Source organism: Methyloversatilis sp. (assembly GCF_030696805.1).
GTDB lineage: Bacteria > Pseudomonadota > Gammaproteobacteria > Burkholderiales > Rhodocyclaceae > Methyloversatilis.
Genome location: NZ_JAUYRO010000053.1, coordinates 57,459 through 113,339 on the forward strand (window position 1 = coordinate 57,459; position 55,881 = coordinate 113,339).

Annotated in this window: 50 protein-coding genes and 1 tRNA gene (2 of these 51 running past the window's edge); 25 read left to right on the forward strand and 26 right to left on the reverse strand. The window is 65.7% G+C overall.

The genetic code is table 11. The features are described 5' to 3' along the window. From recJ to earP, 4 genes are all read right to left on the reverse strand, one after another. Nucleotides 1-1,471 carry the 5' portion of a single-stranded-DNA-specific exonuclease RecJ gene (gene recJ / locus Q8R75_RS09540; protein WP_305614332.1) on the reverse strand. Its footprint begins 221 nt before the window's first position, so the window shows 1,471 of its 1,692 coding nt (coding positions 1-1,471); its start codon is at nt 1,469-1,471; its stop codon lies off the left edge, out of view. A gap of 28 nt (nt 1,472-1,499) precedes the next feature. Then, a complete protein-coding gene (locus Q8R75_RS09545) occupies nt 1,500-2,507 on the reverse strand; it encodes a hypothetical protein (RefSeq protein WP_305614333.1) in 1,008 nt (335 codons plus the stop codon). A 377-nt stretch (nt 2,508-2,884) separates the two neighbouring features. Beyond that, complete coding sequence (efp, locus tag Q8R75_RS09550) at nt 2,885-3,442, reverse strand: elongation factor P (protein WP_305625977.1); 558 nt, start codon at nt 3,440-3,442, stop codon at nt 2,885-2,887. A gap of 102 nt (nt 3,443-3,544) precedes the next feature. Further along, nucleotides 3,545-4,708 (reverse strand): elongation factor P maturation arginine rhamnosyltransferase EarP, encoded by a 1,164-nt coding sequence (earP, locus tag Q8R75_RS09555; RefSeq protein ID WP_305614335.1) that lies wholly within the window; start codon nt 4,706-4,708, stop codon nt 3,545-3,547. An 85-nt stretch (nt 4,709-4,793) separates the two neighbouring features. Between earP and Q8R75_RS09560 the strand changes: the two genes are divergently transcribed. Both Q8R75_RS09560 and Q8R75_RS09565 read left to right on the forward strand, forming a co-directional pair. Continuing rightward, complete coding sequence (locus Q8R75_RS09560; RefSeq protein ID WP_305614336.1) at nt 4,794-5,000, forward strand: hypothetical protein; 207 nt, start codon at nt 4,794-4,796, stop codon at nt 4,998-5,000. A gap of 76 nt (nt 5,001-5,076) precedes the next feature. After that, nucleotides 5,077-5,940: an HDOD domain-containing protein gene (locus tag Q8R75_RS09565; RefSeq protein ID WP_305614337.1), complete on the forward strand. Its 864-nt coding sequence runs from the start codon at nt 5,077-5,079 to the stop codon at nt 5,938-5,940. A 35-nt stretch (nt 5,941-5,975) separates the two neighbouring features. Here Q8R75_RS09565 and Q8R75_RS09570 read toward each other — a convergent pair whose 3' ends face one another. Next, nucleotides 5,976-7,859: an ATP-binding cassette domain-containing protein gene (locus Q8R75_RS09570; protein WP_305614338.1), complete on the reverse strand. Its 1,884-nt coding sequence runs from the start codon at nt 7,857-7,859 to the stop codon at nt 5,976-5,978. 82 nt (nt 7,860-7,941) lie between these two features. Between Q8R75_RS09570 and Q8R75_RS09575 the strand changes: the two genes are divergently transcribed. Then, nucleotides 7,942-8,016, forward strand: a tRNA-Arg gene (locus Q8R75_RS09575). 134 nt (nt 8,017-8,150) lie between these two features. Beyond that, nucleotides 8,151-9,359, forward strand: coding sequence for a methyl-accepting chemotaxis protein (locus Q8R75_RS09580; protein WP_305614339.1), 1,209 nt, complete (start codon nt 8,151-8,153; stop codon nt 9,357-9,359). Nucleotides 9,360-9,487: 128 nt separating this feature from the next. Here the strand turns inward: Q8R75_RS09580 and Q8R75_RS09585 are convergent, their stop codons facing one another. Further along, nucleotides 9,488-11,686 carry a bifunctional (p)ppGpp synthetase/guanosine-3',5'-bis(diphosphate) 3'-pyrophosphohydrolase gene (locus Q8R75_RS09585; protein WP_305614340.1) on the reverse strand — a complete coding sequence of 733 codons (2,199 nt, stop codon included), beginning with the start codon at nt 11,684-11,686 and terminating at the stop codon, nt 9,488-9,490. Nucleotides 11,687-11,832: 146 nt separating this feature from the next. Further along, nucleotides 11,833-11,961, reverse strand: coding sequence for a hypothetical protein (locus Q8R75_RS09590; protein WP_305614341.1), 129 nt, complete (start codon nt 11,959-11,961; stop codon nt 11,833-11,835). Between the two features lie 81 nt (nt 11,962-12,042). On the opposite strand from Q8R75_RS09590, the gene Q8R75_RS09595 reads away from it, so the two are divergent. Together Q8R75_RS09595 and Q8R75_RS09600 are read left to right on the forward strand one after the other, a co-directional pair. After that, nucleotides 12,043-12,837, forward strand: a complete 795-nt coding sequence (locus Q8R75_RS09595) for a M90 family metallopeptidase (protein WP_305614342.1) — start codon at nt 12,043-12,045, stop codon at nt 12,835-12,837. Beyond that, nucleotides 12,834-13,598, forward strand: coding sequence for a hypothetical protein (locus tag Q8R75_RS09600; protein ID WP_305614343.1), 765 nt, complete (start codon nt 12,834-12,836; stop codon nt 13,596-13,598). The genes Q8R75_RS09595 and Q8R75_RS09600 overlap by 4 nt, the downstream gene beginning before the upstream one ends. A gap of 189 nt (nt 13,599-13,787) precedes the next feature. Here the strand turns inward: Q8R75_RS09600 and Q8R75_RS09605 are convergent, their stop codons facing one another. Continuing rightward, nucleotides 13,788-14,420, reverse strand: coding sequence for a class I SAM-dependent methyltransferase (locus Q8R75_RS09605; RefSeq protein ID WP_305614344.1), 633 nt, complete (start codon nt 14,418-14,420; stop codon nt 13,788-13,790). Between the two features lie 443 nt (nt 14,421-14,863). On the opposite strand from Q8R75_RS09605, the gene Q8R75_RS09610 reads away from it, so the two are divergent. Then, on the forward strand, nt 14,864-15,385 hold the full coding sequence (locus tag Q8R75_RS09610) for a hypothetical protein (protein ID WP_305614345.1): 522 nt from the start codon (nt 14,864-14,866) through the stop codon (nt 15,383-15,385). A gap of 36 nt (nt 15,386-15,421) precedes the next feature. Here the strand turns inward: Q8R75_RS09610 and Q8R75_RS09615 are convergent, their stop codons facing one another. The 5 genes from Q8R75_RS09615 to fabI form a co-directional block, all read right to left on the reverse strand. Next, nucleotides 15,422-17,299 (reverse strand): ABC transporter ATP-binding protein, encoded by a 1,878-nt coding sequence (locus tag Q8R75_RS09615; RefSeq protein ID WP_305614346.1) that lies wholly within the window; start codon nt 17,297-17,299, stop codon nt 15,422-15,424. 127 nt (nt 17,300-17,426) lie between these two features. Beyond that, nucleotides 17,427-17,924: a TPM domain-containing protein gene (locus Q8R75_RS09620; RefSeq protein ID WP_305614347.1), complete on the reverse strand. Its 498-nt coding sequence runs from the start codon at nt 17,922-17,924 to the stop codon at nt 17,427-17,429. A 49-nt stretch (nt 17,925-17,973) separates the two neighbouring features. Further along, nucleotides 17,974-18,807 carry a TPM domain-containing protein gene (locus Q8R75_RS09625; protein ID WP_305614354.1) on the reverse strand — a complete coding sequence of 278 codons (834 nt, stop codon included), beginning with the start codon at nt 18,805-18,807 and terminating at the stop codon, nt 17,974-17,976. A gap of 16 nt (nt 18,808-18,823) precedes the next feature. Beyond that, nucleotides 18,824-19,447: a LemA family protein gene (locus tag Q8R75_RS09630; protein WP_305614348.1), complete on the reverse strand. Its 624-nt coding sequence runs from the start codon at nt 19,445-19,447 to the stop codon at nt 18,824-18,826. Between the two features lie 562 nt (nt 19,448-20,009). Beyond that, nucleotides 20,010-20,795 (reverse strand): enoyl-ACP reductase FabI, encoded by a 786-nt coding sequence (gene fabI / locus Q8R75_RS09635; RefSeq protein ID WP_305614349.1) that lies wholly within the window; start codon nt 20,793-20,795, stop codon nt 20,010-20,012. Between the two features lie 55 nt (nt 20,796-20,850). Between fabI and Q8R75_RS09640 the strand changes: the two genes are divergently transcribed. From Q8R75_RS09640 to Q8R75_RS09650, 3 genes are all read left to right on the forward strand, one after another. Then, nucleotides 20,851-21,408, forward strand: a complete 558-nt coding sequence (locus tag Q8R75_RS09640; RefSeq protein WP_305663644.1) for a ribonuclease HI family protein — start codon at nt 20,851-20,853, stop codon at nt 21,406-21,408. Between the two features lie 366 nt (nt 21,409-21,774). Continuing rightward, nucleotides 21,775-22,464 (forward strand): PEP-CTERM sorting domain-containing protein, encoded by a 690-nt coding sequence (locus tag Q8R75_RS09645; protein ID WP_305614351.1) that lies wholly within the window; start codon nt 21,775-21,777, stop codon nt 22,462-22,464. A gap of 76 nt (nt 22,465-22,540) precedes the next feature. Then, nucleotides 22,541-23,518 (forward strand): phosphodiester glycosidase family protein, encoded by a 978-nt coding sequence (locus Q8R75_RS09650; protein ID WP_305625978.1) that lies wholly within the window; start codon nt 22,541-22,543, stop codon nt 23,516-23,518. Nucleotides 23,519-23,571: 53 nt separating this feature from the next. Here Q8R75_RS09650 and Q8R75_RS09655 read toward each other — a convergent pair whose 3' ends face one another. After that, a complete protein-coding gene (locus tag Q8R75_RS09655) occupies nt 23,572-24,582 on the reverse strand; it encodes a sodium-dependent bicarbonate transport family permease (RefSeq protein ID WP_305615840.1) in 1,011 nt (336 codons plus the stop codon). Between the two features lie 89 nt (nt 24,583-24,671). Here Q8R75_RS09655 and Q8R75_RS09660 point away from each other — a divergent pair, with 89 nt between their 5' ends. Next, complete coding sequence (locus tag Q8R75_RS09660; protein ID WP_305615842.1) at nt 24,672-25,553, forward strand: LysR family transcriptional regulator; 882 nt, start codon at nt 24,672-24,674, stop codon at nt 25,551-25,553. A 30-nt stretch (nt 25,554-25,583) separates the two neighbouring features. Further along, complete coding sequence (locus tag Q8R75_RS09665; protein ID WP_305615844.1) at nt 25,584-26,015, forward strand: PACE efflux transporter; 432 nt, start codon at nt 25,584-25,586, stop codon at nt 26,013-26,015. Nucleotides 26,016-26,187: 172 nt separating this feature from the next. On the opposite strand, the gene katG is transcribed toward Q8R75_RS09665, so the two are convergent. The 5 genes from katG to Q8R75_RS09690 all read right to left on the reverse strand — a co-directional run bounded on the left by katG (nt 26,188) and on the right by Q8R75_RS09690 (nt 32,902). Further along, nucleotides 26,188-28,359, reverse strand: coding sequence for a catalase/peroxidase HPI (gene katG / locus Q8R75_RS09670; RefSeq protein ID WP_305615846.1), 2,172 nt, complete (start codon nt 28,357-28,359; stop codon nt 26,188-26,190). A 521-nt stretch (nt 28,360-28,880) separates the two neighbouring features. After that, nucleotides 28,881-30,074: a DNA polymerase IV gene (locus Q8R75_RS09675; RefSeq protein ID WP_305615847.1), complete on the reverse strand. Its 1,194-nt coding sequence runs from the start codon at nt 30,072-30,074 to the stop codon at nt 28,881-28,883. A 10-nt stretch (nt 30,075-30,084) separates the two neighbouring features. After that, complete coding sequence (locus tag Q8R75_RS09680) at nt 30,085-31,224, reverse strand: rhomboid family intramembrane serine protease (RefSeq protein ID WP_305615849.1); 1,140 nt, start codon at nt 31,222-31,224, stop codon at nt 30,085-30,087. A gap of 152 nt (nt 31,225-31,376) precedes the next feature. Next, entirely contained in the window at nt 31,377-32,003 is a 627-nt protein-coding gene (locus Q8R75_RS09685; RefSeq protein WP_305615851.1) for an LON peptidase substrate-binding domain-containing protein, read from the reverse strand. Then, entirely contained in the window at nt 32,000-32,902 is a 903-nt protein-coding gene (locus Q8R75_RS09690; RefSeq protein WP_305615853.1) for a DUF6279 family lipoprotein, read from the reverse strand. Before Q8R75_RS09690 ends, Q8R75_RS09685 begins: the two co-directional genes overlap by 4 nt. A gap of 154 nt (nt 32,903-33,056) precedes the next feature. Here Q8R75_RS09690 and Q8R75_RS09695 point away from each other — a divergent pair, with 154 nt between their 5' ends. The 4 genes from Q8R75_RS09695 to Q8R75_RS09710 all read left to right on the forward strand — a co-directional run bounded on the left by Q8R75_RS09695 (nt 33,057) and on the right by Q8R75_RS09710 (nt 39,932). Further along, the gene (locus tag Q8R75_RS09695; protein WP_305615855.1) at nt 33,057-35,237 is read left to right on the forward strand and encodes an ABC transporter substrate-binding protein; all 2,181 of its coding nucleotides are present in this window, start codon (nt 33,057-33,059) and stop codon (nt 35,235-35,237) included. A 199-nt stretch (nt 35,238-35,436) separates the two neighbouring features. Beyond that, nucleotides 35,437-36,414, forward strand: a complete 978-nt coding sequence (locus tag Q8R75_RS09700) for an ABC transporter permease (protein WP_305615857.1) — start codon at nt 35,437-35,439, stop codon at nt 36,412-36,414. A gap of 48 nt (nt 36,415-36,462) precedes the next feature. Beyond that, entirely contained in the window at nt 36,463-37,911 is a 1,449-nt protein-coding gene (locus Q8R75_RS09705) for an ABC transporter permease (protein WP_305615859.1), read from the forward strand. Then, nucleotides 37,908-39,932, forward strand: coding sequence for an ABC transporter ATP-binding protein (locus Q8R75_RS09710; RefSeq protein WP_305615874.1), 2,025 nt, complete (start codon nt 37,908-37,910; stop codon nt 39,930-39,932). Before Q8R75_RS09705 ends, Q8R75_RS09710 begins: the two co-directional genes overlap by 4 nt. A 307-nt stretch (nt 39,933-40,239) precedes the next feature. On the opposite strand, the gene Q8R75_RS09715 is transcribed toward Q8R75_RS09710, so the two are convergent. Continuing rightward, nucleotides 40,240-41,742: a transglycosylase SLT domain-containing protein gene (locus Q8R75_RS09715; RefSeq protein ID WP_305615876.1), complete on the reverse strand. Its 1,503-nt coding sequence runs from the start codon at nt 41,740-41,742 to the stop codon at nt 40,240-40,242. A gap of 197 nt (nt 41,743-41,939) precedes the next feature. Here Q8R75_RS09715 and Q8R75_RS09720 point away from each other — a divergent pair, with 197 nt between their 5' ends. Both Q8R75_RS09720 and Q8R75_RS09725 read left to right on the forward strand, forming a co-directional pair. Beyond that, nucleotides 41,940-42,896 carry a diguanylate cyclase gene (locus Q8R75_RS09720; protein WP_305615878.1) on the forward strand — a complete coding sequence of 319 codons (957 nt, stop codon included), beginning with the start codon at nt 41,940-41,942 and terminating at the stop codon, nt 42,894-42,896. Between the two features lie 196 nt (nt 42,897-43,092). Continuing rightward, nucleotides 43,093-45,030, forward strand: a complete 1,938-nt coding sequence (locus Q8R75_RS09725) for a hypothetical protein (RefSeq protein WP_305615880.1) — start codon at nt 43,093-43,095, stop codon at nt 45,028-45,030. Nucleotides 45,031-45,171: 141 nt separating this feature from the next. Here Q8R75_RS09725 and gloB read toward each other — a convergent pair whose 3' ends face one another. Then, nucleotides 45,172-45,933, reverse strand: coding sequence for a hydroxyacylglutathione hydrolase (gene gloB / locus Q8R75_RS09730; RefSeq protein WP_305615882.1), 762 nt, complete (start codon nt 45,931-45,933; stop codon nt 45,172-45,174). A 77-nt stretch (nt 45,934-46,010) separates the two neighbouring features. Between gloB and Q8R75_RS09735 the strand changes: the two genes are divergently transcribed. The 4 genes from Q8R75_RS09735 to Q8R75_RS09750 all read left to right on the forward strand — a co-directional run bounded on the left by Q8R75_RS09735 (nt 46,011) and on the right by Q8R75_RS09750 (nt 49,162). Continuing rightward, entirely contained in the window at nt 46,011-46,757 is a 747-nt protein-coding gene (locus Q8R75_RS09735) for a class I SAM-dependent methyltransferase (RefSeq protein WP_305615884.1), read from the forward strand. Nucleotides 46,758-46,771: 14 nt separating this feature from the next. Then, complete coding sequence (rnhA, locus tag Q8R75_RS09740) at nt 46,772-47,209, forward strand: ribonuclease HI (protein WP_305615886.1); 438 nt, start codon at nt 46,772-46,774, stop codon at nt 47,207-47,209. 64 nt (nt 47,210-47,273) lie between these two features. Continuing rightward, complete coding sequence (dnaQ, locus tag Q8R75_RS09745; protein ID WP_305615888.1) at nt 47,274-47,993, forward strand: DNA polymerase III subunit epsilon; 720 nt, start codon at nt 47,274-47,276, stop codon at nt 47,991-47,993. A gap of 134 nt (nt 47,994-48,127) precedes the next feature. Continuing rightward, nucleotides 48,128-49,162: an isocitrate/isopropylmalate family dehydrogenase gene (locus Q8R75_RS09750; protein ID WP_305625980.1), complete on the forward strand. Its 1,035-nt coding sequence runs from the start codon at nt 48,128-48,130 to the stop codon at nt 49,160-49,162. A gap of 207 nt (nt 49,163-49,369) precedes the next feature. Here the strand turns inward: Q8R75_RS09750 and Q8R75_RS09755 are convergent, their stop codons facing one another. The 5 genes from Q8R75_RS09755 to Q8R75_RS09775 form a co-directional block, all read right to left on the reverse strand. After that, entirely contained in the window at nt 49,370-50,653 is a 1,284-nt protein-coding gene (locus tag Q8R75_RS09755) for a cytochrome c (protein ID WP_305611870.1), read from the reverse strand. Beyond that, nucleotides 50,650-51,399 (reverse strand): cytochrome c4, encoded by a 750-nt coding sequence (locus tag Q8R75_RS09760; RefSeq protein ID WP_305611871.1) that lies wholly within the window; start codon nt 51,397-51,399, stop codon nt 50,650-50,652. Before Q8R75_RS09760 ends, Q8R75_RS09755 begins: the two co-directional genes overlap by 4 nt. A gap of 95 nt (nt 51,400-51,494) precedes the next feature. Beyond that, entirely contained in the window at nt 51,495-51,983 is a 489-nt protein-coding gene (locus Q8R75_RS09765) for an adenylyltransferase/cytidyltransferase family protein (RefSeq protein WP_305611872.1), read from the reverse strand. After that, nucleotides 51,983-52,813, reverse strand: coding sequence for a ferritin-like domain-containing protein (locus Q8R75_RS09770; RefSeq protein WP_305611873.1), 831 nt, complete (start codon nt 52,811-52,813; stop codon nt 51,983-51,985). Before Q8R75_RS09770 ends, Q8R75_RS09765 begins: the two co-directional genes overlap by 1 nt. A gap of 216 nt (nt 52,814-53,029) precedes the next feature. After that, nucleotides 53,030-53,950 (reverse strand): MerR family transcriptional regulator, encoded by a 921-nt coding sequence (locus tag Q8R75_RS09775; RefSeq protein ID WP_305611874.1) that lies wholly within the window; start codon nt 53,948-53,950, stop codon nt 53,030-53,032. A gap of 123 nt (nt 53,951-54,073) precedes the next feature. Between Q8R75_RS09775 and Q8R75_RS09780 the strand changes: the two genes are divergently transcribed. From Q8R75_RS09780 to Q8R75_RS09790, 3 genes are all read left to right on the forward strand, one after another. Next, the gene (locus Q8R75_RS09780) at nt 54,074-54,346 is read left to right on the forward strand and encodes a hypothetical protein (protein ID WP_305611875.1); all 273 of its coding nucleotides are present in this window, start codon (nt 54,074-54,076) and stop codon (nt 54,344-54,346) included. A gap of 43 nt (nt 54,347-54,389) precedes the next feature. Further along, complete coding sequence (locus tag Q8R75_RS09785) at nt 54,390-54,881, forward strand: glutathione peroxidase (RefSeq protein ID WP_305611876.1); 492 nt, start codon at nt 54,390-54,392, stop codon at nt 54,879-54,881. A gap of 105 nt (nt 54,882-54,986) precedes the next feature. After that, nucleotides 54,987-55,881: the 5' portion of an FAD-dependent oxidoreductase gene (locus tag Q8R75_RS09790; RefSeq protein WP_305611877.1), read on the forward strand. It continues 389 nt past the right edge of the window; the window shows 895 of its 1,284 coding nt (coding positions 1-895); its start codon is at nt 54,987-54,989; its stop codon lies off the right edge, out of view.

The window sequence follows — 55,881 nt, forward strand, 5'->3', positions numbered from 1 at the left end:
GCGGCGGAAAGCCCTGGCCCCATATCTCAGCTTCGATCAACGTCGCCGCGTTGAGGTTCATCAGCGACGCTTCCAGCGCACCGTCGGTTTCTATGGTGCGGGTCAGCGCCGAAGGTTCCACCATCGTGGCGACCGCCTGTTCGAAGGCGGCTCGAAAGCGGTCGAGATCGTTCTCCAGCAGCGTCAGGCCGGCCGCCATGGCATGGCCGCCGAAGCGGATGATCAGGCCAGGTTCGCGCTTGGACACCAGGTCGAGCGCGTCCCGCAGGTGCAGGCCGGGAATCGAACGGCCCGAGCCCTTGACTTCCCCCTCGTGGCCGCGTGCGAAAGCGATGGTCGGGCGATGCGCGCGCTCCTTGATGCGCGAGGCGACGATGCCGATGACGCCCTGGTGCCAGTCCGGGTGGAACAGCGACAACGACTTCGATTCGCCGATGTCGATGCCGGCCAGTTGCGCCTCGGCATCTTCCTGCATGCCCTGTTCGATTTCGCGCCGTTCGCGGTTGATCGCATCGAGCTGCTGCGCCAGACCGAGCGCGCGCGCGAAGTCGTCGGTGATCAGGCATTCGATGCCGAGCGACATGTCCGACAGCCGGCCGGCCGCGTTCAGCCGTGGCCCGAGCGCAAAGCCGAGGTCGAAGGACTGTGCCTGCGATGGCTCGCGCCCGGCCGCGGCGAACAGCGCGCGCAGCCCGGGCACCATGTTGCCGGCGCGGATGCGTTGCATGCCCTGGGTGACCAGAATGCGGTTGTTGTGGTCCAGCTTGACCACGTCGGCCACGGTGCCGAGCGCCACCAGATCAAGCAGATTGCCCAGATTCGGTGCTTCCCGGCCGTCGAAGGCGCCGCGGCTGCGCAGTTCGGCGCGCAGCGCCAGCATGACGTAGAACATGACGCCGCAGCCGGCGATGGCCTTGCTCGGGAAGTCACAGCCGGGTTGGTTCGGATTGACGATGACGTCGGCCGCCGGCAGTTTGTCGCCCGGCAGGTGATGGTCGGTCACCAGTACCGACATGCCGAGTTCGTTCGCCCGCGCTACGCCCTCGACGCTGGCGATGCCGTTGTCCACGGTGATGAGCATGTCCGGTTCGGCGTGCGCTGCCAGATCGACGATTTCCGGCGTCAGGCCGTAGCCATACTCGAAGCGGTTCGGCACCAGATAGCTCACGTTGGCACCCATGGCGCGCAGCGCCCGGATGCCGATCGCGCACGCGGTCGCGCCATCGCAGTCATAGTCGGCGACGATCAGCAACCGGGCGTCGGCTTCGATCGCGTCCGCCAGCATGACCGCCGCGTCGGCCAGCCCGCGCATCGAATCCGGCGGCAACAGCGCCTTGAGCGAATAGTCGATCTGGCTGCGGTCCTGCACGCCACGCGCGGCGTACAGGCGGGCCAGCAGAGGGTGCACGCCCTGCTGGGCGAGCATTTCGCTGCTGCGCAGCGGGACGGGGCGGTTCTTGATGCAGGTCATCGGAATTCCGGCAGGCAGGGGCCGCGCGTCAGCGCGACGGAACGACGGAAAAGGGACGGCGCCAGAACTTCATCAGATCGCGCCGGTGCACGGTGACATCGACGCGGCCGCTGTCGCCGCTCAGTGTCAGGGTTAGCGTCTGCACATCGCCGCGCTTGAGTGCGGCCAGCGCCGGCGCAATCCACTGTGTGTCGAGCGCGCGGGCAGCGTCTGTCCAGGCTTCGGCATCGAGATAGAGCGAGGGCGCCAGCGCGCAGTCGAGCACCACGAGATTGTCGGGCAGCAGCGCCACGCCGACCTGGGCCGGCAGCGGTGCGGTGCGCACGCCGGCAGCCAGTGCCATGCCACGCGCCAGCGCATTGTCGGACCACACCTGGATCGGCCTGGCCTGCGCGCGCGCGACCGCCACGCCTGCGCCCCAGAACCAAAGGCTGTTGATGGCCGGACGCCCGGCTTCTTCACGCGCGGCATTCACCGGATGGCTATGAAAAAGCATCTGCGTTTCGTTCATCCACTGACGCACCCTGGCGCCATCCGAACCGGATGGCAGGCGCACGTCGATCTTGCGCCCTAGCGCACCGCCAGGCGGCGTGGTGATGACCGAAATGGCCTCATGCAGCGCCAGATGGCCGTGGCCGCCGGCGCCCATGTAGAGCCAGCCGACATTGGCGAAGTGGGCGTTCCACGACGCGCACAGCGCGGCGGCCTCCTCGGCGTCAGGTGCCACATCGGGCCCATCGGTCAGCAGCAGCGCGTCGCGTGCGAAGCGAAGATGTACGGCATCGGCCGCCAACCACTGCCGGCTGTTGACCGCCTCGCCCTGGCCGGCACGACGCAGCGCGCCGAACGGAGCCCGCTCATCCAGCCCGAACAGTGACGCCAGCAGGTATTCGGCCGCCAGCGCCGGCCGCCGCAAAGTGGTGCCGCAACCTGCCAGACGCGACAGCGCCGGCGTCTTCAGCGACAGCAGTGCGGGTGGATGTTGCGGAGAGGGGGGCCAAAGCAGGCCGGGCAGAACGATGTGCAGGGACATCATGCAAGTGTACCCCGCCGGCCGGCCGGACTTCGTGGCTTGCATGGACCGAGGCAGTGGCCCGGTCGGAGTGGATGCCTTGGGAGCGGCCTGTGTGGGAGCGGCGACCCACGGCTGGCTCTTCATGGCCAGTCGGCTTTGTGGACGGCGATCGGCGAGGTTTCTGTGGGAGCGGCGTCCCCGCCGCGATACGGACTTCGCACAGCGAACGTCGCAGCACGGATCGCGGCGGGGACGCCGCACAGGTGTCGCTCCCACGAAGAGCCGTCACCACCCTCCGCCCCCGCCGCCGGCCGGCGGTGAGAGGCATCCGGATCCCCTTCCCAAAAGAAAAGCCCCGCTCTGGGCGGGGCTTTCCGGTACGGCTTCGATCGAACGACTTACTTCACGCGGTTCTTGTACTCGCCGGTACGGGTGTCGATTTCGATCTTGTCGCCGATTTCGCAGAACAGCGGCACCGACACTTCGAAGCCGGTGTTGATCTTGGCCGGCTTGAGCACCTTGCCCGAGGTGTCGCCCTTGACACCCGGTTCGGTGTAGGTGATTTCGCGCACCACCGAGTTCGGCAATTCGACCGAAATCGCACGGCCTTCGTAAAACACCACTTCGCAGGCCATGCCGTCTTCGACGTAATTCAGTGCGTCGCCCATGTTCTCGGCGTCGACTTCATACTGGTTGTAGTCTCCATCCATGAACGTGTACATCGGGTCGGCAAAGTACGAGTAGGTGACTTCGCGCCGCTCGAGGATGACCACGTCGAACTTGTCATCGGCTTTATAGACGGTTTCCTGACCGGAGCCGGTCAGCAGGTTCTTCATCTTCAGCTTGACGACGGCCGAGTTGCGGCCGGATTTGTTGTAGTCGGCCTTGAGTACAACCATGGCTTCGCTGCCGATTTTCACGACGTTGCCGGCGCGCAGTTCCTGAGCGGTTTTCATGCAGGGTTCGTTCCTGTGGGGAGGGTTGTGATTGAAAGCCGCCGATGTACAGATCGAACCTTTGCAACCCCTGTTGCAACGCCCGCTGCGGCAAACCCGGCATTATATAGGTGGTTGATTAAACATCACAAGCTGTGTCGCGAGGTCGTCCTGAGCCGCCAGCATGGCCGCCCTCCATCGTGCATGCGATACCAGTCGCGGCAGGTCGCCGAGCACCGCCTGCCAGTCTTCAACCGACACCGCAGCTGCGCTGTTCCAGCCGCGATGAAGCGCCCGCAGGCGTGTCGCCACTTCGTCGGGCAGGCCTTCGGCATGGCGGTCGAGGAAGGCGTCGAGCTTGGGAAGGTGGGCGCCCGCGTCCTGCGGGTAGATGTGCCACAGCATGGGCCGGGCGGCCCACTGTGCGCGCACGAATGAATCTTCGCCACGGACAATGTTCAGGTCGCACTGCCACAGCAGATGGTCGTAATCGTCCTGGTCCATGAAGGCGAGTACGTGCAGCGAGAGCGCGCCGCGCCGTACGACGTCCCCGGCGCGCAATGCCCGACCGAGTGCCTCGGCCGCCACCGTCAGCGACCGGCTTTCCGGCACCCACAGTTGCACCGGTTGCGCATGCGCCGCGAGGGCATCGATCAGCGTCGCGATCGATGGGCTTTCGTAGCTGAACAGCGAAAGCTGCAGCGCCCCGCCGTCGACCGTCACGCCAAGTCGCGCCAGATCGCGCTTCCGGGCAGCGGTATCGGCCAGCCAGGCGTCGCGCTGCGCCGGCAGGTCGCGCTCGCGCAGCAGGCCACCGGTGCGCGCGGTAAAACCGGGAAAGAAGAAGCGCTTGGTCAGCCCGCTCGCCGCGTCGTGCGACGGCAGGCCATGGCAGTCCTCGACCCAGTCTTCAGCACTCAGGTATTCGAGATTGATCCAGCGTGGCGGCGGGTGCTGCGCCGCCATGGCCGTGACGAAAGCCGGCGGCAGGTCGCAGGCGAAAGCTTCGATGACGCAGCCGGCGGGCACGCAGGTCGTGGCGTCGTCGGTCCAATGCAGGACTTCGATACCCGGTTCGGCGGCGCCGTGCGGCTTGATGCGCGTCAGCGCATCGGGTGCATCGACCCACAGTCTGACGTGCCAGCCATGGTCGCGCGCCAGGCAGCGCGCCAGCCGCCAGCACACGCCGATATCTCCGAAATTGTCGATGACGCGGCAGAACAGATCGGCTTCTGGCCGGGGCAGCGACCGCTTCCGTGATGAATCTTGCGTGACAGGGTGCGACATGCCTTCAAGTCCTGAATCCGGTCGTCGTAAAGGAAAAGGTATCCGACATCATCCGTCATTACCTGCCCGCTCAAGGAGTCCAGTCATGCCCATGCAGCGTCCGACGTCCGAAGCACTCGGTTTTCGCCACACTCACCGCACCCTGCAGGCCGGCGAACACATTCCGCCGATGCCGAGCCTGCTCGACCAGATCGCCCAGATCAATGCGATGGCGCTGGTTGCCGAGGCCGATGGCGAGGCCGACAATGACGACTGGGCGGGCGACACGGCGATCGACGACGACGAGGATTGAACCGCGCATCGCGGCCACCGTTCAGCCGGCGGGTGTCCCGGCCGTAAACAGGTCATCTGAACGAAGGACCTGAATCATGCGCGATATTTCTATCGCCACCCTAGACGGCTGGGTGGCGTACATGGGGGACAAGCCCCTGCCGGTTCTCGCACGCACCGTGCGCGAACTGGCCGTATTGCGCGAGAAGGAAAGCTCGGTCAGCGCGCGCAGCATCGCCCAGGTCGTGCTGCACGACCCGCTGATGACGCTGCGGGTGCTCGCCTTCATTGAATCGCGCAATCGTCACAGCCAGCATCACGACATCACGACCATCGAGCGGGCGCTGATGATGATCGGCATTTCGCCCTTCTTCAATCATTTCGATGGCCTGCCCACGCTGGAAGATCATCTGCACGGGCATCCGCAGGCGCTGCTGGGCGTCATGCGCGTCATTGCTCGCGCCCGCCGCGCCACCAGCTGGGCCCGTGAGTGGGCGCTCATGCGGCACGACATGGATGTGGACGAAATCACCGTCGCGACGCTGCTGCACGACGTCGCGGAAGTACTGTGCTGGGTGTTTGCGCCCAAGCTGTCGCTCGACCTGCGCGACCTGCTGCGCGCCAACCCGGGCATGCGCACGGCAGCCGCGCAAAAGGCGGTATTCAACGTCACCGCGCATGAACTCCAGCTCGCACTGGTGCGCGCCTGGAAGCTGCCGTCACTGCTGGTCGAGCTGATGGATGGTCGGCATGCGGCCACGCCGCGCACCCGCAACGTGTCGCTGGCGATCGATCTGGCGCGCCACAGCGCCAAGGGCTGGGATGATCCGGCGCTGCCGGACGATTTCGCTGCAATCGAAGCGCTGCTGCGCGTCAGTCACGAAACCCTGCTCGGCCGGCTGGGGTTGCCGATGGATGGTTCGCCTCCGCCGGCGTTGCCCGACGAGCCCGAGCAGCCCTGAGCTTCGGGCTCGGCGTCGCAGGCTACGCGCCAGATTCAGCGCCTGGCTTCCAGCGCTTCCCAGCGCACCATCGCCTGATCGATCAGGGCCGACAGCTCACCCAGACGCGCGGACACCTTGCTTGCATCGGCCCCCGCACCGGCCGACAGGCGGTCGGTCAGCGTCGCCTGTTCGGCTTCCAGTGTGGCGATCAGGTCGGGCAGCCCCTCAAGTTCCTTCTGTTCCTTGAAACTGAGCTTTGATTTCGCGGCGGCGGCTAGCGGCTTGTCGCCTCTCACGGCCGGCGCGCTGGCGACTTTCGCCGCCGCACTGGCCGCGGCCTGCACCGTGGCGCGCTGCGCCACCCAGTCGGTGTAGCCGCCGATGTATTCGCGCCAGCGTCCGTCGCCTTCGTAGGCAACGGTCTGCGTGACCACGGCGTCGAGGAAGGCGCGGTCGTGCGACACCAGCAGAACGGTGCCGTCGTAGTCCTGCAGCAGCTGTTCGAGCAGATCCAGCGTTTCCATGTCGAGGTCGTTGGTCGGTTCGTCGAGCACCAGCACATTGGCCGGCCGGGCGAACAGCCGTGCCAGCAGCAAGCGGTTGCGCTCGCCGCCGGACAAGGACTCGACCTTGGCGCGCGCACGCTGAGGCGGGAACAGGAAATCGCCCAGATAGCCGATCACATGCGTGCGCTTGCCTGCGATCTCGACGAAGTCCGAGCCCGGACTGATCACCTCGGCGAGCGTGGCCGAATCGTCGAGCTGGCTGCGGAACTGGTCGAAGTAGGCCACTTCGATGCGCGTACCGTTGCGTACCACGCCGCTGTCGGCCTGCAGCTGACCGAGGATGAGCTTGAGCAGCGTTGTTTTGCCGGCGCCGTTCGGGCCGATGAAGCCGACCTTGTCGCCGCGCACGATGCGCGCCGTGAAGTTGCGCACCACCACCTTGTCGCCGAAGCTTTTGCTGACGTCTTCCAGTTCGGCCACCAGCTGGCCCGATGCTTCGCCGCGATCGACCTCGATGCGTGCCCGGCCCATCTGGTCACGCCGTGCCTCGCGCCGCGCGCGCAACTCGTCCAGCCGCTTGACGCGGAACTGGGCGCGCGTGCGCCGCGCCTCGACACCCTTGCGTATCCATACCTCTTCCTGCGCCAGCAACTTGTCGGCGCGCGCCGATTCGAGTGCCTCGGCGGACAGTTCGTCCGCCTTGCGTGCCACGTATTCGGCGTAGCGGCCGGGGTAGCTGCGCAGCTGGCCACGGTCCAGTTCGAGGATGCGGCTGGCGAAGCTGTCGAGAAAGCGCCGGTCGTGCGTGATCACCAGACTGGCGCCGCGGAAGTCGTTCAGCAACGACTCCAGCCAGGCAATGCCGTCGAGATCGAGGTGGTTGGTCGGCTCGTCGAGCAGCAGCATGTCCGGTTCGGCCACCAGCGCGCGCGCCAGCGCTACCCGCTTCAACATGCCGCCAGACAGCGATTCCACCTTCGCGTCGCCCGGCAGCGCAAGCCGCTCCAGCGCCTGTTCGATGCGTTGCTCGAAGCGCCAGGCCTGGTGATGCTCGAGCGCGTCCTGCAGTTCGGACATACGGTCGAACACGGTTTCGTCGCCGTGGGCCATGGCTTCGGCCACGTCGTGGTAATCGATCAGAAGTTGCGCCAGTTCGCCCAGTCCCTGCGCGATCGCGTCGAACACACGCGCACCGGGTTCGAATTTCGGTTCCTGTGACACATAGGCCAGCTTCATGCCGGGCTGGCGCCAGAACGTGCCGTCGTCGAGCGTGGCGTCGCCGGCGAGAATCTTCAGCAGGCTGGACTTGCCGGTGCCGTTGCGCCCGATCAGCGCCAGCCGCTCGCCGGGTTCCACCACCAGTGCAGTGTGGTCAAGCAGCGGCACGTCGCCAAAAGCAAGGCAGGCGTTATCGAGGGTGATCAGTGGCATGGGGAATACGGGAAGTGGAGCGGCGCCGCAGTATATCGCCGCACCGCAGCAAGCCGGTCACCCGGGTACAATCGCGGCCGCCGGCTCCATAGTTGAATGGATACAACAACCCCCTCCTAAGGGGTAGGTACAGGTTCGATTCCTGTTGGGGCCACCAGATCGTCCGCCTCCCGCCCTCCCGCCAATCTTGCCGTCTTAGGTCAATTCTCACGAATGCCGGTTCAAGACTTGGTCCAGATCGACCGATTACGCTCAGGTCAAACAATTCCAACAGACAGGACACGGGCAATCATGGGCATGCGGTCGATGCGGGGCGACGACGTCGCGGTATGGGCAGGTCTGGTGCTGAGCGGCACCGCGGCGGGACTGTCGGCAGCCGGGCTGACGACCGGATGGATTCCCGCGCTGCTGGCTGCAGCGATCGTCAGCCTGATCGCGTCGCAGGTGCTGAGCCGGCGCGCGCGTCGGCATCATGCGGCCCGTCAGGCCGCCCGCATGGCGGAGATCGACCACAGCGTGAATCGCTACGACGAACTGTGTTCGGCCCTGGCCACCGGCAGCCGCGAGCAGTTCCAGCGCCTGCAGGGCTCACTTGAACACAGTCAGGGCATTGTGTCGGGCGCCGCGAGCCGGCTGCGCGAAAGCAGCGGGCAGGAGACGCTGCGCGCGATGGTGGAACAGCTGCAGGCACTGGCCGCAGATCAGGAACAAGCGCAGCGCCGGGCCGACATCGAACAATTTGCCCAGGATACCCAGACAGCGCTTTCGGCGTTCGTCGTCACGGCGGAAAAGCTCGGCGCCGACAGCACCGTCATCGCCGAACGCTTTCAGGGCGTGCGCGGACAGCTCGACCAGGTACGCGGCCTGATCGGCCAGGTGAACGAGATCAATCGCCAGACTTCGCTGCTCGCGTTGAACGCGGCGATCGAAGCGGCGCGCGCCGGCGAAGCGGGGCGCGGTTTCGCCGTGGTCGCCGACGAAGTGCGCAAGCTCGCGCAACGCACTGAATCCTTCAGCCACGAAATCGGCACGCTGCTCAAGCACGTGAATGAATCCATCATTGAAACCGGTCAGGTCGTGACGATGTCGGCCAGCACCGACATCGGTTCGGCGCGCGCGGCCGAGGCCAACGCGGAACAGTTGCGGCGCCGGATGGAGGACATCAACCGTCACGCGGCCCTGCAGGCCGAACGCGTGAACGAGCTGTCGGGTGCCATCCACGACACGGTGATGCAGAGCATCGTGTCGATGCAGTTCGAGGACATGGTGAATCAGGTGCTGGCGCGGGTGCGCGAACAGTCGCAGTTGATGTCGCACTACGTGAATGGCGTCTTTGATGCGCACCGCGATGTCGAGCAGCGCGACGGCGTGTCGAGGGTGACCCAGCGCAACGAAGTGCTGTCGAGACTGTTGGCCGACGCCGAAGCAGCGACCAAGGTGATGAGCCTGAATGCAGTCAGCAAGACTGCGATGTCGACCGGCGAGGTCGAACTTTTCTGAGTGAAGGGCTGTGCTCATTCGGTTCGAGCGGCCAGCCCGAGTGCATCGCGCAGGGCGCCGAGCGTGAGTACGAATCAAATGAGGACAGACCCTGGAGCGGCGCGTGGTGGCACGCCGGGGCAAGCGGCTCAGCCGCGCCGCGCCTCGACCACGCCGTCGACGTCACGCAGCAGCGTCAGTATTTTCTGGATCTGGCCGACGCTGGCGATTTCAACCGTGAAGCTCATACGCGCCATGTCGGCCTTCGACAGCGTGCTCACCGCCGTCACGTTGATGCGCTCGCGCGACAGCAATTCGGAAATGTCGCGCAGCAGGCCCTGCCGGTCGTGCGCCTCGACCAGCAGGTCGGCCGCGAAGCGCGATTCCGGATCCTGGCTGGCGATCTCGCCCCACTGCGCGTCGACCACCCGTTCCGGGTTGCGCGCCACCATGTTGATGTAGTTCGGGCAGTCGCTGCGGTGGACGGCGACACCGCGCCCGCGCGTGACGAAGCCCGAAATCGGATCCGGCGGTGCCGGCTTGCAGCAGCGCCCAAGCTGGGTCAGCAGCTTGCCGACACCTTCCACCAGCACGCCGCGTTCGCCGACGGCACGCGGTGCGCGCGGCTTGATCAGCGGTTCTTCCGGCAGTGGCTCTTCACCCTTGAGCGCGACGTGAATCGCGCGCGGTCCGACCTCGCCGTGCGCGCACGCGATCAGCATGGAGTCAACGCTGTTGTAGCCCAGCTTCTGCGCCAGTTCGTCCAGATTGGTCTGCGCCGCGCCTTCGCGCGACAACTCGCGCGTGAGCCATGTTCGGCCCTGCGCCAGCGTTTCGCCTTCTTCGATCTGGGCGAACCAGCGCCGTACCTTCACGCGCGCCTGATGGGTCGCGATATAGCCCTGCTGCGGGTTCAGCCAGTCGCGCGACGGCCCGCCCTGTTTGGCGGAGATGATTTCCACCCGCTGGCCGTTGTCGAGCGGCGTATTGAGCGGCACCAGTTGACCATTGACGCGCGCACCCCGGCAGCGATGGCCCAGATCGGTGTGCAGCCGGTAGGCGAAGTCGATCGGCGTCGCACCCTGCGGCAGGTCAATCACCTTGCCTTGCGGCGTCAGCACGTACAGCGTGTCGTCGAGCGCGGCACGCTTGAATTGTTCCACCCATTCCGAGTGGTCGGCGATTTCATCGCGCCATGACAGCAATTGGCGCAGCCAGGCAATCTTGTCGTCGTAGTCCTTGTCCTGGCCCGAACCTTCCTTGTAGCGCCAGTGCGCCGCCACACCCATCTCGGCGTGCTGGTGCATCTCGCGCGTGCGGATCTGCACCTCGAGCGAGCGGCCGTCCGGCGCCACGACGGCGGTGTGCAGCGAGCGGTAGTTGTTGCCCTTCGGGTGCGCGATGTAGTCGTCGAATTCACGCGGCAGCGGTTGCCACAGCTGGTGCACAACGCCGAGCGCGGCGTAGCAGTCGCGCACCTCGTCGACCAGCACGCGCAGCGCGCGCACGTCGTATACCTCGGCGAACTCGATGCGCTTGGCGCGCATCTTGTTCCAGATGCTGTAGATGTGCTTCGGCCGGCCCTGGATTTCCGCCTTGATGCCGGCGCTCGCCAGCTCGGCCCGGAGCCGGGTCATCGAGTCGGCAATGAAGGCTTCGCGTTCAAGGCGCTTCTCGTCAAGCTGCCTGGCGATGCGCTTGTAGGTGTCGGGTTCGAGAAAGCGGAAGGACAGGTCTTCCAGCTCCCACTTCAGTTGCCAAACGCCGAGCCGGTTGGCGAGCGGCGCATAGATGTCGAGCGATTCGCGCGCCATGTCGATGCGCTGCTCGTTCGGATTGACCGTGAGCCAGCGCAGGCTCTGCACGCGCGACGCCAGCCTCAGCATGACGACGCGTACATCTGCCACCATGGCCAGTACCATCTTGCGCAGCACCTCGGCCTGGTTGCCGATCTCGGCGCCGGTCGTGCTCCTGGTGGCATGCGAACGGGTGATCAGTCGCAGATGATCGAGCCGCTGCAGGCCTGAAACCAGCTCGCTGACCGACTGGCCGTACTGTTCGGCAATCTGCTGATCGGCGTCGTCGATCACCTCGTGCAGCGGAAACAGCAGCGCCGCGAGTCGGGTTTCGAGGTCGAGCCGCAGCGAGGCGCAGATCAGCGCCTGACCCACCACATGTTCATGCATCGGCTCGCCGGTGCCGAGCGTGCGGCCGGCGTACAACGTCGCCACGCGGTCGTGGGCGGCCCGCAATGTGGCGGCGTCGGCGTCACCCAGGCCGTCGGCCAGCAATTCGAATGTGTTGCGGGCAGTGTCTGCGCTGACGAGGGAATGGACGACGGAAACCATGTTCGGGATTATCGCTGATCAGGGATGCGGGGGCTTGTGGCGCAGCAGCATGGACAGATGCTGCGGAGACCTCAGACTGAAAGAAAAAGGGGCGGCCGATCGCTCGGCCGCCCCGCAGACATCTGTCTCACGACAGTTGTCCTGAATCAGGTCTTCGGCTTGTCCGGTTGGGAGCTCTGGGGTTTGGCGTCGCCGTGCTTATCGCCCGGGCATGCAATGACAACGCTGGACGACGCAAACATCGCCAGCCCCAACAGGATCGCGAGACGTTTCATCACGGATCACCTCCTTTCATGGTTGCGGAGCCAGTACGATAGGCGCGCCCCCGACCTTACGCAAGCAAGGACCATTGCCAAATGTTTCACTGGCTCAGACGCGCGCTTGCGCCGGCCGACGCCGACCTGCCCGAGGTAACGCCTGACACCTGGGCGCGCATCGAGGCGCGGCTTCCCTTTCTCGACTATCTCGAACCGGCCGACCGGCCGGTGCTGCGAGAACTGGCTCGCCAGTTCATCGCCAGCCGGCAGTTCCACGGCGCGCACGACATGGTGCTGCACGACGATCAGCTGGTGGAGATCGCACTGCAGGCCTGCCTGCCAATCCTCAGGCTGGGGCTGGACTGGTACGACGACTGGGTGGGCGTGGTGCTCTATCCGGGCGACTTCCTGGTGCCGCGGCAAAGCGTGGACGACGCCGGCGTGGTGCATGAGTACCAGGAGCCGCTGATCGGCGAAGCCTGGGCCGGCGGGCCCGTGCTGCTGTCCTGGCAGCCGGACGATCACGCGGCCGACGGCGTGAATGTGGTGATCCACGAATTCGCGCACAAGCTCGACATGCGCAATGGCGACGCCGACGGCCTGCCGCCGCTGCACGAAGGCATGAGCACGGCGCGCTGGGCGAGGGTGTGGTCGGACGCGTACCAGCGCTTCTGCGCCGACATCGAAGCCGGTGTCGAAACCGGCATCGACGACTACGCAGCGGAAAGCCCGGCTGAATTCTTCGCCGTCATGTCGGAATGCTTCTTCGAAATTCCGGATCTGATCCAGGACGTGTGGCCGGATCTTTATGCACAACTGGCGCTGTTCTACCGGCAGGATCCGGCGCCGCGCGCCCGTGCGCTGCACGCACCCGGGGGCGAAGCCCTTCCGTGATCGCCGAACTGTTCGCCTGGTGGCGCACTGACTGCCTGCCCGCGGCCCGGCGCCTGGGTTACCGGCGGGAAGCGGCGGCGCTCGTCGTGCGCCACCGGCGCCTGGGCCGGCATTGGGCCGATCACCTGGCCCGCACGCGCGCCGCGCTGCTGACATCGGCACGGCAGGCTACCCGCGCACGCGACGCACCGAAACGCGCATGGATCATGGGTGCCGGGCTTCTGCACGATGTTCCGCTCGATCAATTGCTCGACTGCTTTGAACGCATCGATCTGGTCGACGTCTCCTTCGCGCCGGCGGCGCATGACGCGGCGCGCCGTTACCCGGGGCGCGTCGCTTGCGTCATGCAGGACGTGACCGGCCTGATTGCCGACCCCTTGCGCGATCCGCGCGATGCAACGCCGCCACTGCCCGATGATGCCTGGTGCGCGTCGGTCAACCTGCTCAGCCAGTTGCCGCTGCTGCCATGCGACGCATTGTTGCAGCAGGGCTTGGCCGAACCCGAGGTCGAGCGGCGCGGCCGTGCCCTCCAGCACGCGCACGTCGAGGCGCTGCAAAAGGCGGCGCACGCCTGCCTGATCATCGAATACGCGCAGACCCATCCACCGCCCGGACCCGCCGACATGATTCTGCTGCCCGGGCTGCCGGAACGCCTTGGCGCGTCTGGCTGGCGGCAGCACGACAGTTGGCACTGGCCACTGAATCCGCGCGGCGAAACCGAACTGCCGGAAGGCCGCGCGATGCAGGCCTGGTCGCGCTGACCCGCAGCAGGGAGCGTTGTCGAGTGGGAGGGTTCGACGAAACCGGCATGTGTGAAGGGACCCTGCCGGAGCGCGCATTGTGGGAGCGGCCCCTGTGGGAGCGGCGGCCTCGCCGCGATCGTGCCGCGACCATCGTCGTGCAGCGTGCGTATCGCGGCGAGGCCGCCGCTGCACCGCCGTGCGGCCCGCTCAACTGGCTGGACGGCGCCACGCGCTGGCCAGCCAGGTCTGCTGTTCGCGCGGCAGGCCGAACGGGCGGTAGTAGTGGGTCAGCTCGACGAAACCTGCGCCGGTCATGTAGCGGCGCCAGCCGCCGAGGTCGTGGTAGCTGCCGTAGCGTTCGCCATTCCACCCCTCCTGTCCGTTGCCGCGGGGATTTGAACTGAACAGCACGCCGCCGGGCTTGAGGGCAGCGAACAGCTTGCCCAGCACCTCAGGTAGCAGACGCGCCGGCACATGGAACAGCGAGGCATTGGCGAACACGCCGTCGAAACGCGCCGGGGGAAGGTCGAGATCGAGGAAGTTCTGTTCCAGCACCGTGCAGCCGCTGAACTCGCGCGCCATGGCGGCAGGGCGCGCGGCGCCTTCGAGGCCGGTCGGGCGGTGGCCCATGTCCTTCAGCGTCTTCAGGTCGCGGCCGGGGCCGCAGCCGAAATCGAGCAGCTCGAATGGCGGCTCGATTTCGATGAAGGACAGCAGCGCGGAGATGTTCTGGCTCACGTCGTGGTCGCGCGTACCTTGCCAATAATCATCGGCATGGCGATCGTAGTGGCCCAGCGTGGAACGGGCTATCAGCTCTGCATCGTCGGCTGGATCTGACATGGGGTGCGCTTCCATGGGTGGGGTCGGGGTGACGTCGCTGCAGTGCAGCGGGAAACCTGCGCGAAAACCTCTACGCTTAAAGGGTGCGCGCTGTTCCGCAGCCGATGCGTATTGTGTGCCGATTGCAGGCCCTGCCGCCCGGTCTTCCGACAACATTCAGATAACCGGCCGGCAGCCGATGAAACCCGGGCGGCGTCCGAGGCCCGCGCCCTGCAAGCGGCGAACCATAAAAAGCTTCGCTGGTGCGGCCGCCGCCGCAGCGGATGAAGCGTCGACTACCGATGGAGGAGACCGTAATGAAACGTGCAGGAAAAACCCCCGATCCTGACCCTTGTCTGACAACCGGAAACGAAGTGAGGGTCGGGGCAGGCGCCAGGGAGGACATCGCAGCGGAATTTGTCCCGCCCCTTGACGTGCTGCAGGCGGAAAAAGCCGGATTCGGCATGCCCTGGGAACGCGAACTCGATGTGGTCGCAGCCTGGCAGGCGGCCGGCGGCAATGTCGACAGCGAGTGGGATGTCTGCGTCTGGGAAACGCGCGCCACGAGATTGCGCAGCACATCGAATGCATCGCGCGCGGCCGGTCCGGATGCCGCGAACGAACCCCCGACGATGGCCACCGTGGTCCGCCTCACGACCTCGCTCGTGTCGCTGCGCGAGCGGCTGTTCCGCATGCAGAGCGAGGTGACCGACGTCGCGCGTGGCGAAATGCGCGAGCGGCGCACGCCGGTTGACGATGCCGATGCGGCCCCGCGCTCGGTGGTGCGCCGCCCGCTCGGCGCGCCAAACAGCGCACGCATCCTGCGCCTGGCGCGCGACTACGTGGCGGCGCTCGATCTTGCGCGCGCCGGCATGGCCAGTCTGATCGGATTGCAACCGATGAATGAAGCAACTGCCGAGCCGGTGGTCGATCGCCGTCGCAACAGCGTGCTCATCGATTTTCCCGACCGCCGCTCGGCCGGCTGACGCCTCAAGCCCGCACCGGCGAGTGTCCCCGCCCGGTCAGGCGACCGCGGCGGTGGCTGCTTCGGCCGGCTCGTCGACGTCCTCGCCGAGGAACCCGCCGCTCTGATGCGCCCACAGTCGTGCGTAAAGCCCGCCGCGGGCCAGCAGCGCCGCGTGGTCGCCCTCTTCGACGATGCGGCCGCGATCGAGCACGATCAGCCGGTCCATCGCGGCGATGGTCGATAACCGATGCGCGATGGCGACCACGGTCTTGCCGGTCATCAGCCGGTACAGGCTGGCCTGTATGGCCGACTCGACCTCCGAATCAAGCGCGCTGGTCGCCTCATCGAGCAACAGGATGGGCGCGTCCTTCAGCATGACGCGGGCGATCGCCACCCGCTGGCGCTGTCCGCCTGACAACTTCACGCCGCGCTCGCCGACGTGGGCGTCATAGCCGCGCCGGCCCTTCGGATCCACCAGTTCGGCGATGAATTCGTCGGCTTCTGCGCGCTCGGCAGCGGCGATCATGTCGGCATCGTCGGCGTCGGGCCGGCCGTACATGATGTTGTCGCGCACCGAGCGGTGCAGCAGCGAGGTGTCCTGCGTGACCATGCCGATCTGCGCACGCAGGCTGTCCTGGGTGCCGAGCGACACGTCCTGACCGTCGATCAGGATGCGACCGCCCTCGACGTCGTGAAAGCGCAGCAGCAGGTTGATCAGCGTCGACTTGCCGGCGCCCGAGCGACCTACCAGGCCGATCTTTTCGCCCGGCCGGATGTGCAGCGACAGGTCGTCGATCACGCGCTCGCCGGTGCCGTGACCGTTGCCGTAGTCGAAATCGACGTGCTCGAAGCGGATGTCGCCGCGCGTCACCCGCAGCGGCTGCGCGTCGGGCCGGTCATTGACCACGCGCGGTCGCGACAGCGTATTGATGCCGTCGCGCACGGTACCGATCTGCTCGAACAGCGACGCCAGTTCCCACATCACCCAATGCGAAATGCCGTTCAGGCGCAGGGCCATTGCCGTGGCCGCCGCCACCGCGCCGACGCCGATCTCGCCCTGCATCCACAGCCACAGGGTGGTACCGGCGGTGCTGGCGATCAGCCCCATGCTCAGAATGTGATTGACGATTTCGAAACCGGTGACAAGCCGGCTCTGCGCGTACACCGGCACCATGAATTCACGCATCGCGTCGCGCGCGAACAATGCCTCGCGCGCCGAGTGCGAAAACAGCTTCACGGTCGCGATATTGGTATAGGCGTCGGTGATGCGCCCGGTCATCAGCGAGCGCGCGTCCGCCTGCGACTGTGCAACCTTGCCCAGGCGCGGCACGAAATAGACCATGGCCGCCACGTACAGCGACAGCCAGCCGGCGAAGGGCAGCAGCAGCCACAGGTCGAAACTGCCGACCAACGCCACCATGGTGACGAAGTAGATGATGACGAACACCAGGATGTCGGCCACGATCATCCAGGTGTCGCGCACGGCCAGCGCGGTCTGCATCACCTTGGCTGCGATGCGGCCGGCGAATTCATCCTGGTAGAAGCTCATGCTCTGGTCGAGCATGTGGCGGTGGAAGTTCCAGCGCAGACGCATCGGGAAGTTGCCGGCCAGCGACTGGTGCTTGATCAGCGTCTGCAACGCGATCAGCAGCGGGCTGGCCAGCAGGATGCCGCCCAGCATCAGCAGGTGGGTGCGCTCCTGCGTCCACAACTGTGCCGGCTCGACCTTGCCCAGCCAGTCGACGATGTTGCCCAGCATGGCGAACAGCATGGCTTCAAACACGCCGATCAGCGCGGTACATGCGGTCATCAGCAGGATGAGGCCACGCATGCCTTCGGTGCCGCTCCACAGGAAGGCGAACAGGCCTTTGGGTGGCGAAGGGGGCGTGCCGTCCGGATACGGATCGACCCGTCGTTCGAAATAGCTCAGCAAGACATTCTCCGAGAGGGGCTGCAGGGGTGCGTCGCGCTGGCCCGGTCAACGGATTTTACCCGGCCGGTCATGACAGCCCGCGCTTGGGCAACGGATCGACGGGTTGGTTGCGCCGTGCGCAGCGCCGCTACAGCAGCACCACGCGGTCTGGCAACTCGTTGTGCGGGTGGCCGTCGGGCGGGAAGTGACGGGCCAGCGCCTGCGTGACCGCTTCGACGCATTCCAGTGCGCCGTCGCGGAACTCGCCGCGCGCAAAGCGCGTTTCGAGCTGCCCGCACAGCGCCGCCCATTCGGCGTCGCCTACGCGGGCGCGAATGCCGCGATCTGCGACGATTTCGATGTCGTGATCGGCCATCTGAAGATAGATCAGCACACCGTTGTTCTGAGCGGTGTCCCAGATGCGCAGCAACGAAAACACCTCGATCGCGCGCTCGCGTGCGGTCTGGCCGCGCCACACCGCAAGCGGTTGCTGCGCGCCCTCGACCACGAAACGCAGTTCGCCCGCATGGCGCGTTTCACTGGCTGCGATCGCCTGTTCGATGTCGCGCAGCGTGGCAGCCGGAAACGCTCGGTGCATCTGCCAGGGCAGATGGAAGGCATGTTTGAGCATGCGCAGCACGGTCATGGCCTCACTCCGATCACCTGCTCGTTCGTCCGCTCATTCATGGGATCGCTCACCATCGACCCGACGCGCCACCGCCGCCAAAGCCGCCGCCCCCGCCACCGAAGCCGCCGCCCCCTCCGAAGCCGCCACCGCGCCCGCCGCCCATGCCGCCGATACCGCGCCCGCCGCCGCCAAACAGCGTGACCAGCAGCGCGATGATGGCGGCGGCAATGGCGATGCCCAGCGCACCCACCATCAGCCAGGCGACGAAGCCCACCGCGCCGCCGGTCACCAGCGCGCCGGGCAGTCGGCCCAGCACGGAGCGCAGGATGCCGCCCATCGCCAGTGCAATGACGAACAGCACCGGAACGTAGCCTTCGATGTCGCCGGCCGATTGACCAGATTTCGGGGATACCGCAGGCAATGGCTCGCCGTCGATCACCGACACCATGCGTTCGACGCCGGCACGCACGCCGCCGTCGAAGTCGCCTTCGCGAAAGCGCGGCGTGATGATTTCGGCAATGATGCGCTTGGCCGTGATGTCGGTCAGCGCGCCTTCCAGCCCGTAACCGACCTCGATGCGCAGCGCGCGGTCGTCCTTGGCCACCAGCAGCAGCGCGCCATCATCCACGCCCTGGCGACCGAGCTTCCAGCTTTCGGCGACGCGCAGTGCGTACTGCTCGACGGTTTCGGGCGCGGTCGTCGGCACGATGAGCACCGCGATCTGGCTGCCCTTGCGCGTCTCGAAGGCCGCCAGCGACTGTTCGAGCGCGGCCGTGGTGGCCGGGCTCAGCGTGCCGGTCTGGTCGGTGACGCGCGCGCTCAGCGGCGGCACCGCCAGCTGCGCGAAGGCCAGCGTGGCGAGCAGCAACAGTGCGCCGCACGCGGCGCGCAGGCCCGGCATCGGATTCACTTTCGGCTCACTGCGTGGCGCCGGCCGGTTTCGCCGGCTGGCTGCCGAAATCCACCGTCGGCGGGCGGGCAATCTCGGCCTCGTTCTCGACCGTGAAGTTCGGCTTGACGTCATGCCCGAACACCATCGCCGTCAGGTTGCTCGGGAAGGAGCGTACCGTCACGTTGTAGTCCTGCACCGATTTGATGTAGCGGTTGCGCGCCACGGTGATGCGGTTTTCCGTGCCTTCGAGCTGCGCCTGCAGGTCGCGGAAGTTGGCATCCGACTTGAGCTGGGGATAGTTTTCGGCGACCACCAGCAGGCGCGACAGCGCGCTGCCCATTTCGCCCTGTGCGGCCTGGAACTTCGCGAATGCCTGCGGATCGTTGATCAGCTCCGGCGTGGCCTGGATGGCCCCCACCCTGGCGCGCGCTTCGGTCACGCGGATCAGGATGTCTTTCTCCTGTTCGGCGAAACCCTTGACCGTATTGACCAGATTCGGAATGAGATCGGCACGGCGCTGATACTGGTTCAGCACCTCCGACCACGCCGCCTTCACCTGCTCGTCGCCCGACTGCAGCGTGTTGTAACCGCAGCCCGACAGCAGCGTGACGGTGAGAAGAGCCAACAGTGACATCCACAACTTGCGCATAGCCTGCCTCCGGAACCGTTTGAACATGACGGTAGTTGGGGGCGAGTGCCCCGGATGCAAGCAGGATACAGGCTGGATGTGACGGCGCCTCGGTTGTGAGGGTGATCGCGGACAGGGGCCGGTCCGACAAACAACCGCAAACGGCAGGAACGGACCCTGTCCGCGATACGGACGCTGATCACGCGATGCCGCATTTTCGGAGACCGGAATCGCCTGCAGGGGCGGCGCGGGGGTTTCGGCGAGCATTGCTCGCCGCCCGCAGAGCCGGCCGGCCATGCAGGGCCGGCCGTGGAGGGCTCCTACGAAAAACAGCGATGTTTGCCCTTCGTAGGAGCGGACCCCGTCCGCGATTGGCACGTCGATCACGCGATGCTGCATTTCGGAGACCGGAATCGCCAGTGGGGGCGGAGCGGGGGGGGGGGCGGCGAGCACAGCTCGCCGACCGTGGAACGGCTCCTGCGGATACCGCGACGATGTTGCTCTTCGGAGCGGACCCCGCCCGCGATACGTGCGTCGATCACGCAAGGGCAGAGGTTCAGCGAACTGGCGCGGGGGCGCCGACTCAGTCGACCGCGCTCAGCGCCGTCTGGCTGAAACCGCCGTCTACATAGGTGATTTCGCCGGTCACGCCGCTGGCGAGATCCGACAGCAGGAAGGCGGCGACATTGCCCACTTCCTGGATGGTCACGTTGCGGCGCAGAGGTGCATTTTTTTCGTTGTAGGCCAGCAGCTTGCCGAAGTTGCCGATGCCCGAGGCGGCCAGCGTCTTGATCGGACCGGCCGACACGGCGTTGGCGCGGATGCCCTGCGGGCCGAGGCTGGCGGCAAGGTAGCGCACCGACGCTTCCAGGCTGGCCTTGGCCAGACCCATCACGTTGTAATTGGGCAGTGCGCGCACGGCGCCGAGGTAGGACAGAGTCAGCACGGAGCCATTGCGCCCCTGCATCATCGGGCGCGCCGCCTTGCACAGCGCCGGGAAGCTGTAGGCGCTGACTTCATGCGCAATGCGGAAGGCTTCGCGCGACAGGCCGTCGAGAAAGTCGCCGTCGAGCGCCTCGCCGGGGGCGAAGGCGATCGAGTGCACCAGGCCGTCCAGCCCGTCCCACTTCGAGCCCAATTGTTCGAACAGTGCAGCGATCTGCGCGTCGTCCGCCACATCGCACGCGAACACCATCGACGAGCCGAAATCCCCTGCCATCTTGGTGACGCGATCGGTGAAGCGCTCGTTCTGGAAGGTAAACGCCAGCTCCGCGCCTTCCCGGTGACAGGCCTGGGCGATGCCATAGGCGATCGAGCGATTGGACAACAGTCCGGTGATCAGTATTTTCTTGCCGGCGAGAAAGCCCATGTACGTCTCCAGAGGTCCGGCATCGCGCCGGTTGGGGGAGGGCGGATTATAGGGGATGGCGCGCGCTTCGCTTCGCCCGTACGCGCGCGCCGCGTGGCACCATCTGCCGGTGCCGACGTCTGTCCCTCTCTTGCCCGAAATCTTGCCTGAACGTGCGCCCGAACCTCTGCCCTCGTCGATGTGGCAGATCTGGTTCGATGGCTGCGCACTGCCCAATCCGGGCCGCATCGGACTGGGTGCGCTACTGCTATCGCCCCAGGGCGCGCGCATCGAGCTTTCGAGCCAGGCAGGGCGCACCGGCTGCAGCAACGAAGCCGAGCTGATCGCACTTTGCAGCGCGCTCGAACACGCCGGCAGCCTCGGCGCCCGCCATATATGTATACGCGGCGACAGCGACTTTGTCGTCCGCCACCTGCGCGGCGAACAGCGCACTGCCATCGCACCGCTGCTCGAACTGGTCGTGCGCACCGAAGCGCTGCTCACCGGCTTCGAATCGGTCAGCCTGGAATGGGTGCCGCGCCATCGCAATCGCGACGCCGACCGCCTGTCGCGCGCCGCGCTCGGCCTGCCGGACAAGCCGGCGCCGGTGCCGGGTCGCCGCCGCAGGCGCTGACGCCTGGCAGTTTCCGCTCGGCGCCGCGCTTTTCCTGCTCGCACCCACTGCCGCGTGCCGGTCCACGCCCGCGTGATATGGGTAGGGCGGCTGGCTGGCGCCCTCACGGTTACGCAAGATGCGTTGACCTGTTCCCACGCCTTCCTGTCCATGATCAAGTCATGTTTGCCGCCTGCGATCTGCAATATCCGGACCGAGGCTGCGGTGCCCGGACCGGGCAGCGGCTCATGAGACAAGATAGTCCGCGTAGTCTGAATGGCGGATGTCTGGGCGGGGCGGGCCTAGACGACATGCAACCTGGGTTGACTAGATTGGGGCTTCCTGGGCGGTGAATCACCGCCCCCCACTTTTTCCAGGAGCGCCCCAATGGTTCGCATGTCCCTCGTCGTACTCGCCGCTACCTTCATGCCGGCGATGGCTTCCGCAGCCGACGACCTTCCGCCGCTTGATGGCGCGGCCACCTCCAGCACGTTCGAGGACGTGTCGGTATTCGGCGGATCCATCCCGCTCAGTTCCGGCGCCTACGCATGGACGGCCGTCGCCGGCGATGCGCGCGCCTTTCGTGACTCGGTCGTGATCGGCAATGCGGCGCTCATACACCTGAGTTCCGCGGCCTCCGCCTACACGATGCAGCACGCCACCGGAATCGACTTCGTGGTCGACTCGGTCTATACGCTCGAGGCCGACATCGGATTCATGACGACCTATCGGGCCGCTGGCCGCAGCGCGCCCTACGTGATCGAGATCGGTGTGCTGGACGATGGTGGCCAGTTCACCCGGCTCGCCGCCTACCAGGACACGGCTGTCTGGCAGGGTCACTTTGGTGACGGCGCCGCCGAACACGCCAGCGTGAGCTACACGGCGACCGGTCTGGAAGACGGCAGCATCGCGGTTCGCCTGTCGCGTCTTGCAGGGGGTACGGAAGGTCGCTGGATGGGCTTCGACAACGTGACGCTGTCCGTGGTCGCAGCCCCCGTTCCGGAGCCCTCGGCTGCGCTGCTTCTGGTCTCGGGTCTTGCGCTGCTTGGCTTCGCCGCCCGCCGCAGCCGTGCCTGATCGTATCTCTGCCTACTTGCATTCTCCCGTCGCCGGCCGGAAGGCCGGCTGACGGCTCATCCCAGGAGCATCCACAATGAAATCCGTCCTCGCGTTCGCGCGCGCCCTTCCGTTGCTCGCGCTCGTGCTGTCGGTGCCGGCGCACGCGCTCGACAATGCCACGCTCGACTCCTGGACCTCGCTGTTCAAGGGCGTCTACTACACCACCGGCTACGCCACCGGCGTCACCAGCCCGACCAGCAGCAGCCCGCGCAGCCACGCCATCAACGCGATGCGCATCAATCTGAGCGATCCGGACATCCGCTTCTTCTCGACGCCGGGCAACGGCAGCGTCATTGGCGACACCAACGCGCAGACCACCAGCAGCTTCCTGGAAACCTACGACCTGCAGGTGGCGATCAACGCCAATTTCTTCAGCCCCTGCTGCGCGGCCTCGCCCGATCCGAAGGATGTGCTCGGGCTGGCGATCAGCAATGGCAACGTGGTGTCGCCGTCCGACTACAACGCCATTCCGCCGGGCGGAAACCCGTACTCGCTCGGCATTACTGCGGGCAACGAGGCGCTGATCCAGTATTTTGCGCCGGGCGCCGACGTCAGTTCGCTCTACACGGCGGTGTCGGGCGGACCCATCCTGCTCAGCAACGGCCAGATCATGGTAGCCGAAGCGCCGCAGAACGCCTTCTTCGACACCAATCCGCGCACCGCGGTCGGTCTGTCGTCCGATGCGCGCTATCTCTATCTGCTCACCATTGACGGGCGCCAGCCCGGCTACAGCGATGGTGCAACGCTGTACGAGACAGCAGAGTGGCTGATGCTGATCGGGGCATCGCACGGCCTCAACCTGGATGGTGGCGGCTCGACCACCATGGCCCGCGCCGACGAGAACGGCGGCGCCGTTGTGCTGAACCGCCTGAGCGGCGGCGTGGAGCGCTACAACGCCAGCAACTTCGGCCTGTACGCGGCGCCGCTGCCCGCAGTGCCCGAGCCTTCGGCCTGGGCACTGATGATGTTCGGCCTGCTCGTGCTGCTGGCCGCCTCCCGCCGCCGGGTCTGAGCGTTGTCCGCGCGGCTGCCTGCCCATGAATGAACGGTGGGCGGCGCGCGACGTCAGCCCACCACCCGTGCCGCGACCGCCGCATACGCCGGTATGCCGACCATCAGGTTGAGCGGGAAGGTCACGCCCAGGCTGAGACCGAAGTACAGCGCAGGGTTGGCTTCCGGTATCGCGGTGCGCAGCACGGCCGGCACCACGATGTAGGACGCACTGGCCGACAGCACCATGAGCAGGGTGGCGTCGCCTGCGCCCATGCCCAGCGCGGCAGCGAGCGCCAGGGCAATGGAGGCATGCACGACCGGAGCCACGGTGGCGTAGACCAGCAGCCAGCTGGAGGCTTTGCGCGCCACACCGAAATTGCGCGCCACCATCAGGCCCATGTCGAGCAGAAAGAAGGCCAGCATGCCCTTGAACAGGTCGCCGGCGAAGGGCTGCATCACCGCCTTGCCGGCTTCGCCGCTGAAGTAGCCGATAACCATCGCGCCGATCAGCAGCAACTGCGCGCCGTCGGTAAATGATTCGTGAAGAATGCGGCCGATCGGCGTGCCCGTTGCAACCGGGCCGGCAGTCATCGTGAGCGCGCCGCCGCCCGAAGCGACGACCGCGGGGGCGGTTGCCGCCTTTCGTGCTGCGTTTGCCAGCAGCACCGCCATGATGATGGCGGGCGATTCCATCAACACCATGGCTGCGGTCATGTGGCCGCCGAAGTCGGTGCCGGCGTTGTCCAGATACTGCGTGGCGGTGACGAAGGTGACCGCGCTGACCGAGCCGTACGAGGCCGCCACCGCCGCCGCGTCGAAGCGCGACCCCACCCGGCGCAGCAGCAGGTAGCCGATCCCCGGCACCAGAAAGGCCATGAAGACTGCAGCCGCGAGGCCGGCCGCCACGCCCGGATTCATGCCGGACTGCGCCAGGGCGTAGCCGCCCTTCAGGCCGAGTGCCATCAGCAGGTAAAGAGACAGGAATTTCTTGATCGGCTCCGGGATGTCGAGGTTGGAGCGCAGCGCGCCGGCCAGAATGCCGAACACGAAGAACAGGATGGCGGGGTCGAGCAGTGTGTGCATGGGGGCAATCTCCTTTCGACCCGGATGCTAGGGTGTGCAAGTCATCGAGTAAAATCGATTTTTGTGTCTTGCAACATAGATAAAACCCTATGAACATCACCTTCAGGCAGTTGCGGCTCTTTCTCGCGCTGGCCGAAACCGGCAGCGTGAGTGGTGCGGCGCGCGCACTCCATGTGACCCAGCCCACTGCGTCCATGCAGTTGAAGGACATGAGCGAATCCGTGGGGCTGCCGCTTTACGAAGTGGTGGCGAAGAAGGTGTATCTGACCGACATCGGTCAGGAACTTGCCAAGACCGCGCGCGCCATCGCGCAGTCCTGGGACGCCTTCGAGCAGGAAGCCGACGGCGTCCGCGGTCTTACCCGGGGACAGCTCAGGGTGGCGGTAGTGAGCACTGCGCAGTACTTCATGCCGCGCCTGTTGGGCAGCTTCTGCGCACGGCATCCGGCGATCGACGTGTCGCTCGAAGTGCTCAACCGCGACGGCGTGGTGCAGCGCCTGCGGGAAAACATGGACGACCTCTACATCATGTCGATGCCGCCGGCCGACATGGATCTGAGCGACGATATCTTCATGACCAATCCCATCGTCGTCGTGGCGCCTGCCGACGATGCGCTCGTCAGCCGTTCGTCGGTGCCACTGGACGCGCTGCGCAGCCACCGCTTCATACTTCGCGAGCGCGGCTCCGGCACCCGCATGGTGGCGGACCAGCATTTTCGCAGCCACCGCTTCCGGCCCGACATCCGGCTCGAACTGGGCAGCAACGAGGCGATCAAGGAAGCGGTCGCCGGCGGCCTGGGCATCGCCGTGCTGTCGCGCCACGTGCTGCACGGCCTGGACGGCGAACATGGCGTGAGCGTGATCGACGTCGAGGGGTTTCCGGTGCTGTCGAACTGGCACATCGTGCATCCGGGCGGCAAGAAGCTGTCGCCGCTGGCGCGCGCGTTCAAGGCGCATCTGCTGGCCACGTGATCCGGTAGTCGGGCAACGGGAAGACGCCAATTGAGAACCACCCGCGATCGACTGCGCCACGCCATCGCCTTTGAAGTGATCGGCCTTGCGCTGTGCATCCCGCTCACCGTACGGGTGTTCGACCTGCAGGTGCTTGAGGCCGGTCCGCTGACCCTCGGTCTGTCGCTGATCGCCACCAGCTGGAACTTCGCCTACAACAAGGCGGTGGATGCCTTGATGGCCCGCCATCTCGGCCGGCTCGAAAAGACCTGGGCCGAGCGCGTCTGGCACGCGCTCGGCTTCGAACTCGGCCTGCTGGTGATGACATTGCCGCTGATCGCCTGGTGGCTGTCGGTCAGCCTGCTCGACGCGCTGATCGTCGATCTCGGGCTGATCGTGTTTTATGTGTTGTATGCGTTCTTCTACAACTGGGCGTACGACCGGGTGTTTCCGCCGCCTGCGGTCAAGCCGCCGCATCGTTAGGAGGGTTTCTACGGGGGCAGCCCTGTGCTGGCGCCCCTGTGATGCGGTGACGGCCTGGGTGGGAGCGGCATCTGTGGGAGCGGGCACCCCGCCGCGATCGGCACGTTGCACTGTTGCCATCGCTGCACGATCGCGGCAAGGCCGCTGCTCCCACAGGGCCTTGCTGCCGGCTTCAGGCCAGATCGAAGCGGTCGGCGTTCATCACCTTGGTCCAGGCGGCGACGAAGTCGTGCACGAACTTCCCCTTGCTGTCGTCCTGCGCGTACACCTCGGCGCAGGCGCGCAGGATGGAGTTGGAGCCGAACACCAGGTCGACCCGGGTGGCGGTCCATTTCACCTCGCCGGACTTGCGGTCGCGGATTTCGTAAAGGTTGCTGCCGGCCGGCTTCCACATGTAGGCCATGTCGGTGAGATTCACGAAGAAGTCGTTCGTCAGCGCGCCGACGCGGTCGGTGAATACGCCGTGCATGGTGCCGCCGTGGTTGGTGCCGAGCACCCGCATGCCGCCGATCAGCACGGTCATTTCCGGTGCCGTGAGGCCCATGAGCTGGGCGCGGTCGAGCAGCAATTCCTCGGCAGTGACCACGTAGTCGCGCTTTTGCCAGTTGCGGAAGCCGTCCGCCACCGGTTCGAGCACGTCGAAGGATTCGACGTCGGTCTGCGCCTGGGTCGCGTCGCCGCGACCCGGCGCGAACGGAACCGGGATGCCGAAGCCGGCCGCCTTGATGGCCTGTTCGAGGCCGACATTGCCGGCCAGCACGATCACGTCGGCCAGACTGGCGCTGGCGTCAGACGCGATGGGTTGGAGCACGCCGAGCACGCGAGCGAGGCGGGCCGGTTCGTTGCCTTCCCAATCCTTCTGCGGTGCGAGCCGGATGCGCGCGCCGTTGGCGCCGCCGCGCAGGTCCGAGCCGCGAAAGGTGCGCGCGCTGTCCCACGCCGTGGCCACCATGTCACCGACAGACAGGCCGCTCGCAGCGATCCGGGCCTTTACGGCAGCGATGTCGTAGCCGATGCGGCCGACGGGCACCGGGTCTTGCCATATCAGGTCTTCCTGCGGCACCTCGGGCCCGATGTAGCGGGCCTTCGCGCCCATGTCGCGGTGGGTGAGCTTGAACCAGGCGCGCGCGAACACTTCCGAGAAGTAGGCCGGGTCGGCGTGGAAGCGCTCGGAAATCTTCCGGTACGCCGGGTCCATCTTCATCGCCATGTCGGCGTCGGTCATGATGGGGTTGCGGCGGATGGCAGGATTTTCCGAATCAACCGGCTTGTCTTCCTCGCGGATGTTGACCGGTTCCCACTGCCATGCGCCGGCCGGGCTTTTCCTGAGTTCCCAGTCGTAGCCGAGCAGCAGCTTGAAATAGCCGTTGTCCCACTTCGTCGGGTGGGTGGTCCAGGCGCCTTCCAGTCCGCTGGTGACTGCGTTGCTGCCGACACCGCGCGACGTGTGGTTCATCCAGCCGAAGCCCTGTTCCTCGATCGGCGCGCCTTCCGGGCTCGGGCCGAGCACAGACGCATCGCCATTGCCATGCGCCTTGCCGACGGTGTGACCGCCGGCGGTCAGTGCGCAGGTTTCCTCGTCGTCCATCGCCATGCGGGCGAAGGTGATGCGCACGTCGTGCGCCGTCTTGATCGGGTCGGGCTGGCCGTCGACGCCTTCCGGATTCACGTAGATCAGGCCCATGGTCACGGCCGCCAGTGGGTTGTCAAGTTCTCGCTGACCGGAATAGCGGCTGTTCGGGTTGTCGCTGGGGGCCAGCCACTCTTTTTCCGAGCCCCAGTAGATGTCCTTCTCCGGGTGCCAGATGTCGGCGCGGCCGAAGCCGAAACCGAAGGTTTTCAGGCCCATCGATTCGTACGCCACGGTGCCGGCGTAAAGCATCAGATCAGCCCATGACAGCTTGCTGCCGTACTTTTTCTTGATCGGCCACAACAGGCGGCGTGCCTTGTCGAGGTTGCCGTTGTCGGGCCAGGAGTTGAGCGGGGCGAATCGCTGGTTGCCGGTGCCGCCACCGCCGCGTCCGTCGGCGGTGCGATAGGTGCCGGCCGCATGCCAGGCCAGGCGGATCATCAAGCCGCCGTAGTGACCCCAGTCAGCGGGCCACCAATCCTGGCTGTCGGTCATCAGCGCGGTGACATCCTTCTTGAGCGCTTCGAAATCGAGTTTCTTGACCTCGTCCCGATAGTTGAATGATTCGCCCATCGGATTCGTCTTGCGGTCGTGCTGGTGCAGGATGTCGAGGTTCAGCGACTTGGGCCACCACCCGGTCACCGAAATGTCGCTCGTCGTGGCGCCGCCGTGCATGACCGGACATTTGCCGGCGGACTCGTCTCGTGCATTCATCGTGCTCTCCTTTGGTAGTGACCCCTGCACCTTCGCTCCGGCTGAGGTCTTGCACACAACCCGAATCAACGTCTCGGGCGATCGTCGATCTAGATCAATCAGCACAGATCAAGAACTGCGCCAGAAAGTTCTTGCATGGCATGCATAAGTCGGTTGTCGCCCGCAACGTGCAGCGCATTCGAGCTAGACGAGGTTGTGCCGCCGCACAATTCTCGTCGATGCCCTTCGAATGACGATCGCTATTTTCTTTAGAAGGGCTTCAACAATCAATGCAAGATGCCGGCGGACGAGCGGTCAATCAAACTTCATGCCTTGAACGGTCTGCCACCGCTGCGGGCGGCGAGCAGCGAGGTTTCTGTGTGAGCGGCGTTCCTTGTGGGAGCGGCGTCCTCGCCGCGATAGTCACTGTGTACTGCGACCATCGCGGCACTGATCGCGGCGGGTACGCCGCTCCCACAGGGGCCCCTCAAGTATTCCTCGCCGCTTTCAATTGCGCCGGCTCGACTTCACGCGTCGCAAGTTCAGAAGGGCAGTACGAGCTGCCCTTCTTCCTTTTCCGGCGCAGTGCCGGGCGCGGGCAGTGCGTCGGCACGCATCAGGTGGCCGGCGCGCACACCGAGCAGGCGGAAGCGCCGGTCGAGCGGCATGCGCTTGACGCACAGGGCGGCATGGTGGCGGATGCCCTGTGCATCGCACAGGTACGCAGGCAGCGTGATTTCGCGTGTCCGGATGCTGAAATCATCGAGCCGCATTTTCGCTCCGATGGATTTCGCGACATAGCCCTTGCGCTGCAGGTCTTCCGCAAGGCGCTCGCACAGACGGGTGAAGATCACGCCCAGTTCGGCACGGTCGTGGCGCGCATGCAGGTCGCGCTCGAAGGTGGTTTCGCGGCTGAGCGATTTTGCTTCGCGCTCGGTCACCAGCGGCCGGTCGTCGCGGCCGTGCGCCGCGTCGGTCAGCCAGCGGCCGTAGCTCTGGCCGAACAGTTCGATCAGCCAGTGCGGTTCGGCCGCGGCCAGTTCGCCGATGCTGCGGATGCCCAGCGCTTCGAGCTTCGCACTGGCCTTGGGGCCGATGCCATTGATGCGTTTGGCCGGCAGCGGCCAGATGACCGAAGGGATGTCGGCTGCGGTCAGCAGCGTGATGCCGCGTGGCTTGTGCAGATCGGACGCCAGCTTGGACAGCAGCTTGTTCGGCGTGACGCCGATCGAACAGCTGAGCCCTGTTGCCGCCAGCACGGCCTGCTGGATGCGCAGCGCGATGGCGCGCACACCGCCGTGCGGGTCGTCGCCGACAGCGTCCTGTGCACCCGGAAGATCGGTCAGGTCCATGTAGATTTCGTCGATGCCACGGTCTTCGATCAACGGGGCATGCTCGGCTACGGCCGCCTTGAACAGCCGCGAATTGTGTCGATAGGCGTCGAAATCGACCGGCAGCAGCACGGTATCCGGCGCGAGTGCGGCGGCTTTCATCAGCCCGATGCCCGAATGCACGCCGAAGGCGCGCGCCTCATAGGTGGCGGTGGTGGCGACGCCGCGGCCGGCGTAGTCGCGCAGCCGTGCGAACCGGCGCGTGCCGTCGGTCTGCAGTTCGGGCTGATGCCGTGCGCCGCCACCCACCACCATGGGCAGGCCGCGCAGCTCGGGGTAGCGCAGCAGTTCGACCGACGCGAAAAATGCGTCCATGTCGAGGTGGGCGATCCAGCGGCGGGGCATGGCGGTCGGATCAGTTCGGCTTGGCGCTTCGCGGCGCGACCTGCGGGGGCGGCTGGCTGGCTTGTTCCAGCGCGTCGCGCACGCGCTCGATGTCGTGCGCGCGAAGGCCGTCGACCAGCGCACGCGAGGCGTCGAGCCGCCGTTCGGCATAGCGGCGCAGGCTTTCCAGTGTCGGCGCCGACGGTGCTTCCGGGCTCAGGCGCAGGTCGGTCAGTTCGTCGAAACGCTGCTGGTAGGCGTCGGCCACCTCGGATTCGATGCGCCCGGCCAGTTCGTCGAACGACGCGCCGGACGACTGCGCATCACCGATCAGCTGCGTCCAGCGGTCGGCGATGCGCTTGTCCTCGCCGATGAATTCACGGATTTCGCCGCGCGCCATGACTTCTTCGCTCCAGCGGTAGCGCGGCGACGGGATGCCGATGACCATCAGCACGAGTGCGGTCGCCAGCGTGAAGCCGGCCAGCCATTGTCCGGCCGAGGCCGTATGCGTGCGATAGCGGCCGAGCAGCGGTTTTGCGCTGTCGCTCAGCGGTTGCGCCAGTGCGGCACCGGCCAGCAGGCCGGCAATGAAGCCGCCGATGTGCGCGCCGTTGTCGATGCCGGGGATCTGGAAGCCGAGAAAGATGGTGATGGCCGCGAACAGGCTGGCACCCCAGAACAGGCGGGTGAATTCGCGCGGGTCAAGCGTGTCGCGCTGCTGCCACAGAAAGCTCAGCAAGGCGCCATACACACCGAAGATGGCGCCCGATGCGCCGCCCGACACCGCCCGGTCGCCCTGCGAAATCAGAGACAGAAGATTGCCGGCCAGACCGCTCACCAGATAGATCGTGATGAAGCGCGCAGGACCGAACATTCGTTCGACCAGTCGGCCGCCGTCCCACAGCGACAGCATGTTCATGCCCAGATGGAACAGCCCGAAGTGCAGGAACAACGCGCTGCCCAGCCGCCACCATTCACCATCCTTGGTGGCCGGGCCGAAATTGGCACCCCACGCGAACTGCACGTCGCTCGACGAATGCCACAGACCGGCGCCGTACAGCAGCATCAGTGCAAACACGCCGACATTAAGTGCGACCAGTGTCAGCGTGACCGGAATGCGCCGGCGCCGCCGGATAAGCTGGTCGAGCAGGGGCAGGGGGGAGGGTGTCACAAGCGGCAGTGCGTCATGCGGGAGTGGGTCGAGCGTAGCACTGCACTGCGGCGGCGACGCTCAACAACGTGTATCCGTTTGCGATCCACCCGGCCGGAAGTCGCGGACGCACGCGCACCGACTGCCGAACCCTCTCGACTTCGCCGCAGGCGTCAGCGACCGAATTCGGTCATGTCCAGCAGGTCGCTGATCAGCTCAAGGCGGAGCAGCGGATCAGTCATTTCCATCATGCGCTGGCGATCTTCGGCTGGCACCGGCAGCAGCTCGCACCAGCGGTTGGCCACCCAGCCCGCAGCGTCGAAGCGGCGGGGTTCGAGGATAGGCGACACTTCGGCCGACTCGAACACTTCGAGCATGCGCACCAGATTAGCCGCGACATAGGCCAGATCCGACGGCACCTTGACATGCGGGTCGGCCGGCAGGATGTCGATATCGGCCATCCACAGACCATGCGGGGTCTGTTCGCTGGCAATTACCTTGAAGCGCGAGGTGCCGCGGGTGACGATTTCGATCAGGCCGGGCTGTGGTGTCTGGTAGTCGATGATTTCGGCCAGCGTGCCGATGGCGTGGAAGCGCTCGCCCGGCGTCGGGCCGGGGCGCTGCACGTCCTGGCCCTGGGTCAGCGCCACCACGCCGAACGGCTTTCCGGTCTTGTGGCACTGCTTGATCATCGTCAGATAGCGCACTTCGAAGATGCGCAGCGGCAGCATGCCGTCGGGAAACAGCACGACACCGAGCGGAAACAGCGGTATGGCGTCGGGAGAAAGTGAAGTCGTCATGATCGGGCCTGTAGGCTGGATTCGCTGCGGCGGCATACGATCTGTTCGATATCGCCGACGAGCGAGGCGGCTTCGCGCTGCAGGTGCTTGCGCTGAGCCGGAGTGAGCGAGGCCGACAGCGCCGACAGCGCCTCAGCCGCGCGGGCACGATTGGCGTCGAAGGCGGCGGAGTAGCCAGGTGTGAAGAGGTTGCCGGGCGACACGAAAAGGGTTTCGAGTTCGCTGATCACGGCGTCGCGTCCGGCATTGCGGCGCGCCAGCACGTCGGCCAGTGCCGTTTGCCAGCGACGGCGGCTTTCCATGCCGTCCTCGCCGTTGCCGCGCACGTCGCGCGCCCAGTCGTCGATCAGCGTCAGCTGCGCCGGCGTGAGTTTGCCCAGCCATGCCTCGCTGCGCTTCTTCATGCGCTTGGCGCGCTCGCGCACCAGTTCGTCGGGCGGTGGTTCGACCCAATCTTCAACATAGTCACGGTTGCTCTTTTTCATCCGCTTGTTGAATGTCTCGATCTGCGCCGGCGTGGCGCCCACCATCAGCGGCCCGACTTCACGTGCCGCGCGGCGGGCGATGTCGTGGCCGAACCCCAGGGCCTGGTCGATGTGCGCGTTCGCGCGCGCCATGCTCAGGCCGCTGCGCATGTCCGCATCGACCGTGCGCAGCCATGCCGAGTATGCAGGAAGCTGGGTTGCGCAGTGCCAGTCGACGAGTCGCGTGACCGCCGGTTCGACCACCGCACGCTGCTCAGAATACATCGGCAGGTAGTCGTCGAGCCGCCAGGCGATCAGGCGGTCGAGCTGGTTGTAGCCCATCTGCACAAAGCTGCAGCCGGTAAGCGCAAGCGCAACGGCGAACGCGGTCAGCAGCGTTTTCAGGGAGCGCGCAAAGGGGTGGTGCCGGTTCATCGGTGGGCGCAGAGGTGATACATCATGTTCATCCTAGACCGATCGTCGCACCGTCGGTTCGCCGAGTGAACCGTCGGGCCTGTCAGGCGGGCAGCCGGAAACCTTTTTCCGGCTGCCCGCTCACAGACCGGACCTCGCCGCCTACAATCCGCCCATGATCCGACTGCGACCGCTGCACCGCTCCCTGTGCCGACTGCTGGCCGCGTCCTTCGCCTCCGTGCTGCTGAGTGGCTGCGGCGAGGTCTGGAACAATCCGTATCCGGCGGCGGAAAGCGGTCGCAACGTTCTCTACACGGCCTTCACCGACCGGCCCAAGCACCTCGACCCGGTGCAGTCGTACAGCGAGAACGAAATCACCTTCACGGCGCAGATCTATGAGGCGCCTCTGCAGTACCACTACCTCAAGCGACCATTCGAACTGACCACGGCCACCGCCGAGGCGATGCCGCAGCCGCGCTTCTACGACCGCGGCGGGCGCGAATTGCCGGCCGATGCGCCGGCGACCGACATCGCCGAGTCGGTGTACGACATCCGCATCAAGCCGGGCATCCGCTATCAGCCGCATCCGGCACTGGCGCACGACGAAGCCGGCAATCATCTCTATCACTCGGGTGGCCCCGGCGCGCGGCTGACGCTGTACGACTTCGAACAGACCGGCTCGCGCGAACTCGAAGCCGCCGACTACGCTTACCAGATCAAGCGGCTGGCCCACCCCGGCCTGCATTCGCCGATCTTCGGCCTGATGAGCGACTACATCGTCGGCCTGAAGGAGTTCGGTGACACGCTGAAGGACGCCGCGAAGACACTGCCGCCCGGCGCCTGGCTGGACCTGCGCCAGCATGCGCTGCCGGGCGTCGAGGTGATCGACCGCCACACCTACCGCATCCGTCTCAAGGGCAAGTACCCGCAGTTCCTGTACTGGCTCGCCATGCCCTTCTTCGCGCCGGTGCCGTGGGAGGCCGACCTGTTCCACGCCCAGCCCGGCATGGCGGAACGCAACCTCACGCTGGACTGGTACCCGATCGGCACCGGCCCCTACATGCTCAGCGAAAACAATCCGAATGCACGCATGGTGCTGACGCGCAACCCGAATTTCCGCGTAGAAAGCTATCCGTGCGAAGGCGAGGAGGGTGACCGCGCTGCCGGCCTGCTGGCCGACTGCGGCAAACGCCTGCCGCTGGTCGAACAGATCGTGTTCACGCGCGAGAAGGAACAGATTCCGTACTGGAACAAGTTCCTGCAGGGCTATTACGACGCATCGGGCATCAGTTCCGATTCCTTCGATCAGGCGGTGCAGTTCGGTCAGACCGGCGAGGTCAGTCTGAGTGACGGCATGCAGGCGCAGGGCATCCGGCTGCAGACGTCGGTATCGACGTCCACGATGTACATGGGCTTCAACATGCTCGACCCGGTGGTCGGCGGCATGGAAGAGCGCGGCAGAAAGCTGCGTCAGGCCATCGGCATCGCACTCGATCAGGAAGAGTTCATTTCCATCTTCCAGAACGGCCGCGGCCTGCCCGCGCAGTCGCCGCTTCCGCCGGGCATTTTCGGTTACCGCGACGGCCGCGAAGGCATGAACCCTCAGATGTATGCGTGGGTCGGGAACGAGGCGCGGCGCAAACCGATTGACGATGCGAAGCGGCTGCTGGCCGAAGCGGGCTGGCCGAACGGTCGCGACGCGAAGACCGGCGAGGCACTGGTGGTCAATCTCGACACCACCGGCACCGGCCTCGGCAGCAAGGCGCGCATCGACTGGCTGACCAAGCAGTTCGATCAGCTCGGCGTGCAACTGGTGGTGCGCAGCACCGATTACAACCGCTTCCAGGAAAAGGTGCGCAAGGGCGCCGCCCAGCTCTTTTTCTGGGGCTGGAACGCCGACTATCCGGACCCGGAAAACTTCCTGTTCCTGCTCTATGGCCCGCAGTCGAAGGTGAAGGTGCAGGGCGAGAATGCGGCGAATTATGAAAACGCCGAGTTTGACTACCTGTTCGAGAAAATGAAGGCGATGGACAACAGCCCGGAGCGGCAGGCCATCCTCGACCGCATGCTGGCCATCCTGCAGCACGACGCGCCCTGGGTGTGGGGCTTCCATCCGAAAAGTTACGGCCTGGAACACAGCTGGGTGTTCAACCGCAAACCGTCGACGGTGGCCAACAACACGATGAAATACACCCGCATCGACCCGGCGCTGCGCGAAGCAAAGCGCGCCGAATGGAACCGCCCGGTGCGCTGGCCGCTGTTCGCGGGTGCGCTGCTGCTGCTCGCACTGGTGTGGCCCGCCTGGCGCCACTGGAAGCGCTCGGAACAGGCGCGGGCGGTGGGGGCGGCGGCATGAGGACGTCGCTGACCCGGGCTGGTGTCACTGGATTGTCCGCCGGGATCGCCTGCGGGGCAGGCTCCTACGAAAACCCCGCAGCTTTCGGTACGCCTCTCGTAGGAGCCGGCCCTGCAGGCGACAGCGCGGCGATCGACGATGCTGCGGGAGCTGCCTTCTGCATCGCGGGCCGGGCCTGCGCCTGCGAGAGGCTTGCCCGATGATTGCCTACATCATCCGCCGGCTGCTCTATGCCATTCCCATCCTGATCGGGGTGAACCTGATCACCTTCCTGCTGTTCTTCGTCGTCAATTCGCCCGACGACATCGCACGCATGCAGCTGGGCGCGAAGCGGGTGACGCCGGAAGCGATTGAGAAGTGGAAGGCCGAGCGCGGCTATGACAAGCCGATGGTGTGGAATGCCGCCGCGCCGGGCGTGGCGAAGGCGACCGACACCATCCTGTTCGACAAGTCGGTGCGCATGTTCGCGCTCGATTTCGGCCGCGCCGACGACGGCCGCGACATCGCGCTCGAAATCAAGAGCCGCATGGGTCCCAGCCTCGCCATCGCGATTCCGACCTTCATCCTCGGGCTGTTCGTCACCGTCAGTTTCGCGCTGCTGCTGGTGTTCTTCCGCAACACCGCGCTCGATGTCGGCGGCGTCGTCCTTTGCGTGGCGGCGATGTCCATTTCCGGGCTGTTCTACATCATCGGCGGCCAGTATCTGGTCAGCAAGGTGTGGAATCTGGTGCCCATCTCCGGCTACAGCGGCGGGCTGGACGCAGGCAAGTTCCTCATCCTGCCGGTGCTGATCAGCGTGGTCGGCGGCATCGGCGCGTCGGCGCGCTGGTACCGCACGCTGTTTTTGGAAGAAATCAACAAGGACTACGTGCGCACGGCCCGGGCCAAGGGCCTGTCGGAACTGCGCGTGCTGTTCCGGCACGTGCTGAAGAACGCGATGATCCCCATCCTGACCGGCGTGGTGGTCGTCATTCCGCTGCTGTTCATGGGGTCGCTGTTGCTGGAAAGTTTCTTCGGCATTCCGGGGCTGGGCAGCTACACCATCGACGCCATCGGCTCGCAGGACTTTGCCGTGGTGCGCTCGATGGTGTTCATCGGCTCGGTGCTCTACATCATCGGTCTGCTGCTGACCGACATTTCCTACACGCTGGTCGATCCGCGGGTGAGGCTCAATTGATGTCCCACTGTTCACTGCATTCGCTGCCCGCTGCGAGGTACGGCTGACATGGATTTCAAGCCGCTCCTCTTGTGGTCCGACATCCTGCTGTGGGCGATGGTCGCCGGCTGCGTGGCGCTCGCCTTTTACTGCCGACGGCAAGATTACCTGCGCCGCGCCTGGCGGCGCGTGGGCGAGTCGGGCGTGGCGATGTCGTCCGCCACGATACTGGCCGCCTTCGTCAGCGTCGGCCTGCTCGATTCGCTGCACTACCAGCCGCGGCTGCCGGCGCAGGAGGGCAGTACCGAGGCGCAGTACGCGCCCGAGGTGCTGTCGGCGCTCGACGCGCTGGTCGCCGATCTGCGCCTCAACAAGGAAAAGACCTACTCAGCGCCGCTTGCCACGCATGCCTTCGCGAAGGAAACGATGGAGCGCGATGGCGTGCAGACGCGCGACTACCCACGGCTGAAGTGGGGCGGTGCGCATCTCGAAGACGTGGCCGGGCGCGACAGTGATCTCGCGCGTCGCGCCGCAAGCGGCGCCTTCTACGGACTGCTGCTCTGGGCGGCGGTCGTCGGCGTGGCCGTCGGCCTGATGGCACTTGCGCGCGGCGCCCCCTATGGCGCCACCTGTCGCACCGTGTGGCAACCGGGCACCGCGGCAACCCGGCCCATCGCCTGGCGCGCGGTGTTCGCGACGCTGGCCGTGCTGAGCGTGATCGGCGGCATCACTGCGGCCTGGGCGGCTGGCTATCACGTGTTCGGCACCGACAAGGTCGGGCAGGACGTGCTCTATCTGTCGCTCAAATCGGTGCGCACCGCGCTGCTGATCGGCACGCTGACCACGCTGGTGACGCTGCCGCTGGCGGTCGCGCTGGGCCTGATCGCGGGTTTCCGCGGCGGCTGGTGGGACGACGCGATCCAGTACCTCTACACCGTGCTCAACTCCATCCCCGGCGTGCTGCTGATTGCCGCCATGGTGCTGATGATGCAGGTCGTCATCGACACCCACCCCGAATGGTTCGAAACCGCCGCCGAACGCGCCGATGCCCGGCTGCTGGCGCTCTGTTTCATCCTTGGCCTGACGTCATGGACCGGCCTGTGCCGACTGCTGCGCGCCGAAACCCTGAAGCTGCGCGAACTTGACTACGTGCAGGCAGCGCGTGCCTTCGGTGTCGGCGACGCGCGCATCATGGCGCGCCACATCCTTCCCAATCTGATGCACATCGTGCTGATCGCGCTGGTGATGGATTTCTCCGGCCTGGTGCTGTCCGAAGCCGTGCTGTCCTACATCGGCATCGGCGTCGACAGTTCGATGAACAGCTTCGGCACGATGATCAATGCGGCGCGCCTCGAACTGTCGCGCGAGCCGGTCGTGTGGTGGTCGCTCGCCGCAGCCTTCGTTCTGATGCTGGCACTTGTGCTGGCCGCCAACCTGTTTGCCGATGCGGTGCGCGATGCGTTCGACCCGCGTTTCCAGTGGCGCGCACGGCGCGTCGTGAAGAAGGTGGCCGCATGAGCGGACCGGACGTGAGACACGCGGTCGAGCCGCTGCTCGAGGTGCGCGGCCTGATCGCCGAGCTCGATACGCCGGCCGGCGTTGCGCGCGCGGTCGACGGCCTCGACTTCGAAGTGCGCGCCGGCGAAACCATGGCGCTGCTGGGCGAATCCGGCTGTGGCAAATCGATGACTGCCGGTGCGCTGATGCGCCTGCTGCCCGACGTCGGCTACATCGCCGGCGGTTCCGTGAAGCTGGCCGGGCGCGAACTGACCACGCTGACCGAAGCGCAGATGCGCGAAAGCCGCGGCAGCGACATGGCGATGATCTTCCAGGAACCGGCGACCAGCCTGAACCCGGTGCTCACCGTGCTGCAGCAGATCGGCGAGGTGCTGGCCACCCATCGCGGCCTGCGTGGCGCACCGGCGCGCGCCCGGGCGCTCGAGCTGCTGAACGCGGTCGGCATTCCCGACGCGGCGCGCCGGCTCGACGAATACCCGTTCCAGTTTTCCGGCGGCATGAAGCAGCGCGTGATGATCGCCATGGCGCTGGCCGGCGAGCCGCGCCTGTTGATTGCCGACGAGCCGACCACCGCGCTCGACGTGACCATACAGGCGCAGGTGCTCGACCTGCTGGCACGGCTGCAGCGCGAGCGCGGCATGGCGGTGCTGCTGATCACGCACGACCTCGGCGTGGTGGCGCGCATGGCGCACCACATCGGCGTCATGTACGCCGGCCAGCTCATCGAACAGGCGCCGCGTGCCGCCTTCTTCACGCGGCCGGCGCATCCGTATTCGAAGCTGCTGTTCGATGCGCTGCCGGATGCCGCGCGCCACGGCCGCGGCGAACTGGCGACCATCCCCGGTTCGGTGCCGCCGCTGACCACCGCCTTCACCGGCTGCCGCTTCGCCGACCGCTGCCCGCAGGCCTGGTCGCGCTGCCATGACGAAGCGCCGGCCTGGCATGAGGCGGGCGAGGCGCAGCGTGTGCGCTGCCATCTGTACGACCCGGCGGAGGCGGCACGCGCTGTGCCGCTGGCGGCTGTGGCATCGCAGGTTGCGGCGGATGACCGCTTGCCAAGGGCGCAGGCACCTTTGCTGTCGGTGCGCGACCTGAAAGTGCATTTCCCGATCCGCCGCGGTGTGCTGCAGCGCGTGGTCGGTCAGGTGCGCGCGGTCGATGGCGTGTCGCTCGACATCCGCCCGGGTCGAACGCTGGCGCTGGTCGGTGAATCCGGCTGCGGCAAGACCACGGTGGGCAAGGCCATCCTGCGGCTGATCGAACCGACCGATGGTTCGGTGAGCCTCGATGGCCAGGACGTCGGCAGCCTGTCGAGAAGCGCGCTGCGCAGCTTGCGCGCGCGCATGCAGATGGTGTTCCAGGACCCTTACGGCTCCTTGAACCCACGCATGCGGGTCGGCGAAATCATCGGTGAGGGCATGGGCGCGCTGCAGCAGGGCGGTGACGGCGTCGCGGTGGCGCGCCTGCTGGAACAGGTCGGCCTGCGCGCCGACATGGCCGATCGCTACCCGCACGAGTTTTCCGGCGGCCAGCGTCAGCGCATCGCCATCGCGCGCTCGCTGGCGGTGCAGCCCGCGCTGATCGTGTGCGACGAGCCCACATCGGCGCTCGACGTGTCCGTGCAGGCGCAGATACTGAATCTGCTGGGCCGGCTGCAGCGCGACATGGGGCTGGCCTATCTGTTCATCACGCACAACATCGCGGTGGTCGAACACCTCGCGCACGATGTGGCGGTGATGTACCTCGGACGCATCGTCGAGATCGGCAGCGTTGACCAGGTGCTCGGCGCGCCGCGTCATCCCTACACGAAGGCGCTGCTGTCGGCGGTGCCGCGCGCCGACCTTGACGCGGCCACCCTGCCGCAGAAGCTGGCCGGCGACCTGCCCTCGCCGGCCGATCCGCCGTCAGGCTGCCATTTTCACCCGCGCTGCCCGCGCGCGCAGGCGCGCTGTGGCACCGATGCGCCGGTGCTCGAAGGTCGTGACGGACGTCAGGCCGTGGCGTGCTGGTTCGCGGACTGAACGCGGCTTGGCGGACTGCGCGGTGAAGATCGGCACGTGAGAGCCGTTTGGGAGCAGCCCTTCGAAAGCGGCCCTATTAGGAGCGGCCCGGTGGGAGCTACCCGGTGGGAGTGGCGTCCCCGCCGCGATCCGGGCGTCGATCAAAGACCATCATGGCACTCATCGCGGCGGGGACGCCGCTCCCACAAGTCGCCGCTCGCACCGGTCGCCGTTCAAGCACAGACACCAGTCAATCACGGCCTTCGCGAGATGTACCGCCTCGCGAGGCTGCTGCAGCCGTGAATCGCGCTTGTTGCAAGCCCGAACGCTATTTTCCCGTCGCTGATTTTCCAGCCGGAATCACCGTCTTCTTCCGGGCGGGCGGTGCGCTGACCTTCTTCTTCTGCACGCCCGGCTTCACGGCCTTGCTGCCGGAGGCGGGCGTGACCGGCACGTTCACCCAGCGACCGTTGCGCTTGACGCGCTTGTATTTCGGCTTGTCGACGCCCAGGCGCGGCGCTTCTTCGGCGTTGCCGCCGTCCAGCGACAGGCTGCTGTTCTCGTCCGGCACCAGCAGCGTGCTGCCCGGGCCGATGCGCACGGTCGGTGACAGTCCGTTGAAACGGCGCAGCCGCCATTCGCTGACGCCGAAGCGTCGGATTACCGTGGCCAGCGTTTCCTTCGGCCCGAGCGTGTAGGTACGCCAGGGCGCGCCGGCGGTCGGTGCGGCGTCGGGGTTGCGGTTGTCCAGATTCGCCATGAAGGTATCGACCGCGTGCGCCGGCAGCACCAGTTGCGCGCCGCCCTTGCCGGTGCGGATGACCGGCCGCTTGTGCTGCGGGTTGAGCGCCTTGATTTCGGCCACCGGTACGTCGGCCAGCCGGGCAGCCGTGGCGAGGTCCATCGACGGCGCTTCGGCCACCTGGGCGAAATAGGGCTTGTTTGCGACCGATTCAAGTTCGATGCCGAACAGTTCGGGCTGCGCGATGATGTTCTTCAGCGCCTGCAGCTTGGGGACGTAGTGCCGCGTTTCGGCCGGCATGTTCAGCGAGGCGTAGTCGCTCGGCAACCCGGCCGCCTGGTTGCGCAACACGGCGCGCCCGACCGCGCCTTCGCCCCAATTGTAAGAGGCCAGCGCCAGATGCCAGTCGCCGTGCATTTCGTAGATTTTCTGCAGGTATTCGAGCGCCGCCTGGGTCGACGCGACGATGTCGCGCCGGTCGTCGCGCTGTGCGTTCTGTTCGAGACCGTACATCTTGCCGGTGGACGGGATGAACTGCCACAGACCGGACGCCTTGGCCACCGACAGTGCCTCCGGGTTGTACGCGCTCTCCACCATAGGCAGCAGTGCCAGTTCGGTCGGCAGGCCGCGCTTTTCGATCTCTTCGACGATGTGGAACATGTAGCGCCGGCCCCGCTCGGACATGCGTCGGAAGTAGTCGGGGCGGTTCAGATACCAGGCCTGGTGCTCGGCGACCAGCGGGTGGTCGAGGTCGGCCATGCCGAAGCCCTTGCGGATGCGCTCCCACAGGTCATCCGGCGGCAGCGTGAGGTCGACCGGTTTGATTTCGTCTTCCGGTGCGCGGACGATTTCGGTCGGTTCCGGGAAGGGGATGGGTTCCGCCTTGCCGGGTTTGATCCCCGGCGTGCGGCTGGTGTCACCCGGTTTTTTCGTCACACGGCTGCGTTCCGGCGTGCTGACGGATGACCGGGCAACGGGCGCGTCGCCGGTATTCTCGCTGACCACGCCGGTGGCCGCACAGCCGGCGAGCAGCAGGCCCGACAGCAGGATTGCGGCGCGGCGCAGGAGGGAATCGATGAAAAGCGGCATTGCTGCGAAAGAGCCAAACTCCGAATGCTAGCCACCCGGAGCATGCAGCGTCAAACCTGATTGCGGACGCTGCCGGCGTTGAAGAACCGAAGAAGAGACCGGAGACGGACCGCATGGGCAGCGCTTAGTTTCGTTTCGTCAGACACCCGCACGCGCGGCGCGGACGTGGCTTATCATGCGAAAAAAAGGGTATGTCCATGAAAGCGCTGATCATTGAAGATTCCCAGACGGGGCTCGCCGTCATCAGTCAGCATCTCGAACGGATGGGCATTCTGCCCATTGCGGCGACCGACGGAGAAGCCGGCATTGCGGCTTTCCGTGAACACAATCCGGACATCGTGCTGCTCGACGTGGTGCTGCCGGGCATCGACGGCTACGAGGTCGCGCGACGCATCCGCGCCATCGAGCAGTCGGGCGAATGGACACCCATCCTCTTCCTGACCGCTCGTACCGCCGACACCGATCTGGTGCAGGGAATTACCGCCGGCGGAGATGATTACCTGTTCAAGCCGGTCAGCGAAGTCGTCCTTGCGGCCAAGGTGCGCGCCATGCAGCGCATCCTGCAGATGCGTTATTCGCTGGTGGTGCTGACACGCAAGCTCGATGCCGCCAACCAGGAACTGACCCGGCTGAGTTCGCTTGACGGGCTGACCGGGTTGGCCAACCGCCGCCAGCTCGACGAAACCATCATGCGTGAATGGCGCCGCGCGGCGCGCTACAAGCGACCGATCGCGCTGGCGCTGGTCGATGTGGACAATTTCAAGCAGTACAACGATACCTACGGTCACATCGCCGGCGACGAATGCCTTAAAAGCGTTGCCAATGCATTGCTCGCGGTGTCGCGCCGACCGAGTGATCTGGTGGCGCGCTATGGCGGCGAGGAATTCGCGCTGGTGCTGCCGGAAACCGATCTGGGCGGAGCACAACGGGTCGGCGAGGGGCTATGCGACTCGATACGCGCGCTCGGCATCGAACATCGTGCCGTGCCGGGCGGCAAGCTGACCATCAGCGTCGGCGTCGCCAGCACGACACCCGGGCAGGACAGCGGTGGCCCGCAGAGCCTGCTTGCAGAAGCTGATTTCGCGCTCTATTCCGCGAAGACTGGCGGACGCGATCGCGTCGGCTTCAAGGTGCCGGAAGTCGCCGTGGAGTGATCCGGGGCCTTGTACGCATGTACGAGCACCCTGCGCATCCCGGTATTGAGGCTCACGCTGAGCTGTCGCCAACGCACCGGCAACGTCACCGGAAGGAACTCTTTGAAAAATGTGTCGAAACTTGACGCTGAAGAGGTGGTTGCCGATCGCAGGGGCTGCTACCTTTCAACGCGTGCCGTCTTCACGGAGTTGAGCCATGGACATCACCGGCCTGAACCGAGCCGTGCCGTCGCCGCGCCATCACAACGCCCCGCGTTTCGGATTGGCTGCGGCCCTGTGCGTGTGCGGCGTTGCAGCGTGGGCGCCAGCGACGGCGCAGACGATCGTGTCCGCAGGTCAGCAGATCGATCGGTACGGAGCCGTCGATCTGGGTGTGCTGTCGATGCAGGGCGGTACGATCATTTTTCGGGACGGCTTTCAGGGACCGTCAACCGCCACGAACGCCGTGCTCGGCAATGGCTGGATTGCTGCTTCCGGTTACTCGGCTCGACTTGAGTTTTACGGAACAACCCGGCTCCAGGGCGCAAGTTACGGCGCTTCGTTTCCGTCTGACGGCATGCACATCGCTGCCAGTGACTCGGAGAGCGTGTTTCCGCTCGATGCGATCAACAAGGGAGAGCTCTTCCAGACCGCCAACGGTCAATTGGTTCTCGGTGGCGGTGCGCGTTTCGTCAATGACGTCTACTCGACCTTCTGGATCCAGAACGATCTGGGCATGGTTCGAAGTTCCGTGCTCGCGCGGTCGTCCTTTGTCAATCGTAGCGGCTCCGTGATCAAGGCGTCCGGTACCGGCACAAGTGTCTTCGCGCTACCCGTGGTGCATGACTTCGGAAAGTTCGAGGTGTGGTCAGGCTCCCTGCATCTGGCAGCGGGCGGTTTTCATGACAACGCCTCTTTCTATGCGGATACGTTTGGCGGTTCTGCTCAGTACGGTATCTCCTTCTCTGGCTCTCACGTCTTCACCGGCTTCATGACCACCGAGACCGGTGGTCTGTCGCTGACCGAGCGCAGCCGCATCGCCTTGATGCGGGGCGGACGCTTTGATCTGGCGGAGTGGCAGCAACGGGCGAATGTTCTTGTCGCAGGCTTTCAAAGCCGCCTCGAAATCGGGCCCGACGCGACCCTTCACAACACGGGTTCTTTAGTGACGGCGAACAGCGGTGCGGTGCTGGCGGTCGGTGCAGGGACGTCGCCTGTCGCCCCGGGCCGCGGCCTTCTGATCAACGAAGGGTCCTTCTCGGGTGTGCTGCTGGGCAGCCGCGAGTCCGGCGCCTGTTCCAACGATCGATACGGCGATACCTGCGTGGTCAACGTCCGCAACGAACGGGGCAGCGAACTGACGTTTCTTCCGGTGCCGGAAGACGACCCGCTTTTTCCTGATAATGCCTCCGATTACAACGCCGTCGGCGTCTTCGAGAACGCTGGTCGGGTGCGCATCCCTGGAATCGTCGAACCTCTAAACGGCATAGCGACCGTGGTGGACGCCGACACCTTCATTCAGGATCGGCAGGGCGTGGCCACGCTGTTCAACACGCCGGAACTGGTTATCGACCCGGATGGAGAACTGCGCGTTGGCAGCTTCAGGCAGATCGAGGGTGACACGGTGGTCAATGGCAGGCTGACCGGGAATCAGATCGAATTCCTCGGCGGCACGCTCAGCGGCACCGGGACAATCGGTTATGGCTCCGGCGGTTTCAACGGCCAGATCTCGACGGGTGCCGTCGCCATCGGGCCGGGCAACTCGCCCGGCATCCTCACCATCGACGGCAACCTGGATGCGAACGGCACGATTTTCGACATCGAAATCGGCGGTCGCCTGGCGGGCATCGAACATGACCAGCTGGTCGTACTGGGTCAGGCGAATCTGCTGGACAGCATCGTGAACCTGCGCTTCATCGATGGCTTCATTCCGGATCAGGGCGACGTGTTCGAATGGCTGGTCGCTGACCCGCCATTCGTCGGTCTGGCGCCGGTGACCGTCAATGTCTTCAGCGACCTGGCCGTCATCCAGGGCGAAACCGACGGCCGCAGGTTCTATGTCAATGCCGTCACTGCGGTGCCGCTGCCGCCTGCCGTTTGGCTGTATGGAGCGGGGTTTCTGATGGTCGGTTACCTGGCCCGGCGCAGACGATGATCGTTGCCTGAGATGACCTGATCCATTCGAGCAAGCGGTTTTTCGCGTCGAGGACAGTGACCTGCCTGGCCACTCTTCAGTCTGGACAGGACACAGCTCGGTTAGCGGAACTTCGGACCCGGTTTGACGGTTCCGCGCGCGCTAGAACACATTCTTCCACTCCCGCAGAACCGCGAATACCTCGACCGGAGTATTCAACGTGCGGCCCGCGTGTGCTTCGGCGGCGCGGATGATTGCGGCTTCGCGTACCCGCAGGAAGGGGTTGGTGGCCAGTTCTTCGGCCAGTGCGAACGGCACACTGGGCTGGCCGTCCGCCCTGAGCTTGGCGACGCGCCGCTTGCGGGCGATCAGTGCCTGATTGTCCGGTTCGACTGCGAGTGCGAAGCGCAGATTGGATTCCGTATATTCGTGCGCGCAGTAGATACGCGTGTGCAGCGGCAGCGAGGCGATGCGTGAAAGCGAGTGCCACATCTGCTCGGCGGTGCCTTCGAACAGCCGGCCGCATCCGGCGGCGAACAGGGTGTCGCCGCAGAAAAGCGCATCGCCGCCATACCAGGCGATGTGGCTGCGCGTGTGGCCGGGCACTTCGAGCACGCTGAGGCCAACGCCCAGCCAGGGCAGGTCGATGCGCCGGCCCTCCGCCACGCGCTCGGTCACGTCGGAGATGCGCTCGTCTGCCGGGCCATATACGCGGGCACCGCTGTGGCGCACCAGTTCGGCAACGCCGCCGATGTGGTCGCTGTGGTGATGGGTGAGCAGGATCGTGTCGAGCGTGAGGTGGTGCCGGTCAAGTGCGGCGAGCACCGGTGTGGCGTCACCCGGGTCGACTGCCAGCGCGCGCGTTCCGTTTGCGACCAACCAAAGATAATTGTCGCCAAACGCGGGTATCGGATATATCTTCATCCGCCCGATTCTGGCGTGAGGCTGAAGCAATGACAATGCGTCTGCCTCACGCGTGACGATTCACCGCCCCGTAAAACATGTCGATTCCCGGTTTGCACGAATGGCTGGATACCCCGCAGGGACAGTACGTCCAGCGCTGGGAGCATGCACAGGTCGACGAGATGGTGGCCGACGTGTTCGGTTACAACGCGGTACAGATCGGCCTGCTGCAGCACGACTACCTGCGCGCCAACCGGATGCCGTTCAAGCTGTACAGCGACGATGCGCGCCCCGGTCCGATGCCGGCGCTGGTGTGCGACCCGGTGCATCTTCCGTTTCCGGCCACCAGCGTCGATCTGGTGGTGCTGCCGCATGTACTTGAATTCGCCGCTGACCCGCACGCCGTATTGCGCGAGGTCGAGCGCGTGCTGGTGCCCGAAGGTCAGGTGCTGGTGACCGGCTTCAACCCGTTCAGCCTGTGGGGCGCACGCCGCCGCCTGCAGGAACGCGAGCCCTTTCCGTGGAATGGCGACTGGCTGTCGGTGCCGCGCCTGCGCGACTGGTTCAAGCTGCTCAGCCTGGACACGCAGGCCGGCTGTTTCGGCTGCTACCGCCCGCCGGTGCGCAGCGAAAAATGGCTGGCGCGCTGGAGTTTCATCGAATCCGCCGGTGACCGCTGGTGGCCCTTTCTGGGTGGCACCTACGTGCTGCAGGGGGTCAAGCGGGTGCATGGCATGCGCCTCATTACGCCGAAATGGAGCGACCGCCGCGCCGCCGCGCGGGCCGTCGCCAGCGTCGGCAGCGCCAATCGCAACACCGTGCCGGACCGCAAGTTCGGCACCTGAACCTGGAGCAAACCTTGGACGACGTGATTATCTACACCGACGGTGCCTGCAGCGGCAACCCGGGCCCGGGCGGCTGGGGCGCACTGCTCAAATCCGGGGCCGTGGAGCGCGAACTGTCGGGCGGCGAGCGCGCGACAACGAACAACCGCATGGAACTGATGGCGGTGATCGAGGCGCTCAACGCACTGAAGAAGCCGGTGCGCGCCGTGGTCTATACCGATTCGCAATATGTGCAGAAGGGCATCAGCGAGTGGATACATGGCTGGAAGCGCAAGGGCTGGAGAACGGCGGGTGGCGATCCGGTCAAGAACGTCGACCTTTGGCAGGCGCTTGACGCGGCGGCGCGCGTGCATGAAGTCGAATGGAAATGGGTCAAGGGCCACGCCGGCCACCCGGAAAACGAACGCGTCGACCGGCTCGCGCGCGACGCGATTCCTGTGCGCGGCGCGTAAGCGTGACGGCTGGCTGTAGAATGCGCGGCGCTGCAGTCCGACCTGTTTCCAGACTTCCCTTCCAATGAAACGCCAGATCATCCTCGACACCGAAACGACCGGGCTGGAATGGCAGAACGGCGACCGGCTGATCGAGATCGGCTGCGTCGAAATGGTGGGTCGCAAGCGTACCGGCCGGCAACTGCACCGCTTCGTCAATCCGGAGCGCGAGGTGCCGGAAGGGGCCGTCGCCATTCACGGCATCACGACCGAGTTTCTCGCCGACAAGCCGAAATTCCGCGATGTGGCAGCGGAGTTCGTCGATTTCGTGCGCGACGCCGAACTGGTCATTCACAACGCCGCATTCGACGTCGGTTTCATCGACAACGAACTGAACCTGATCGGGCTGCCGCTGCTGCGCACCATCACCAGCGGCCCGCCGATCGACACCGTGCGCATGGCGCGCGACATGTTCCCCGGCAAGCGCGCCAATCTCGATGCGCTGTGCGAGCGCTTCGGCATCGACAATACGCATCGCGAGTTCCACGGCGCGCTGCGCGACGCCGAACTGCTGGTCGAGGTGTATCTGGCGATGACGCGTGGTCAGGAAAGCCTGATCATCGATCTCGAACCGGATGCCGCAACGGTGCGCAGTGCCGGGCCGACGCGCGTTTCCGGTGCATTGCGCCGCGTGCGGGCGAGCGACGCTGAGCGGGCCGAACATGAACGCGTGCTGGCGGAGATCGACAAGGCCAGCGGCGGCGCCACGGTATGGCGCGCCATCGAGCCGGTCGCGCCGGCATGAACATCGGGTCTGCCGGTACGTACCGCCAGACCCTGCCGGGGCAGGTTTCTTGCTTCGGCCATTCCACATTTCCGGACGCTGCGCCAACCCGGCACTGACGTCCGGCGATGCATAACCATGACAGGAGATCCCGAATGAGTGCGCACAAAATCCCCGCCACCCTGATACCCGGCGACGGTATCGGCCCCGAAATCATGGACGCCGCGCTGGCTGCGCTGGATGCCGTCGGTGCGCCATTCGAGTGGGATACCCAGCCGGCCGGCATGGGCGCGCTCAAGACGCATGGTGATCCGCTGCCGGAGGCGACGCTGGAAAGCATCCGCCGCACCCGGCTCGGCCTGAAGGGCCCGCTGGAAACACCGGTCGGTGGCGGCTTCCGCTCGATCAACGTGCGCCTGCGCGAGGCTTTCAAGCTGTACGCCAACATCCGTCCGGCGCGCACGCTGATCCCGGGCGGCCGCTACGACAACATCGATCTCATCGTCTGCCGCGAAAACCTCGAAGGCCTGTACATGGGCTATGAGCACTTCATCCCGATCGAGGGCGACCCGCACGCGGTGGCCATGTCGACCGGCGTGAACACCCGTCAGGGCGCGCGCCACATTCTCGAATACGCGTTCGAACACGCCATCGCCCTCGGCCGCAAGAAGGTGACCGTGGTGCACAAGGCCAACATCATGAAGGCGCTGACCGGCATCTTCCTGGAGACCGCCGAACAGATGTACGAAGAGCGTTACAAGGGCCGCATCCAGTTCGAACAGGTCATCGTCGACGCCTGCTGCATGAAGCTGGTGATGAATCCGTGGCAGTTCGACGTGCTGGTGACCACCAACCTGTTCGGCGACATCCTGTCCGACCTGACCGCCGGTCTGGTCGGTGGTCTGGGCATGGCGCCGGGCTCGAACATCGGCGCCGACGCGGCGATTTTCGAAGCGGTACATGGATCGGCACCCGACATCACAGGCAAGGGCATCGCCAACCCCACTGCATTGGTACTGGCGTCCGCGCTGATGCTCGACCACGTGAAACTGCAGGACATGGGTGACCGCATCCGCAAGGCGGTGTCGGATACGCTGAACATCGACAACGTGCGCACCGGCGATCTCGGCGGCAAGGCGACGACGAAGCAATACACCGACGCCCTGGTCGCGCGCATCCGCAACAGCTGATCGCGGTCGGGGCTGTCGCGGTAGCGGCGTCCTCGCTGCAATAGGCATGGCGGCGGTTCCCTTGGCGCGCGGCCGCCTCGCCGCTCCCACAGGGGCTCCTCCCACAGGGGCTCCCTGTTCCCACTCAACTGCGCTCACCACAAGGCCGCGCAGATCCCGGATGAAACGGCGAACGCTCCCGCAGTCATGGCCCGTGGGGCCATGCACTCAGCGCAGATTGCCGCGGTAGCGCTGCACATCGATCACGCTGACCGGGCTTGCGGCATTGCTCCAGCTGCCGCGGATGTGTGACACGACGAGCGCGATGTCCTCGTCGCTCAGACTGGCGGCGAACGGGGGCATGCCGAATGGACGCGGATTGCCCTGCGTGGCGGGCGCGAAGCCGCCACCGAGCACGATGCGCAGCGGATTGGCCGGCGGGTCCAGCGTCACCGCGCGGTTGCCGTCGAGCGCCGGATAGATGGGGCCGGATCCTTCGCCCTGCTCGCCGTGGCAATTCGCGCAGTGGTCGGCATACAGCCGTGCGGCGCGGGCGCGCTGCGCGTCGTCCAGCGTGATAGCCCGGCCGGTCGCTGGCGCAGAAGGCGCCGCAGGCAACGCCTGCAGATAGGTCGCCATCGCGTCCAGATCGCTGGCGGACAGATATTGCGTGCTGCCGTACACCACCTCGGCCATCGGCCCGGCGACCGAGGCGTCGTGCGTGATGCCGTCGCGCAGCAGCGCGATGACGTCGTCTCGTTCCCAGCCCTGAACGCCCGCCTCATGCGGTGAGCCCAGCGACGGCGCATACCAGTTCTGGCCTGCCATCAGCCCGCCAGCCAGCTTGTCCGCGTCTTCGCTGGCGCCCAGCGCGTTGCGCGGTGCGTGGCACGCGCTGCAATGGCCGAGCCCCTGAACAAGGTAGGCGCCGCGGTTCCAGGCTGCGGACTGTGACGCGTCAGCCTGGAATACCGCCGGTTTGAAATAGAGCGCCCGCCAGACGGCCAGTGCGGTCTGCGAGTCGTACGGGAAACGCAGCACATGCGGCCGGCTGGCTTGCTGTGTCGCGGGCAGCGTCTGCAGATAGGCCCACAACGCATCCGAATCTTCGCGCGTGACATGGGTGTAGCTCGTGTAGGGAAAGGCCGGATAGAGCAGTCGGCCATCGCGCGAGCGTCCTTCGTGCAGCGCCCGCCAGAAATCGGTGGCTGTCCAGCGGCCCAGACCGGTGTCGGGGTCGGGGGTGAGATTGCTGGTGTAGAAGGTGCCGAACGTGGTGTCGATGGCGCGCCCGCCGGCCCATGGCGTGCCGCCGCGTGCGCTGTGGCACGCCATGCAGTTGCCGGCGCGCGCCAGATACTCGCCGCGTGCGACGAGTTCAGCCGGTGGTGCAGCGACGCGGGATGCGTTGGCAATCGCGGGCGTGTCCGGACCGGGGTTATGGCGGGTCGACCACCAGACCAGTGCTGCCAGCAGCGCGACGAGCGGAACGATCAATACGACGCGCTTCATCGTGCGGCTCCTCCCGCCGTCTGCGAGGCTGGCACGCCACCGCAGCGCAGCGGCAGGTCGCGCGCCGGCATGGCAGCGGGTCTGGCGCCGGCCGGCACTGTCTGTGCGGCCAGCCATTGCGATACCGCGCTGATGTCGACTGCGCTCAGCTGCTTGACGATCTGTGCCATGCAGTCTGGTGTGTGTGCCTGGCGGATGCCGCTTTTCCAGGCGCTCAGCTGGGCGGCCAGATAGTCGCGCGGCAGGCCGATCAGGCCTGGAATCGCGGGCGCTACGCCCATCAATGCGTCACCGTGGCAGCTGGCACAGGCAGGAAGATCGCGCGCTGCGTCGCCCTTGCGCACGAGTTCTTCGCCGCGGGTGAGCGCCGCGTTGGGGCCGGTGGCACGCACGGCCGGGTAGGGCAGGTCGAGCGCGGCGAAGTGGTCGGCCATGTCGCGCAGGTAGTCGTCACCGAGCGTCTGCAGCAGTTCGGACATCAAGGGGTACTGGCGGCGACCGTCGCGGAAGTTCAGCAACTGGTTGTGCAGATAGCCTGCCGGCTTGCCGGCGATGCGCGGGTAGTAGCCGTCCGGGCCGGCGCGACCTTCGGCGCCGTGACAGCCGGTACAGGCGAGCACGCGCTGCGCCATCGTGTCTTCGACGAGGGGCGCAGCGAGTGCCGAAAAAGAGAAAAGCGCGCAGCAGGTGAGCAGCAGGCGCTGCATCGGCAGACGGAAAGGGCGGGATTCAAACAGACGTTTCATCGGAGCGGGCCGAGCAGGCAGAAAGGAGGCGGATGATAAGGGCCACGCCCCGGCATGCACGGTTATGGTGCGATGCCGCGCCCCCGCGGTCGAGATCAGAGCCGGCGGATCTTCTGCAGCAGCGCGCTCGTCGAGCGTTCGTGTTCGAAGGCGATCGACTCGACGCGACCGCCCCACGCCAGCACTTCACGCGCGCCGATGATGCGGTCGATCGGCCAGTCGCCGCCCTTGACCAGCACCTCGGGACGACAGGCAAGGATGAGGTCGAGCGGGGTGTCGGCGTCGAACCAGGTGACGAGGCTGACCGATTCCAGCGCCGCAATGACGGCTGCACGATCTGTCAGCGGATTGACCGGGCGGTCATCGCCCTTGCCCAGCCGACGTACCGACGCATCGGTGTTCAATGCCACGATCAGCGAGCCACCGAGCGCACGCGCCTGTGCCAGGCAGGTCACGTGACCGCGATGCACGATATCGAAGCAGCCGTTGGTGAATACCCGAGGTCCGGGCAGATCGGCAGCGCGCGCCGACAGATCGGCCGGCGCGCACAGTTTGCCCTCAAAGGCCGGTGTGCCGCCGTGCATCAAGCTGCCGTGGCGAACTGCTTGCGGAAGCGGTTCAGGTCGCTGATGGACTTGAAGCTTTCACCGAACAGCGAACCGAGATTGCGCAGGATGCCGCCGATGACACGCGCTTCGCAGTCCTTGTCGAAGCGGATCTGCTGATCCAGCCAGTGTTCGAGCCAGTCAGGGTCGGGCAGGCGGGACTGTATGGTGTCGCGCGGGTAGAGCGCCTTGCTGACGTGCAGGTTGGTCGGGTGCAGCGGCTTGCCCGCACGCCCACTGGCCGCCATCAGCATGCCGATCTTGGAAAATGCCGCGCGCGCCGTGTCGCCGGTGCGCTCGATGGCGCGCTTCATGTACTTCAGATAGGCGCCACCATGCCGTGCCTCGTCGCGCGACAGCAGCCCATAGATGTGCTTGATGACCGGCTCGGTGTGCCATTCCGACGCACGGCGATACCATTGGGTCAGCCGCACTTCGCCGCAAAAATGCAGCATCAGCGTTTCCAGTGCCGGTGCGGGATCGAACTCGAAGCGTACTTCGTGCAGTTCCTGCTCGGTCGGTGACAGGTCGGGCCGGAAGCGGCGCAGGTATTCGAGCAGCACCAGCGAATGCTTCTGTTCCTCGTAGAACCACACCGACATGAAGGCGCAGAAGTCGGAATCGTCGCGGTTGTCGCGCAGGAACATTTCGGTTGCCGGCAGCGCGGACCACTCGGTGATGGCATTCATCTTGATGGTCAGCGCCTGTTCGTCCGACAGCCGCGACGCGTCGAAACCGTCCCAAGGCACGTCTTTGTCCATGTCCCAGCGGGCGGATTCAAGTGACTTGAACAGTTCAGGGTAGAGCATGGGCGGGCTCCTCGGGAAAACGCCATTTTACGCGAGCACAAGTCAGCATGATGAATGCTGTACGTGTACGACCGGTGAGATCAAACCACGTTCAGCGCGTTGAGGATGGATGAAATAGACGGACGAATGGGCCGTTATCGAGCTGGCGGGGCGTGCTCGGTGCATATTTCAGGAGAAATTCCCGGCCGGTTAGCGCGCGCCGGGTAAGTGCGGAACTCAGTTGAGGGGCGTGGTCGGCGAATCCGGCAGCCGGGCCGCGCGCCACTCGGCCAGTGTGTCGGGCACGCTGCGGATGGCGCCGATCACCGATACGCCCGGGATGCTCGCCAGTCGCTCGTGCGCACCCGCGCCGCCGACCCAGATGTCCACGGTGTCCGGCAGTGATTCACGCAGGGTACGAACGCCGGCGAGTGCCTGGCGCAGCGGATAGGCAGCGCTGAAGGAGAGCGCCACGATGTCGGCCGCCGAGGTCAAGGCCGATGCGCGGATGTCGGTCAGTGGCATGCGGGGCCCGAGCGAACAGCACTGCGCGCCTTCAGACGCAAGCATCACCTCCACCATCAGCAGGCCGAGGCCATGTTCCTCTTCCGGCAGTGTGGTCAGCAACACGCGCGGCGGCGTGGCCGGCCGGGTGTAGCTGGCAAGGGCACCGCGCAGGAAGCTCTGCACCTGCTCGGTGTAGAAATGTTCTTCGGGTACGCCCAGTTCGCCGCGTATCCAGGCTTCGCCGATAACCACGTTGAGCGGTGCGACAAGACCCGAAACCAGTCCCTGCAGACCTCTTTCGAGCAAGCTGCGCTGAAACAGGTCGCGCAGTGCGGGCACATCGTGCCGTCGTATCGCTGCCAGTACGTCGTCGGTCGGTACGCCGCCATCCGGTGCGACCGGCACACCTGTGCCGCGCTCAGCTTCGACAATCCGCTGCAGTTCCGCCTCGCTGGCGGCCAGCAGCTTGCCTGGCCGCCAGCCCTGATCCAGCAATCTGCGGATCAGGCGCAACCGATTGACGTCTTCGGGCGTATACAAACGCTCGCCAGATTCATCGCGGGCAGGCTGGGGAAATCCATAGCGTCTCTCCCACACGCGCAGCGTATCTTTGGGAAGGCCTGTTTCGCGTTCGACGGCGCTGATCGTCATTCGACCGGAGCCGTTGGCATCATGTTTCATATTGTCCTGGACAAACCATTGACACGACGTTCAATGCGCCCTAGATTAAGAGCGACAGATAGTTTTGTCCAGGACAAAATAGGGGAGTCAGTCATGAAGCACACTGCTGTAGCCGGTCTGTTTTTCGCAGGAATGGGTGCTTTCAGCAGCACGTGCGTGGCACGGATGCCCGGCACGGATGAGCCGTCGGTTACGGCAAAGACGGCGCAGGTCGCGTTGGCTGAACCGGCCACGTCTGTGCATAAGCCGACCCCCAACGAAACGCTCATTCACCTGCACCGCGCGGTAACGGGCATTCATTTCCTGCCGCCGGCGTTTTCCGAAACGGCGGTTCGCTGTTGTGAGCCCAGTCGTGCGTCGCGCTGACTGGTTGCTTGCTGCTGTCTTCACACTGACGACCGGAGCCGCCATGGCCGAAACCTGTCCGACGCTGCTTGACCGATCGCTGCCCGGCCTGCTTGATGGCAAGCCGAGATCGCTGTGCGAATTCAGCGGCCGTGTGCTGCTTGTCGTCAATACCGCAAGTCGCTGCGGCTTTACCCGCCAGTACGAAGGCCTGGAAAAACTGCAGTCACGCTTCGGCGCGCGCGGTCTTACGGTGCTTGGTTTCCCGTCAAACGATTTCGGCAATCAGGAGCCGGGCAGCAACAAGGACATCGCAGAGTTCTGCAGCATGACCTATGGGGTCAAGTTTCCGATGTTTTCGAAAACCGCTGTGAAGGGCGCGCAGCGGCACCCCTTCTACGCAGACCTCACACGCCTGACCGGCGTCGAACCGGCATGGAATTTCCACAAGTATCTGATCGCAAAAGATGGCAGCACGATCACGTCTTTTCCGAGCAATGTTGCGCCGGAATCGCCCGAAATGATCGCTGCCATAGAGGCTGCGCTGGCACGATAATGTCGATGTCCATTTGCCGTTCATGGGTAGTGTCAAGGTAAAGTTACGCTTTGCTGCGGCGGCGGGTGCCGGCCGCATATCACCCAAGGCGGTTCCAGGAGAATTATGAGAATTGCAGTCGTGGGTTCCGGAATTTCCGGGCTCGCAGCCGCATGGCTGCTGTCGCGCGAACACCACGTCACGCTGTTCGAACAGCATGACCGTCTCGGCGGTCACTCGAACACGCTTGATGTTGAACTGGATGGAGTGCGCCATCCGGTGGACACCGGTTTCATCGTATTCAACCGGGCGACCTACCCGCACCTGTGCAGCCTTTTCGCTCATCTGGGCGTGGACATCGCGGACAGCGAAATGAGCTTCGGTGTCAGTCTGCGCGACTCCGGCATCGAATGGAGCGGCAGCAGCCTCGCCACGGTGTTCGCCCAACCGGCGAATCTCGCCCGGCCGAAGTTCTGGCGAATGTTGCAGGACATCATGCGCTTCAACAGCGAAGTGACCGAGCGTGCGGCCAACGGCAGCGCAGAGCACCTGTCGCTCGGTGAGTTTCTGGTGAAGCATCGCTATAGCGAGTCCTTCCGGGACTGGTATTTGCTGCCGATGGCGGCAGCAATCTGGTCCTGCCCGACCCATACGATGATGGCTTACCCGCTCGCCACGTTTGCCCGGTTCTGCCACAACCACGGATTGCTGCGCGTGAATGATCGACCGCAGTGGCTCACCGTGCGCGGCGGCTCGCGCGAGTACGTGAAGAAGATTGCGGCGCTGCTCGTCGACGTACGACGCGCAGCAGCAGTGACCCGCGTGCGTCGGACCGAAGAGGGCGTGTGGATCGATGCGGCTGGCGCCTCTACCTGCTTCGATCAGGTTGTGATGGCCAGTCATTCCGATGAGTCGCTCGCCCTGCTGGGCGAATCCGCGACCCCTGCCGAACAGCGGCTGCTTGGCGCCATACGTTACCAGCCCAATCACGCGGTGCTGCACACAGACACACAGTTGCTGC

What these genes read in the sequence shown, in the direction of transcription:
- Q8R75_RS09660 (WP_305615842.1), top strand. Translation starts at nt 24,672, where the DNA reads ATGAACATCACCTTCAGGCAGTTGCGGCTCTTTCTCGCGCTGGCCGAA.
- Q8R75_RS09780 (WP_305611875.1), top strand. Translation starts at nt 54,074, where the DNA reads ATGAAGCACACTGCTGTAGCCGGTCTGTTTTTCGCAGGAATGGGTGCT.
- Q8R75_RS09650 (WP_305625978.1), top strand. Translation starts at nt 22,541, where the DNA reads ATGAAATCCGTCCTCGCGTTCGCGCGCGCCCTTCCGTTGCTCGCGCTC.
- Q8R75_RS09750 (WP_305625980.1), top strand. Translation starts at nt 48,128, where the DNA reads ATGAGTGCGCACAAAATCCCCGCCACCCTGATACCCGGCGACGGTATC.
- earP (WP_305614335.1), bottom strand. Translation starts at nt 4,708, where the DNA reads ATGTCGCACCCTGTCACGCAAGATTCATCACGGAAGCGGTCGCTGCCC.
- efp (WP_305625977.1), bottom strand. Translation starts at nt 3,442, where the DNA reads ATGAAAACCGCTCAGGAACTGCGCGCCGGCAACGTCGTGAAAATCGGC.
- Q8R75_RS09625 (WP_305614354.1), bottom strand. Translation starts at nt 18,807, where the DNA reads ATGCCGGGCCTGCGCGCCGCGTGCGGCGCACTGTTGCTGCTCGCCACG.
- Q8R75_RS09735 (WP_305615884.1), top strand. Translation starts at nt 46,011, where the DNA reads ATGTCGATTCCCGGTTTGCACGAATGGCTGGATACCCCGCAGGGACAG.
- Q8R75_RS09785 (WP_305611876.1), top strand. Translation starts at nt 54,390, where the DNA reads ATGGCCGAAACCTGTCCGACGCTGCTTGACCGATCGCTGCCCGGCCTG.
- Q8R75_RS09690 (WP_305615853.1), bottom strand. Translation starts at nt 32,902, where the DNA reads ATGAACCGGCACCACCCCTTTGCGCGCTCCCTGAAAACGCTGCTGACC.
- Q8R75_RS09580 (WP_305614339.1), top strand. Translation starts at nt 8,151, where the DNA reads ATGGGCATGCGGTCGATGCGGGGCGACGACGTCGCGGTATGGGCAGGT.
- Q8R75_RS09570 (WP_305614338.1), bottom strand. Translation starts at nt 7,859, where the DNA reads ATGCCACTGATCACCCTCGATAACGCCTGCCTTGCTTTTGGCGACGTG.
- dnaQ (WP_305615888.1), top strand. Translation starts at nt 47,274, where the DNA reads ATGAAACGCCAGATCATCCTCGACACCGAAACGACCGGGCTGGAATGG.
- Q8R75_RS09700 (WP_305615857.1), top strand. Translation starts at nt 35,437, where the DNA reads ATGATTGCCTACATCATCCGCCGGCTGCTCTATGCCATTCCCATCCTG.
- Q8R75_RS09685 (WP_305615851.1), bottom strand. Translation starts at nt 32,003, where the DNA reads ATGACGACTTCACTTTCTCCCGACGCCATACCGCTGTTTCCGCTCGGT.
- Q8R75_RS09645 (WP_305614351.1), top strand. Translation starts at nt 21,775, where the DNA reads ATGGTTCGCATGTCCCTCGTCGTACTCGCCGCTACCTTCATGCCGGCG.
- Q8R75_RS09655 (WP_305615840.1), bottom strand. Translation starts at nt 24,582, where the DNA reads ATGCACACACTGCTCGACCCCGCCATCCTGTTCTTCGTGTTCGGCATT.
- Q8R75_RS09620 (WP_305614347.1), bottom strand. Translation starts at nt 17,924, where the DNA reads ATGACCGTGCTGCGCATGCTCAAACATGCCTTCCATCTGCCCTGGCAG.
- fabI (WP_305614349.1), bottom strand. Translation starts at nt 20,795, where the DNA reads ATGGGCTTTCTCGCCGGCAAGAAAATACTGATCACCGGACTGTTGTCC.
- Q8R75_RS09755 (WP_305611870.1), bottom strand. Translation starts at nt 50,653, where the DNA reads ATGAAGCGCGTCGTATTGATCGTTCCGCTCGTCGCGCTGCTGGCAGCA.
- Q8R75_RS09770 (WP_305611873.1), bottom strand. Translation starts at nt 52,813, where the DNA reads ATGCTCTACCCTGAACTGTTCAAGTCACTTGAATCCGCCCGCTGGGAC.
- Q8R75_RS09595 (WP_305614342.1), top strand. Translation starts at nt 12,043, where the DNA reads ATGTTTCACTGGCTCAGACGCGCGCTTGCGCCGGCCGACGCCGACCTG.
- Q8R75_RS09590 (WP_305614341.1), bottom strand. Translation starts at nt 11,961, where the DNA reads ATGAAACGTCTCGCGATCCTGTTGGGGCTGGCGATGTTTGCGTCGTCC.
- Q8R75_RS09760 (WP_305611871.1), bottom strand. Translation starts at nt 51,399, where the DNA reads ATGAAACGTCTGTTTGAATCCCGCCCTTTCCGTCTGCCGATGCAGCGC.
- Q8R75_RS09545 (WP_305614333.1), bottom strand. Translation starts at nt 2,507, where the DNA reads ATGATGTCCCTGCACATCGTTCTGCCCGGCCTGCTTTGGCCCCCCTCT.
- Q8R75_RS09775 (WP_305611874.1), bottom strand. Translation starts at nt 53,950, where the DNA reads ATGACGATCAGCGCCGTCGAACGCGAAACAGGCCTTCCCAAAGATACG.
- Q8R75_RS09585 (WP_305614340.1), bottom strand. Translation starts at nt 11,686, where the DNA reads ATGGTTTCCGTCGTCCATTCCCTCGTCAGCGCAGACACTGCCCGCAAC.
- katG (WP_305615846.1), bottom strand. Translation starts at nt 28,359, where the DNA reads ATGAATGCACGAGACGAGTCCGCCGGCAAATGTCCGGTCATGCACGGC.
- Q8R75_RS09720 (WP_305615878.1), top strand. Translation starts at nt 41,940, where the DNA reads ATGAAAGCGCTGATCATTGAAGATTCCCAGACGGGGCTCGCCGTCATC.
- Q8R75_RS09725 (WP_305615880.1), top strand. Translation starts at nt 43,093, where the DNA reads ATGGACATCACCGGCCTGAACCGAGCCGTGCCGTCGCCGCGCCATCAC.
- Q8R75_RS09640 (WP_305663644.1), top strand. Translation starts at nt 20,851, where the DNA reads ATGGCGCGCGCTTCGCTTCGCCCGTACGCGCGCGCCGCGTGGCACCAT.
- Q8R75_RS09765 (WP_305611872.1), bottom strand. Translation starts at nt 51,983, where the DNA reads ATGCACGGCGGCACACCGGCCTTTGAGGGCAAACTGTGCGCGCCGGCC.
- Q8R75_RS09565 (WP_305614337.1), top strand. Translation starts at nt 5,077, where the DNA reads ATGCGCGATATTTCTATCGCCACCCTAGACGGCTGGGTGGCGTACATG.
- Q8R75_RS09710 (WP_305615874.1), top strand. Translation starts at nt 37,908, where the DNA reads ATGAGCGGACCGGACGTGAGACACGCGGTCGAGCCGCTGCTCGAGGTG.
- Q8R75_RS09715 (WP_305615876.1), bottom strand. Translation starts at nt 41,742, where the DNA reads ATGCCGCTTTTCATCGATTCCCTCCTGCGCCGCGCCGCAATCCTGCTG.
- Q8R75_RS09605 (WP_305614344.1), bottom strand. Translation starts at nt 14,420, where the DNA reads ATGTCAGATCCAGCCGACGATGCAGAGCTGATAGCCCGTTCCACGCTG.
- Q8R75_RS09560 (WP_305614336.1), top strand. Translation starts at nt 4,794, where the DNA reads ATGCCCATGCAGCGTCCGACGTCCGAAGCACTCGGTTTTCGCCACACT.
- Q8R75_RS09630 (WP_305614348.1), bottom strand. Translation starts at nt 19,447, where the DNA reads ATGCGCAAGTTGTGGATGTCACTGTTGGCTCTTCTCACCGTCACGCTG.
- Q8R75_RS09695 (WP_305615855.1), top strand. Translation starts at nt 33,057, where the DNA reads ATGATCCGACTGCGACCGCTGCACCGCTCCCTGTGCCGACTGCTGGCC.
- Q8R75_RS09675 (WP_305615847.1), bottom strand. Translation starts at nt 30,074, where the DNA reads ATGCCCCGCCGCTGGATCGCCCACCTCGACATGGACGCATTTTTCGCG.
- gloB (WP_305615882.1), bottom strand. Translation starts at nt 45,933, where the DNA reads ATGAAGATATATCCGATACCCGCGTTTGGCGACAATTATCTTTGGTTG.
- Q8R75_RS09705 (WP_305615859.1), top strand. Translation starts at nt 36,463, where the DNA reads ATGGATTTCAAGCCGCTCCTCTTGTGGTCCGACATCCTGCTGTGGGCG.
- Q8R75_RS09610 (WP_305614345.1), top strand. Translation starts at nt 14,864, where the DNA reads ATGCCCTGGGAACGCGAACTCGATGTGGTCGCAGCCTGGCAGGCGGCC.